The sequence below is a fragment of the Oceanicola granulosus HTCC2516 genome (assembly GCF_000153305.1).
GTDB lineage: Bacteria > Pseudomonadota > Alphaproteobacteria > Rhodobacterales > Rhodobacteraceae > Oceanicola > Oceanicola granulosus.
Genome location: NZ_CH724108.1, coordinates 498205 through 554698, shown reverse-complemented (window position 1 = coordinate 554698; position 56494 = coordinate 498205). Strand labels below are relative to the sequence as shown.

General features: G+C 71.9%; 49 protein-coding genes and 1 tRNA gene (1 of these 50 cut by a window edge). 24 read left to right on the top strand and 26 right to left on the bottom strand.

Going from position 1 to position 56494, the window contains the following annotated elements; genetic code table 11:
• Window positions 1-255 carry the end of an exopolysaccharide transport family protein gene (locus OG2516_RS14805; RefSeq protein WP_007256518.1) on the top strand. It extends 1905 nt beyond the left edge of the window, so only the last 255 of its 2160 coding nucleotides appear in the window; its start codon lies beyond the left edge, outside the window; the stop codon is at window positions 253-255.
• 5 nt (window positions 256-260) lie between these two features.
• On the top strand, window positions 261-1562 hold the full coding sequence (locus OG2516_RS19115) for an O-antigen ligase family protein (RefSeq protein ID WP_007256517.1): 1302 nt from the start codon (window positions 261-263) through the stop codon (window positions 1560-1562).
• On the opposite strand, the gene OG2516_RS14790 is transcribed toward OG2516_RS19115, so the two are convergent.
• Window positions 1552-2382: a glycosyltransferase family 2 protein gene (locus OG2516_RS14790; RefSeq protein ID WP_007256516.1), complete on the bottom strand. Its 831-nt coding sequence runs from the start codon at window positions 2380-2382 to the stop codon at window positions 1552-1554. The genes OG2516_RS19115 and OG2516_RS14790 overlap by 11 nt on opposite strands.
• Before the next feature lie 204 nt (window positions 2383-2586).
• On the opposite strand from OG2516_RS14790, the gene OG2516_RS14785 reads away from it, so the two are divergent.
• From OG2516_RS14785 to OG2516_RS14775, 3 genes are read left to right on the top strand one after another with little or no spacing between them, the layout of a single operon-like run.
• Window positions 2587-3744, top strand: a complete 1158-nt coding sequence (locus tag OG2516_RS14785) for a glycosyltransferase family 4 protein (protein WP_007256515.1) — start codon at window positions 2587-2589, stop codon at window positions 3742-3744.
• Window positions 3737-4843 carry a glycosyltransferase gene (locus OG2516_RS14780; protein ID WP_007256514.1) on the top strand — a complete coding sequence of 369 codons (1107 nt, stop codon included), beginning with the start codon at window positions 3737-3739 and terminating at the stop codon, window positions 4841-4843. The genes OG2516_RS14785 and OG2516_RS14780 overlap by 8 nt, the downstream gene beginning before the upstream one ends.
• A gap of 57 nt (window positions 4844-4900) precedes the next feature.
• Window positions 4901-6580, top strand: a complete 1680-nt coding sequence (locus OG2516_RS14775) for a hypothetical protein (RefSeq protein ID WP_007256513.1) — start codon at window positions 4901-4903, stop codon at window positions 6578-6580.
• 3 nt (window positions 6581-6583) lie between these two features.
• On the opposite strand, the gene OG2516_RS14770 is transcribed toward OG2516_RS14775, so the two are convergent.
• The 3 genes from OG2516_RS14770 to OG2516_RS14760 are packed head-to-tail and all read right to left on the bottom strand — an operon-like array spanning window position 6584 to window position 9776.
• A complete protein-coding gene (locus OG2516_RS14770) occupies window positions 6584-7720 on the bottom strand; it encodes a hypothetical protein (RefSeq protein ID WP_156799388.1) in 1137 nt (378 codons plus the stop codon).
• Window positions 7717-8457 carry a hypothetical protein gene (locus OG2516_RS14765; RefSeq protein ID WP_007256511.1) on the bottom strand — a complete coding sequence of 247 codons (741 nt, stop codon included), beginning with the start codon at window positions 8455-8457 and terminating at the stop codon, window positions 7717-7719. Before OG2516_RS14765 ends, OG2516_RS14770 begins: the two co-directional genes overlap by 4 nt.
• Window positions 8454-9776: a flippase gene (locus OG2516_RS14760; protein ID WP_007256510.1), complete on the bottom strand. Its 1323-nt coding sequence runs from the start codon at window positions 9774-9776 to the stop codon at window positions 8454-8456. The genes OG2516_RS14765 and OG2516_RS14760 overlap by 4 nt, the downstream gene beginning before the upstream one ends.
• Before the next feature lie 98 nt (window positions 9777-9874).
• On the opposite strand from OG2516_RS14760, the gene OG2516_RS14755 reads away from it, so the two are divergent.
• Window positions 9875-11005 carry a glycosyltransferase family 4 protein gene (locus OG2516_RS14755; protein WP_007256509.1) on the top strand — a complete coding sequence of 377 codons (1131 nt, stop codon included), beginning with the start codon at window positions 9875-9877 and terminating at the stop codon, window positions 11003-11005.
• A 131-nt stretch (window positions 11006-11136) separates the two neighbouring features.
• A complete protein-coding gene (locus tag OG2516_RS14750) occupies window positions 11137-11337 on the top strand; it encodes a hypothetical protein (protein ID WP_007256508.1) in 201 nt (66 codons plus the stop codon).
• A 19-nt stretch (window positions 11338-11356) separates the two neighbouring features.
• Here the strand turns inward: OG2516_RS14750 and OG2516_RS14745 are convergent, their stop codons facing one another.
• The gene (locus OG2516_RS14745) at window positions 11357-11944 is read right to left on the bottom strand and encodes a sugar transferase (RefSeq protein ID WP_007256507.1); all 588 of its coding nucleotides are present in this window, start codon (window positions 11942-11944) and stop codon (window positions 11357-11359) included.
• A 550-nt stretch (window positions 11945-12494) separates the two neighbouring features.
• On the opposite strand from OG2516_RS14745, the gene gcvT reads away from it, so the two are divergent.
• Genes gcvT through gcvP form a run of 3 tightly spaced genes read left to right on the top strand, consistent with a single transcriptional unit; the run spans window position 12495 to window position 16848 of the window.
• Window positions 12495-13613 (top strand): glycine cleavage system aminomethyltransferase GcvT, encoded by a 1119-nt coding sequence (gcvT, locus tag OG2516_RS14740; protein ID WP_007256506.1) that lies wholly within the window; start codon window positions 12495-12497, stop codon window positions 13611-13613.
• Window positions 13614-13629: 16 nt separating this feature from the next.
• Entirely contained in the window at window positions 13630-13989 is a 360-nt protein-coding gene (gene gcvH / locus OG2516_RS14735) for a glycine cleavage system protein GcvH (protein WP_007256505.1), read from the top strand.
• A gap of 15 nt (window positions 13990-14004) precedes the next feature.
• The gene (gene gcvP / locus OG2516_RS14730) at window positions 14005-16848 is read left to right on the top strand and encodes an aminomethyl-transferring glycine dehydrogenase (RefSeq protein WP_007256504.1); all 2844 of its coding nucleotides are present in this window, start codon (window positions 14005-14007) and stop codon (window positions 16846-16848) included.
• 12 nt (window positions 16849-16860) lie between these two features.
• On the opposite strand, the gene OG2516_RS14725 is transcribed toward gcvP, so the two are convergent.
• Genes OG2516_RS14725 through OG2516_RS14700 form a run of 6 tightly spaced genes read right to left on the bottom strand, consistent with a single transcriptional unit; the run spans window position 16861 to window position 26819 of the window.
• Complete coding sequence (locus tag OG2516_RS14725; protein WP_007256503.1) at window positions 16861-17637, bottom strand: crotonase/enoyl-CoA hydratase family protein; 777 nt, start codon at window positions 17635-17637, stop codon at window positions 16861-16863.
• A complete protein-coding gene (locus OG2516_RS14720) occupies window positions 17634-18491 on the bottom strand; it encodes a hydroxymethylglutaryl-CoA lyase (RefSeq protein ID WP_007256502.1) in 858 nt (285 codons plus the stop codon). The genes OG2516_RS14725 and OG2516_RS14720 overlap by 4 nt, the downstream gene beginning before the upstream one ends.
• Window positions 18484-20481 carry an acetyl-CoA carboxylase biotin carboxylase subunit gene (locus OG2516_RS14715; protein ID WP_007256501.1) on the bottom strand — a complete coding sequence of 666 codons (1998 nt, stop codon included), beginning with the start codon at window positions 20479-20481 and terminating at the stop codon, window positions 18484-18486. Before OG2516_RS14715 ends, OG2516_RS14720 begins: the two co-directional genes overlap by 8 nt.
• Before the next feature lie 10 nt (window positions 20482-20491).
• Window positions 20492-22099, bottom strand: coding sequence for a carboxyl transferase domain-containing protein (locus tag OG2516_RS14710; RefSeq protein ID WP_007256500.1), 1608 nt, complete (start codon window positions 22097-22099; stop codon window positions 20492-20494).
• Window positions 22099-23259 (bottom strand): acyl-CoA dehydrogenase family protein, encoded by a 1161-nt coding sequence (locus tag OG2516_RS14705; protein ID WP_007256499.1) that lies wholly within the window; start codon window positions 23257-23259, stop codon window positions 22099-22101. Before OG2516_RS14705 ends, OG2516_RS14710 begins: the two co-directional genes overlap by 1 nt.
• 11 nt (window positions 23260-23270) lie before the next feature.
• Entirely contained in the window at window positions 23271-26819 is a 3549-nt protein-coding gene (locus OG2516_RS14700) for an indolepyruvate ferredoxin oxidoreductase family protein (RefSeq protein ID WP_083788612.1), read from the bottom strand.
• Between the two features lie 70 nt (window positions 26820-26889).
• Here OG2516_RS14700 and OG2516_RS14695 point away from each other — a divergent pair, with 70 nt between their 5' ends.
• The 3 genes from OG2516_RS14695 (at window position 26890) to OG2516_RS14685 (ending at window position 30297) form a co-directional block, all read left to right on the top strand.
• Window positions 26890-27348, top strand: coding sequence for an Lrp/AsnC family transcriptional regulator (locus OG2516_RS14695; protein ID WP_007256497.1), 459 nt, complete (start codon window positions 26890-26892; stop codon window positions 27346-27348).
• 78 nt (window positions 27349-27426) lie between these two features.
• Entirely contained in the window at window positions 27427-29793 is a 2367-nt protein-coding gene (locus OG2516_RS14690) for a 1-deoxy-D-xylulose-5-phosphate synthase N-terminal domain-containing protein (protein WP_007256496.1), read from the top strand.
• A 102-nt stretch (window positions 29794-29895) separates the two neighbouring features.
• On the top strand, window positions 29896-30297 hold the full coding sequence (locus OG2516_RS14685) for a PaaI family thioesterase (RefSeq protein ID WP_007256495.1): 402 nt from the start codon (window positions 29896-29898) through the stop codon (window positions 30295-30297).
• A gap of 48 nt (window positions 30298-30345) precedes the next feature.
• Here the strand turns inward: OG2516_RS14685 and OG2516_RS14680 are convergent, their stop codons facing one another.
• A complete protein-coding gene (locus OG2516_RS14680; RefSeq protein WP_007256494.1) occupies window positions 30346-31068 on the bottom strand; it encodes a DUF4386 domain-containing protein in 723 nt (240 codons plus the stop codon).
• Between the two features lie 102 nt (window positions 31069-31170).
• Between OG2516_RS14680 and OG2516_RS14675 the strand changes: the two genes are divergently transcribed.
• Complete coding sequence (locus tag OG2516_RS14675; RefSeq protein ID WP_007256493.1) at window positions 31171-32058, top strand: LysR family transcriptional regulator; 888 nt, start codon at window positions 31171-31173, stop codon at window positions 32056-32058.
• Here the strand turns inward: OG2516_RS14675 and OG2516_RS14670 are convergent, their stop codons facing one another.
• The 9 genes from OG2516_RS14670 to OG2516_RS14630 form a co-directional block, all read right to left on the bottom strand.
• Entirely contained in the window at window positions 32059-32841 is a 783-nt protein-coding gene (locus OG2516_RS14670) for an ion transporter (RefSeq protein ID WP_007256492.1), read from the bottom strand.
• An 82-nt stretch (window positions 32842-32923) separates the two neighbouring features.
• Window positions 32924-33862: an acetamidase/formamidase family protein gene (locus tag OG2516_RS14665; RefSeq protein ID WP_007256491.1), complete on the bottom strand. Its 939-nt coding sequence runs from the start codon at window positions 33860-33862 to the stop codon at window positions 32924-32926.
• On the bottom strand, window positions 33859-34896 hold the full coding sequence (locus OG2516_RS14660; protein ID WP_007256490.1) for a branched-chain amino acid ABC transporter permease: 1038 nt from the start codon (window positions 34894-34896) through the stop codon (window positions 33859-33861). The genes OG2516_RS14665 and OG2516_RS14660 overlap by 4 nt, the downstream gene beginning before the upstream one ends.
• Window positions 34893-35789, bottom strand: coding sequence for a branched-chain amino acid ABC transporter permease (locus tag OG2516_RS14655; RefSeq protein WP_007256489.1), 897 nt, complete (start codon window positions 35787-35789; stop codon window positions 34893-34895). Before OG2516_RS14655 ends, OG2516_RS14660 begins: the two co-directional genes overlap by 4 nt.
• Window positions 35789-36496 (bottom strand): ABC transporter ATP-binding protein, encoded by a 708-nt coding sequence (locus tag OG2516_RS14650; RefSeq protein ID WP_007256488.1) that lies wholly within the window; start codon window positions 36494-36496, stop codon window positions 35789-35791. The genes OG2516_RS14655 and OG2516_RS14650 overlap by 1 nt, the downstream gene beginning before the upstream one ends.
• Window positions 36497-36551: 55 nt before the next feature.
• Window positions 36552-37721 (bottom strand): ABC transporter substrate-binding protein, encoded by a 1170-nt coding sequence (locus OG2516_RS14645; protein ID WP_007256487.1) that lies wholly within the window; start codon window positions 37719-37721, stop codon window positions 36552-36554.
• A gap of 17 nt (window positions 37722-37738) precedes the next feature.
• Window positions 37739-38449: an ABC transporter ATP-binding protein gene (locus OG2516_RS14640; RefSeq protein ID WP_007256486.1), complete on the bottom strand. Its 711-nt coding sequence runs from the start codon at window positions 38447-38449 to the stop codon at window positions 37739-37741.
• Window positions 38450-39769 (bottom strand): glutamine synthetase family protein, encoded by a 1320-nt coding sequence (locus OG2516_RS14635; RefSeq protein ID WP_007256485.1) that lies wholly within the window; start codon window positions 39767-39769, stop codon window positions 38450-38452.
• Window positions 39766-40611: a MurR/RpiR family transcriptional regulator gene (locus OG2516_RS14630; RefSeq protein WP_040615898.1), complete on the bottom strand. Its 846-nt coding sequence runs from the start codon at window positions 40609-40611 to the stop codon at window positions 39766-39768. The genes OG2516_RS14635 and OG2516_RS14630 overlap by 4 nt, the downstream gene beginning before the upstream one ends.
• 167 nt (window positions 40612-40778) lie before the next feature.
• On the opposite strand from OG2516_RS14630, the gene OG2516_RS14625 reads away from it, so the two are divergent.
• On the top strand, window positions 40779-41561 hold the full coding sequence (locus tag OG2516_RS14625; protein ID WP_007256483.1) for an N-formylglutamate amidohydrolase: 783 nt from the start codon (window positions 40779-40781) through the stop codon (window positions 41559-41561).
• A 24-nt stretch (window positions 41562-41585) separates the two neighbouring features.
• On the top strand, window positions 41586-42230 hold the full coding sequence (locus OG2516_RS14620; protein ID WP_007256482.1) for a cysteine hydrolase family protein: 645 nt from the start codon (window positions 41586-41588) through the stop codon (window positions 42228-42230).
• 40 nt (window positions 42231-42270) lie between these two features.
• Here OG2516_RS14620 and OG2516_RS14615 read toward each other — a convergent pair whose 3' ends face one another.
• Window positions 42271-43323 carry an NAD(P)-dependent alcohol dehydrogenase gene (locus tag OG2516_RS14615; RefSeq protein ID WP_007256481.1) on the bottom strand — a complete coding sequence of 351 codons (1053 nt, stop codon included), beginning with the start codon at window positions 43321-43323 and terminating at the stop codon, window positions 42271-42273.
• A 185-nt stretch (window positions 43324-43508) separates the two neighbouring features.
• On the opposite strand from OG2516_RS14615, the gene OG2516_RS14610 reads away from it, so the two are divergent.
• Genes OG2516_RS14610 through OG2516_RS14590 form a run of 5 tightly spaced genes read left to right on the top strand, consistent with a single transcriptional unit; the run spans window position 43509 to window position 48227 of the window.
• Window positions 43509-44480 (top strand): sugar-binding transcriptional regulator, encoded by a 972-nt coding sequence (locus OG2516_RS14610; protein ID WP_007256480.1) that lies wholly within the window; start codon window positions 43509-43511, stop codon window positions 44478-44480.
• Entirely contained in the window at window positions 44480-45445 is a 966-nt protein-coding gene (locus OG2516_RS14605) for a tagatose kinase (protein WP_007256479.1), read from the top strand. Before OG2516_RS14610 ends, OG2516_RS14605 begins: the two co-directional genes overlap by 1 nt.
• Window positions 45442-46707: a D-tagatose-bisphosphate aldolase, class II, non-catalytic subunit gene (locus tag OG2516_RS14600; RefSeq protein ID WP_007256478.1), complete on the top strand. Its 1266-nt coding sequence runs from the start codon at window positions 45442-45444 to the stop codon at window positions 46705-46707. Before OG2516_RS14605 ends, OG2516_RS14600 begins: the two co-directional genes overlap by 4 nt.
• A gap of 16 nt (window positions 46708-46723) precedes the next feature.
• A complete protein-coding gene (locus OG2516_RS14595; RefSeq protein WP_007256477.1) occupies window positions 46724-47479 on the top strand; it encodes an SDR family NAD(P)-dependent oxidoreductase in 756 nt (251 codons plus the stop codon).
• Between the two features lie 19 nt (window positions 47480-47498).
• Window positions 47499-48227: an SDR family oxidoreductase gene (locus OG2516_RS14590; RefSeq protein WP_007256476.1), complete on the top strand. Its 729-nt coding sequence runs from the start codon at window positions 47499-47501 to the stop codon at window positions 48225-48227.
• Window positions 48228-48320: 93 nt separating this feature from the next.
• Here the strand turns inward: OG2516_RS14590 and OG2516_RS14585 are convergent.
• Window positions 48321-48410, bottom strand: a tRNA-Ser gene (locus OG2516_RS14585).
• A gap of 67 nt (window positions 48411-48477) precedes the next feature.
• Window positions 48478-49161 (bottom strand): hypothetical protein, encoded by a 684-nt coding sequence (locus OG2516_RS14580; RefSeq protein ID WP_007256475.1) that lies wholly within the window; start codon window positions 49159-49161, stop codon window positions 48478-48480.
• 179 nt (window positions 49162-49340) lie between these two features.
• Here OG2516_RS14580 and OG2516_RS14575 point away from each other — a divergent pair, with 179 nt between their 5' ends.
• Window positions 49341-52598 carry a chemotaxis protein CheB gene (locus tag OG2516_RS14575; protein WP_007256474.1) on the top strand — a complete coding sequence of 1086 codons (3258 nt, stop codon included), beginning with the start codon at window positions 49341-49343 and terminating at the stop codon, window positions 52596-52598.
• A 77-nt stretch (window positions 52599-52675) separates the two neighbouring features.
• Here OG2516_RS14575 and ychF read toward each other — a convergent pair whose 3' ends face one another.
• Entirely contained in the window at window positions 52676-53773 is a 1098-nt protein-coding gene (gene ychF, locus OG2516_RS14570; RefSeq protein ID WP_040615895.1) for a redox-regulated ATPase YchF, read from the bottom strand.
• A gap of 113 nt (window positions 53774-53886) precedes the next feature.
• On the opposite strand from ychF, the gene OG2516_RS14565 reads away from it, so the two are divergent.
• Window positions 53887-54306 carry a VOC family protein gene (locus OG2516_RS14565; protein WP_007256472.1) on the top strand — a complete coding sequence of 140 codons (420 nt, stop codon included), beginning with the start codon at window positions 53887-53889 and terminating at the stop codon, window positions 54304-54306.
• A 22-nt stretch (window positions 54307-54328) separates the two neighbouring features.
• Here the strand turns inward: OG2516_RS14565 and OG2516_RS14560 are convergent, their stop codons facing one another.
• Window positions 54329-55549: an NAD-dependent epimerase/dehydratase family protein gene (locus OG2516_RS14560; RefSeq protein ID WP_040615892.1), complete on the bottom strand. Its 1221-nt coding sequence runs from the start codon at window positions 55547-55549 to the stop codon at window positions 54329-54331.
• A 158-nt stretch (window positions 55550-55707) separates the two neighbouring features.
• Here OG2516_RS14560 and trpA point away from each other — a divergent pair.
• A partial coding sequence (gene trpA / locus OG2516_RS14555; protein WP_040616085.1) for a tryptophan synthase subunit alpha occupies window positions 55708-56494 on the top strand: 787 nt, incomplete at its 3' end.

Sequence of the window (56494 nt, the reverse complement as noted above, 5' to 3'; positions counted from 1 at the left end):
ATCAACGGCCCCTCCGTCCTGCGCTCGACGGACGCGCTCGAGGTCAGCGAGATGGCCGGCCGCGTGCTGCTCGTGTGCAACTGGAACGAGACGCCCTCGCACCTGCTGCGCCAGAGCGTCGACGCCCTGCGCAGCGCCGGGGCGCGCGTCGACGCCGTCGCGATCGACCGGGTGCCGCGCCGCTCGATGAAGCGGACGCCGCCCCTGCCCCACGCGCCGCGGTCGCCCAAGGCGATCCCGCCGCCGGTGGCCTGAGCGCCATGTGGCCGGCCGGCACCGCCGCCATCCTGGCGGGCAGCCTCTGGCTCCTGCTGGTCCAGCTGCGCCCGATGCGCGACGACCGGCTGACGATGATGGCCTTCGCCCTGGTCTGGCTGCGCTTCGCCCTCGCCGCCCTCGGCCCCACCGCGCTGCAGACCCAGATCGCCGGGCAGTCGCTCATGGCGCTCGGCACGCTGCTCGCCGTCGGGGCGGTGACCCTGCTCGCGCCGCTCGGCCTGTTCCGCTCCGAGCGCGCCGCCCCGATCTACGCCATCGCCCTGCTCGGCATCGCCGGCAGCGTGCTGTCCGGGTCCGCCGGCGCGCTGCCGAGCTACGTCACGCTCTGGGCGCTTTTCGCCGTCCTCGCCCTGCTGCTGGAGCGCGCCTACGCGCTCCACGGCCCGCCCGCCGTGCTGCGCGGCCTGCTGGCGCTGTTCGCGCTGCCGCTGGCGATGCAGGCGCTCAGCATGGTGGCGGGGCAGCCCAAGATCGGCCCCGACGGATCCTACAGCTACATCGGCGGCTACGGCCACGAGTCGGTCTTCGCCATCGTCGCGCTCGGCGGCCTCGTCGTCGCGGCGCTCTACCCCTGGCCCACCCGCCGCCACGGCTGGGCCGCCGTCGCCCTCGCCATCGCGGCGCTGCTGTTCGCCAACTACCGCACCATGCTCCTCGCCGCGCTGCCCGTCGTCCTCGCCTTCGCGATCTTCGACGGCCGCGCCGGCCACGGCCGTTGGCTGCGCCGGCTGCTGTGGGTCGCGCTGCTGAGCGTCCTCGTGCTGCCGCTGGTGATGCCCCAGACGCTGGTCGAGCGCTTCACCGAGATCGGCGTGCTGGTGCGCGACCTCGACCGCTTCCTCAAGCCGCCCGAGACCTTCACCGCCGCCGACAAGGACGTCCTGTCGGCCCGCGTCTACATCTGGACGAGCTACGCCGCCGCCATCGGCCAGGCCGACCTGCCCCGGCTCCTGCTCGGCCACGGGCCGGAGGCGCTCGCGCCGGGGATGCAGGTCCACCCCCACAACGAGTACCTGCGCGTGACCTACCAGCACGGCCTCCTCGGCGCGGCGGCGCTGTTCGGCTTCCTGTTCGCCCTCGCCATCGCCGCCGCCCGCGCCGCCCACCGCCGCGCCGGGATCGTCACCTCGGCCGGCGTCGCGGCCGTGCTCGTCGCCTCGACGGGCACCTCGCTGTTCGACCGCCCGGAAGGGATGATCGTGCTGGCGATCCTGACCGCGACCGCCTGGAGCGTCACCGCCGCCCGGCGCGCGCCGCGCCCGGTGCTCCGCCCTACCGCCTGACCTTCGCCACCAGCTCCCCCGCCGTCGCCGCCAGCCCCGCATGGCGCAGCGACGCGGCGACGAACGGCAGCTTCCGGCGCCGCTGCGGCAGGTGCGCGAGCAGCAGCCGCGCCATGCGCCGCCGGAACGCCCGCTCGCCGAGCCAGTCCCGGTGCTTGCGCAGCGCCGCCGCCTCGCGCAGCAGGTCGGCGGGCCGGCGCTCGAGCGTCGAGGAGGTGATGCTGTCGTGCCCCGTGCGCCGGTCGTAGAGCGGCTCGGGCACCATCGCCACCGGCCCCGCCTGCACGAGGCGCACGAACAGGTCCCAGTCCTGCGCGCGCGGCAGCGCCGGATCGAAGCGCAGCGCCGCCACCACCTCGCGCCGCACCAGCAGCCCCGACGTGCCGCACGGCGTGCTGCCGCGCAGCCACGCCGCGTCCACCTCCCGCGCGTCCGCCCGCTTCGCGCCGTTCGCCGCCGCGCTCACGGTCCGGCACAGGCACGCCGCCGCTCCGCTCCGCGCCATCGCCGCGAGCTGCACCTCGGTCTTGCGGGGCAGCCACACGTCGTCGTCGTCGAGAAACGCCACCAGCTCGCCCCGCGCCAGCTCGACTCCCCGGTTGCGCGCGACGTTCGCCCCCGACCGCTCCGCCAGCCGCTCGAGCCGCACCCGCGCGCCGAACCGCGCCAGCGCCGGCCCGATATCTTCCGTCGAGGCGTCGTCCACCACGATCACCTCGTCGACCGCCACGCTCTGCCCCAGCGCGCTCGCCACCGCCTCGGCAAGGAAGCCCGACCGGTTGCAGGTGGGAATGACGACGCTGACGCGCGGGCCGACCATGAACGACTTGCCCCGTGGGTTAACGGCCGCCCTCCGAGGCGCGGCGGCCCATCTCACCGCAATCGCTGGTGAATTTCGCTTGTGCCCGCGCCGGCAGGGCGGCAGGACCGGGGAAGAATACCGTGCGCGCGGACAGAGTCTATTCTATATTCACGCAGGCCGGAGTGCCGGGGCGGCCGGGCAGCCAGGGGGAGGCCGTACATCATGCGTCATATCGCGATCGCCGGCCTGCGCGGCATCCCCGACGTGATGGGGGGAATCGAGACCCACTGCGCCGAACTCCTCCCGGCCATGCATGCACAATCGTCCGACCTCCGGCTCACCGTCCTCGCCCGGCGCCGCTACGTCGGCGCTCCGGGCACGGTGCGCGGCGTCGCCCAGGTCCCGCTCGCCGCCCCCGCCGCCTCGGGGGCCGAGGCGCTGGTGCACTCGCACTGGGCGGTGCTCTATGCCCGCTTCGCCCTCGGCGCCGACGCGATCCACCTCCACGGCATCGGCCCCGGCCTCGCGGTGCCGCTCGCGCGCCTGCTCCGCCTGCGCGTGCTCTTCACCCACCACGGCGAGGACTACGCCCGCGCCAAGTGGGGCCGGACGGCGCGAACGCTGCTGCGCCTCGGCGAGCGGCTCGCCGTCCGCTTCTCGCACCAGACCGTCACCGTCTCCGCCAGCACCGCCGCCCGCCTCAAGGCGCGGGCCGGCAAGCGCGCCGGGCGGATCACCCACATCCCCAACGGCATCACCCCGCCCCGCTCCGGGGGCGACGCCGAGGCGGTCATGGCCCGCCACGGCCTCACGCCGGGCCGCTTCATCATCCAGGTCGGCCGCCTCGAGCCCGAGAAGGGCCACGACACGCTCATCGCCGCCTACCGCGCCTCCGGCCTCGCCCACGCCGACCCGCCGGTGAAGCTGCTCGTCGTGGGCGACGCCGACCACGAGAGCGCCCACTCCCGCAAGGTCCGGGCAATGGCGGGCGACGGCGTGGAGTTTGCCGGCCGGCTCGACCGTGACACGATCCTGAGGCTCGACGCGCTGGCGGCGCTGTTCGTGCTGCCGTCGCACCACGAGGGGCTGTCGATCTCGGCGCTCGAGGCGCTCAGCGTCGGCGCGCCGGTGCTGCTGAGCGACATCGAGCCCAACCGCAACATCGGCCTCGCGCCGCACCACTACCTCCCGCCGGGCGACATCGATGCCTGGACCGAGGCGCTGCGCCTTGATCCCCGCCGCTTCGAGGTGCGCACCGGCTTCGACGTCACCCGCTACGACTGGGACGACATCGCCCGCCGCACGCTCGCCGTCCTCGACGCGCTGCCCTGGCGCCACCCCCGCCTGCCCCTCGCGACCGAGACGGCGCGCGATGGCTGAGACGACCGGGCGGCGGCGGATCCTCCTGCTCATCAACTCCCTCGAGGGCGGCGGCGCGGAGAACGTGATGGTGCGCGTCGCCGCCGGCCTCGCCGCGCGCGCCCCCGACGCCGAAATCCGCCTCGCCCTCCTCGACGACCTCCCCGCCGCCTACCCGGCCCCGCCGGGCGTCGAGCTCGTCCGCCTCGACAGCCGCGGCGCGTTCTGGCGCTCCATCCGCGGGGTGCGGCGGCTGGTGGCCGACTGGCGCCCCGACGTCGTGCTCTCCTTCCTCGCCCGCGCCAATTGCGCCGCCGTGCTCGCGCGCCGGCAGGGCGGCGGCCCGCTCTGCGTCATCAGCGAGCGGGTCAACACCACCAGCCACTTCGGCACCGGCCCGCGCGAGCGCGTGCTGAAGGCGATGATCGCCCGCCTCTACCCCCGCGCCGACCGCGTCATCGCCGTCTCCCGCGGCGTCGGCGACGACCTGCGCGACCGCTACGGCGTCCCCGCCGAGCGGATCGAGGTGATCCACAACCCCGTCGACATCGACACCCTCCGCGCCCGCGCCGCCGCGCCCCCCGCCATCGACCTGCCCGGGCGCTTCTTCGTCAGCGTCGGCCGGCTCGTGCCCAACAAGGGCGGCGACATCCTGCTGCGCGCCTTCGCCCGCCACGCCGAGCCCGCCCGCCACCTCGTGATGCTCGGCGACGGCCCCGAGCGGGACCGCCTCGCGGCGCTCGCCCGCAAAATGGGGCTGGCGGAACGTGTCCACATGCCGGGCTACCTCGACAACCCGCAGGCCGTCGTCGCCCGCGCCGACGCCTATGTCAGCGCCTCCCGCAGCGAGGGCTTTCCCAACGCCCTCGTCGAGGCCATGGCGCTCGGCCGCCCCGTCATCGCGACCGACTGCGCCTCCGGGCCGCGCGAGATCCTGCAAGGCCCGCCCCCCGCCGGACTCCTGGTGCCGGTGGACGACGTCGACGCCCTCGCGCGCGCCTTGGACCTTGTGAACGAGGCCGAGACCCGCCATTCCCTTGCCGGGCGCGCGTCCGATCGCGCGCAGGATTTCCGGCCTGGCCCTGTCGTGTCGGCCTATGCGAGGGTGCTCGGTGTCTGACCACGATGACGATCCGGAACGGCCCGGCGCGCGCGCGGCAGGGGGCTCGGCGGTCCCATGAGCGGGCGCGGGCCCCTCGAGCGCGCCGCCGCCGGCGACCTCGTCCGCCTGGGCGGGACCGACGCGCTGGTGCTGAGCGCCCGGCACGCGCCCGGCGGCAGCCTGCTGGCGCTGCTCGTCGGCGACGGCATCGCGGCGCGGCGGGCCCGCGCCGCGCTCCGCCGGGCCGGCGGCGTCGAGGCGGCGGTGTTCACCCCGACCGGCTCGGGCAGCGCCTCGTTCCAGCTCGACGAGCCCGCCTGCCGCGCCATCACCCTCGCGATCATGCCCGTCGATCTCGCCGAGCGCCTGCTCGAGACCGCCCGCCGGCAGGGCGGCCTGCCCGAGCCGGAGCGCACGCTGCTGCCCGCCTACGTCACCGCCTACTTCCGCTCGCTGCCCCGGCTGGCGGGCAAGGCCGACGACGCCCCCGCCGACGACCCGGCCCGCGACGCGCACCGCGCCGAGCTCGACCGCACCCTCGCCGCCGCCGGCTGGCGTCCGCCCCACGACATGCTCGAACGCCTCGCCCTCGCCGATCCCTGGATCCACGACCGCCTCCTGCCCCCCGCGCCGGACGGGCCGGAGACCGCGCCGGGCGTCACCGCCTTCTTCGTGCGCGCGCGGGCCGTCGAGCTCGGCTTCCTCGAGCGGATGCGCGAGGTCATCGCGGATGTCGGCTTCGAGATCCTCGCCAGCATCCCGCTCGAGGGCGCGCTGGCCGAGGAGATGCGCAAGTCGAGCCGGGGCGGCAACTGGGGTGCGGGGCCGTTCCTCGTCAGCGGCGGGCCGCCGCGGCACATGTTCATCGCCTACGACGCCTTCCCCCTGCCCCCGCGCGACGCGACGCTGGCGGAGCACCCGCTGCTCGACAACGCCCGCACGCTCACCGCCAAGACCGACACGCGCAAGCTCATCGCCGCCGCCACGGGCGCGTGGGGGAGCTTCAACTCGATGCACTCGACGGATCATTCCGCCGAGGCGTTCCGCATCGCCGCGATGCTGATGACGCCGGACGAGCTGGCGGCGCTGAAGGCCACCGTCGCCGGCCGCCTCGCCGCCGTCCGCCGGGCGCTCGACGGCACCCGGCTCGGGCCGGGCCGCGACATCACCGCCGCCGGCCTGCGCGCCGACGGCATCGTGCGGCGCGTCTTCCGCCCGCACCTCGCCGCCTATGCCGCCCCCGTGGCCGACGCCCAGCAACGCCTCGCGCCGCGTTTCGCGGAGGTCTCCGACATCGTCGCCGTCCGGGAGGGCGCGGTAGACTTCGCCGATCCCGGCCCCGGCTTCGTCCCCGCCAGCGCCCTTGCCGGCCCGCTGCCCCTCGCCCTCGCCCACCGCCTGCGCGAGCTGCTCGTGGCGGCGGCGCGGGAGGGGCTGGTGCTCGGCCGCTGGGACCCGGCGCAGGCCCTCTACGTCAGCACCGACCTGCGCGAGCTGCGCCTGCTCGGCCTCGACCGCCCGCACCCGGGCGACAGCCCCCGCTCGCTCGGGGACTGCCTCGCCGACCCAGCCACCCGCGCCGACCTCGTGCGCCTGACCGGCATCCCCACATGGGCCTTCCTCGACGGCACCCCCGCCGCGATGCGCCTGTCGCGCGATGTCCTGCGCCCCGCCGGAGCGCGGCTCGACCGGCTCCGCCGGAAGGCGTCGAACCTCATCCTCGCCGGCCTCAAGCGCACCCGCCGCCCGAGCTGAGCCTCAACCCCGCCCGCGCCAGGCGACCGCGTCGATGTTCTCCCCTCGCGTCGCCCTGTGCCGGCGCCGGCGCACCATCGCCCCGGCCGCGAAGCCGACCAGCCAGAACGGGTGCAGCGCCACCCGCTTGAGATGCTGCAACCACGGCGGGTCCCGCAGGAAGCTGCGCTTCGACAGCCCCGTGTAGGGCCGCCACTTCGACGGGTAGGGATCCTCCTCCATCGCGTTGAGCAGCGGCCGCGCCACCTGCGCCGAGGCCGGCACGCCCGACAGGCAATAGCTCTCTTCGGGCCGCACCGGCCCGTCGCGCCGCGTGGCGAACTCGAAGTCGATCGCCCTAAGCCGCCCTGTTTCGGCGTCGATCAGCACGTTGTCGCGCGGGGTCAGGTCGATCGCGTCGAAGCCCTGCGCGCAGCAGAGCCGCACGAACTCCGCCAGCTCCCGCACCCGCGCCAGCGGCAGGGGAAGCGGCACCCGCAGGCCCAGGATCCGGCGCACCCGCAGCGCGTTGTCGATGTCCTCGAAGAGCAGCGCGTTGTCCGTCTGCTCGAGGATGCGCGGCGGCACGTCGCTGAGCCGGCCGATCTCGCGCGCGAACCCCGCCTCCCGCGCCATCGCGTCGCGCGCGTTGCGCCGGTAGGTCTTCAGCACCGCCGTCGCCTCGCCGTAGCGCACCCGTTCCACCTTGGCGCGGTACTTGAAGCGGCTGAGATCGGCGAGCACCGGGTACGCGCTCGCCATCTCCGCCCGCCGGGCCTCCACCGCGGCATCGAGCGCCGCCCAGGCCGGCCCGTCGAGCAGCCGCCGCGCCACCGCCTCCGCTTCCGCCTCGCTGCGCGTCACCCGCAGCAGCCGGCCGCTCTCCTCCGTCAGCGACGCCAGCAGGTGCGCCGCCCGCGCCACCTCCTCGCTGTGGAAGGGCCGCGCCCTGGCCGTCGCCGCTTCCGCCTGGAGCAACGGGTTGAACGCCACCACCGCCCGCTCCGGCGCGATGTCCAACTCGTCCGCCAGCGCCTCGAGCCGCCCGTCGGCGACGACGGCGAACACCTCGAACCCCCGCGCCTCCAGCGCAGCCCCGACCCGGTCCTCGAGCGCCGCCCCGGCCCCCGCCCCTAGCGCGACGACGCAAAGCCCCCTCACGGCCGCTCCGACAGCCAGCGGTTGAACGGCTTCAACGCCTCCAGGTGCGCCCGCTCGGGACGCCAACCCTGCGCGGCAAGGTAGCCGTCGAGGCTCTCGAGCGTGATCTCGTCGGGCAGGTCGAGGCCCGCCCCCGGCGCGAGCTGGCGCAGCACGCTGTCGTAGTCGCGCGACCCCTTCTGGCGCGGCGGCCGCTTGCCGTCCGGCGGCAGTCCCGACTGGTAGCCCTTCAGGTAGACCGCGTGGTAGGCCAGCCCCAGCGCGTGCTGGCGCGGTGCCGGGATGCCCCACGGGCCGTGCCCCGCCCGCCGCGTCTCGAGGATCTCGGCGGCGATGGCCGGTGGAAAGCCCGGCACGCTGTCGCCGAGGAGGTCGGGCCGGAACCCGCCGCCGTTCGCCCCGCTCACCGAAAAGACGTCGATCTGCTGCCCCCTCGGCCAGTACGACAGCAGCCCGTCCACCACCGCCATTCCCTCGTCCGAGACGAGGATGTCCACGTCGTGCCCGCGCGCCACGTGGGGCAGCTCCTCGAACCAGCGCAGCACCACGTGCGCCACGCCCGCCGCCTCGAGCGCCGCGAAGAAGCCGCGCACCCCCAGACCGGGCGGGATGTAGCGCTTGCCGCGCGCGTTGACCCGCGCCTCCGTCCAGCGCCGCGCGCCCGGCCCGAGCAGGCGCACCGGCTCCAGCGCCACCCGCATCGCCTGCCGGGCGCGCCGCCTGACGAGGTGCTTCATGTCCGCCCTCCCGGCCTCAGGTCCCAGACCCGACGGGGCCACAGGATCGCCTTGAGCTGCATCACCGCCGGCCGCCGCAGCGACGGCACCAGCGGCGCCAGCAGGATCGGCGCGAGCGCGTAGGACGCCACCGTCGCGATCGCCGCCCCCTCCGCGCCGTAGCGCGGGATCAGCAGCAGGTTCAGCAGCACGTTCGCCACCGCGCCGGTGGCATGGATCATCGCCGAGCCCCAGAACACGCCCTCCACGAGCAGCCACTTGTGCATCAGCGCCCGCGTCGCGAAGACGATGCCGACCCAGGCGTAGATGTACAGCACGCTCACCGATCCCGCGTAGCCGTCGCCGAACAGGACCGCCACGACCGGAGCCGCCCAGAACAGCGACGACACCGCGATCAGGGTGCCGAACGCCGCGAAGCTGTCCATCGCGTCCTGCACCCGCGCCGCGTAGCGTGCGGGCGACAGGTCGCGCAGCTCGACCATGCGCGGAAACAGCGCCGTCGCGAAGGCGGTCGGCAGCACGTACCAGATCTCCGACAGGCGCGCGGCGACGGCGTAGAGGCCCGTCGTCTCCTTGCCCGCCAGGTAGGACAGCATCAGGATGTCCGACTTCAGGTAGATTACCGCCGAGAGCGAGCCCAGCATCAGCGGGAAGCCCTGCGCCAGGTAGCGCTTCGCCCGCGCCGCCTCGAAGCGGAAGCGCGGCAGGCCGCGGGTGTGGCGCCGGTAGGCGATCACCCCGCCCAGCGCCGACATCGCGCCCTGCACCGCGAGCGTGACGATGAACGCATCGACCGTGGCGTCGAGGAAGACGAGCGCGATCTTGATGCCGGCGAACAGCGTCATGTTGGCCACCGCGAAGATCACGAACGGCTTCGGATCCTGCCGGGCGATGAAGTATTCCTGGATGGTGTCGATCGACTTCAGCAAGGCCGCGCCGGCCAGGAGCGTGCACAGGATCGCGATATCGGGGTGGGCGATCGGGTAGAGCCACGCCACGAGGAACACGATCAGCACCGACACCAGAGAGCCGACCAGCCGGATGATCGTCACGGTGCCGACGATCGCGTTCGAATCCTCCGGGTGCATCTTGTATTCGCGCAAGGACAGGTTGCGCATGCCCAGCGTCGTCAGCGGCGCGACGATGGCGACCAGCGAGACGGCGTAGCTCAGGATGCCGTAGCCCTCGGGGCCGAGGTGGCGCGCCACGAAGATGGCGATGACGAGGCTGTTGGCGAGGTTGGCGATCTGGCGCGCGATCAGCCAGCCGCCCGAGCGCAGGATCAGGCGACGCGGCGAGGACAGGAGGGCCGAGCTCATGCCCGCCGGCCCGGCAGCGCCGACGGCGGGCTTGCGCGGCCCGGCCGAATGCCGGACACATCGCCCCGAGCTTGGAACGTCGACGAGAGGGATGCCGCTTGCGCAAGATCGGGTTCTTCACGCTGACGCCCTCGCCCCCCGCCCCGCCGGCGAACGCCCGGACCCTCGCCGCCCTGCGCCGCGCGCTGCCCGGTTGCGAGATCGAGGTGATCGAGGTCATCCCGCGCCTGAAGCGCGCGCCCCTCGCCTACGGCACGGCGGCAGCCGTGGCCGCGGCGACATACGCCCCCGACCTTCTGCGCGGAAACAAGAGCCTCAGGCACGCGGCATTGCGCACGCCCTACATCTTCCGCTGGATCAAGGGGATGGCGGCGCGCGTCGCCCGCGACTCGAACTTCGATGCGACGTTCCAGATGCAATCCCTCTTCGACGCCAGCGCGCCCGGCATTCCCCACTACGTCTACACCGATCACACGCATCTCGAGAATCTGAATTACGGCGCGGCCGGCGCGGCCGCCATGTATTCCAAAGCATGGATCGCCTGCGAGCGCAGCATTTACCGCAACGCCGAGACCGTCTTCGTGCGCAGCACCAACGTCGCCGCCTCGCTGATGCGCGACTACGACTGCCCCGAGGCGCGCGTCGCCTGCGTCCACGCCGGCAGCAACGCCGCCACCCCCGCCGCGCCCGCCGACGTCACCGCGCCCGGCCAGCGCAAGACCATCCTGTTCGCGGGCATCGACTGGGAGCGCAAGGGCGGCCCGACCCTGCTCGCCGCCTTCCGCCGGGTGCTCGCCCGCCACCCCGACGCCCGCCTGCGCATCGTCGGCTGCGCCCCCGACACCGGCGGCGTCGCCAATTGCGACGTCGTCGGGCGGATCCCGCTTTCGGAGATGCCCGGCCACTTCGCCAGCGCCGGGATCTTCTGCCTGCCGACCCGCCGCGAGCCCTTCGGCATCGTCTTCGTCGAGGCGATGTGGCACGGCCTGCCCATCGTGGCGACCGACATCGGCGCCGTCCCCGACATGGTCGTCCCCGGCGTCAACGGCGCCCTCGTGGCGCCCGGCGACGCCACCGCCCTCGCCGACCGCCTCTGCGCCCTCCTCGACGACCCGGCCCTCGCCGCCCGGCAGGGCGCCGCGAGCCGCCGCCGCGCCGAGGACCGCTATCACTGGGACCGCGTCGCCGCTCGCATGGTCGCGCGCATGGCCACCGCCGCCGAGACCTGACCGACACACCCCTGGCCGGACTTCGCCATGTTCTTGTCGCAGAGTTGGCGTAGCCCATGGATGCTGCGACCCTGCCCTCGACATCCGCGAGTTTCCGGGGCGCGGCACGAGCGAACGGAGAGGACGAGGCAATGAACGCATTCCGGTCTCTTGCAGCAGGGCTGCTCCTGGCGATTGGCGCGGCGACGCTCGCCTGGCTCCACGCCGGCCCGCTCGCCGCCATTCTGGCCTACGTGCTCGGCGGGATGACGGGCGTCGCGCTCGCGGCCGCGATCTCGCTCCTGCGCCCGCCCGCCCGCGAGGGCGCGCCGGCACGGCCCGCCCCCGCCTGAGCGCGCAGCCGGGGGCCGTTCAGCGCCCGGTGCAGGCGATCATCGCCACCACGGTCAGCAGCACGTAGCGCAGGTCGTTGCCCAGCGAGAGCGTCCGCACGTAGTGATCGTCGAACAGCTTGCGGTCCACGAACCGCGACCCGTGCCGGTCGGAGACCTGCCACGGGCCGGTCAGCCCGGGGCGCATCGCGAAGTAGAGCGCGCCGCCGCACTGCCGGTATTCCGCTTCCTGCTCGGCGGTGAAGGGGCGCGGCCCGACGACGCTCATGTTGCCGCGCAGCACGTTGAGGATCTGGGGCAGCTCGTCGAGGCTGGTCCGCCGCAGGACACGCCCCAGCGGGGTGATGCGCGGATCGTCCACAAGCTTCTGCTTCTGCGCCCACTCCGCCGCCGCCTGCGGGTTCTGCGCGAGGTGCTGGGCCAGCCGGCTGTCGGCGTCGCGCACCATCGTGCGCAGCTTCAGCATCCGGAACTTCCGCCCGCCCCGGCCGACCCGGACCTGCGAGTAGAAGGCCGGGCCGCCGTCGAGCCGCACGAGCAGCGCCAGCACGGCGATCAGCGGCAGCACGAACGGCGCGATCAGCAGCACGAAGAGGATGTCGAACATCCGCTTCGGCCCCCCCTCATAGACGGACCGGCGCCGACGAGCGGCCGCCGGCCGAACGGCCGCGTCCCCCTCGCTCGCGTGAAGATCGGCGCAGTGCATGGTCATCGTCGCTGACCCCCGTCCCGGTCCGAAATGGTTAATGATGCGGATCGAATTGCTGACACAGTAGCTGCGCAAGCTCGCCGCTGAACAGCCTTATTGATGCCACATTATCCAGTTGCGGAAACAACTTGCAGTGAAATCAACCCTGGGGAGGCATCAGTCCCCAGTCAGCGCCCAATCTCCCGCTTTGCGAGCGACTGTCGCACAAACGTTAACAATTGCTCACGGCTCGGCGCGCCTATGCGCTCCGCCAATCCGCCTGCCCCGGCGGCATTGTTTCGCCCCCGCGCCCGACGGCCGAATCCCCGCCGCCGCACCTGCGCCCCCCACGCCACCTGCCGTCGGGACAGCCGCGTCACGCTTCACCTGCACAACCGCGTGCGATCGCGCTAGGATGCCCCGGCGGGCCTGCGCGACGGCGGGTCCGGGGCTGCGAGGGAGGACAAGGATGGGCGAACCGCTTCGGACGCCGCTGCACGCGCTGCATGTCGAGCTTGGGGCGCGGATGGTGGTCTTCGCGGGCTACGAGATGCCGCTGCAATACCCGATGGGCGTGATGCAGGAGCACCTCCACACCCGCGCGCGGGCCGGGCTGTTCGACGTCAGCCACATGGGGCAGGTCATCCTGCGCGCCGACAGCACCGCCGCCGCCGCCGAGGCGCTCGAGACGCTGGTGCCGGTCGACGTCGCCGGCCTCGCCGAGGGCCGCCAGCGCTACGGCCTCTTCACCGACGACAGCGGCGGGCTGCTCGACGACCTGATGCTGGCGAACCGGGGCGATCACCTGTTCCTCGTGGTCAATGCCGCGCGCAAGGCCCACGACCTCGCGCACCTGCGCACGCTGCAGGGCGTCGAGGTCCACGAGATCACCGACCGCGCGCTGCTGGCGCTGCAGGGCCCGGCCGCCGAGGCGGTGCTGGCCGACCTCGCGCCGGAGGCCGCCGACATGCGCTTCATGGACGTCGCGACGCTGACGCTCGAGGGGGCCGAGTGCTGGGTCTCGCGGTCGGGCTACACCGGCGAGGACGGCTACGAGATCTCGGTGCCCGCCGACCGGGCCGAGGCGCTCGCCCGGCGGCTGCTGGCGCACGGCGACGTCGCCCCCATCGGCCTCGGCGCGCGCGACAGCCTGCGGCTCGAGGCCGGGCTTTGCCTCTACGGCCACGACATCGACGAGAGCACCACGCCCGCCGAGGCGGCGCTGGGCTGGGCGATCCAGAAGGTCCGCCGCCGCGACGGCGCCCGCGCCGGCGGCTTTCCCGGCGCCGAGACGATCCTGCGCGAGCTCGCCGACGGCCCCGCCCGCCGCCGGGTCGGGCTGCGCCCGGAGGGCCGCGCGCCGATGCGCGAGGGCGTGCCGCTCTACGCGGGCGCCGACGACGACACGCCGGTCGGGCGGATCACCTCGGGCGGCTTCGGCCCCACCGTTGGCGGGCCGGTCGCGATGGGATATGTCCCCGCCGAACTGGCCGCGCCGGGCACGGTCGTGCATGGCGAGCTGCGGGGCAAGCGCCTGCCGCTCACCGTCACCGCCCTGCCCTTCACCCCGGCCAACTTCAAACGCTGACACCAGGGAGACCCGCATGAAGTACACCGAAGAGCACGAGTGGCTGCGCCCCGAGGGCGACATCGTCACCGTCGGCATCACCAAGCACGCCACCACCCAGCTCGGCGACATCGTCTTCGTCGAACTGCCCGAGGTGGGCGCCACCGTCTCCAAGGGCGACGAGATCGTGGTGATCGAGAGCGTCAAGGCCGCCTCCGAGATCATGGCGCCGCTCGACGGCGAGGTGACCGAGGTCAACACCGACCTCGCCGACAACCCCGCGCTCGCCAACGAGGACGCCACCGGCGCCGGCTGGTTCTTCAAGATCAAGCCCTCCGACCCGTCGCAGATGGACGAGTGCCTGGACGAAGACGCCTACAACGCCCTCATCGGCTGACGCCCGGAGCCCCAGATGACCTTCAAGCCGACAGACTATCTGCCCTACGACTTCGCCAACCGCCGCCACATCGGCCCTTCGCCCGCCGAGATGGACGAGATGCTCGACGTGGTCGGTGCCGACAGCCTCGAGGCGCTGATAGACGACACCCTGCCGCCCAAGATCCGGCAGGCCGCGCCGCTCGACTTCGGCAAGCCCCTGTCGGAGCGCGAGCTGCTGCACCGCATGAAGGTCACCGCGTCGAAGAACGAGGTGCTCGTCTCGCTCATCGGCCAGGGCTACCACGGCACCGTCACGCCGCCCGCGATCCAGCGCAACATCCTCGAGAACCCGGCCTGGTACACGGCCTACACGCCCTACCAGCCCGAGATCAGCCAGGGCCGGCTCGAGGCGCTGCTCAACTTCCAGACCATGGTCTCCGACCTCACCGGGCTCGAGATCGCCAACGCCTCGCTGCTCGACGAGGCCACCGCCTGCGCCGAGGCGATGACCATGGCGCAGCGGGTGTCCAAGTCGAAGCTCAAGGCCTTCTTCGTCGACGAATCCTGCCATCCGCAGAACATCTCGGTGATGAAGACCCGCGCCGCGCCGCTGGGCATCGAGGTCATCGTCGGCGCGCCCGACACGCTCGACCCGGGGTCCGTGTTCGGCGCGATCTTCCAGTACCCCGGCACCCACGGCCACCTGCGCGACTTCACCGACGAGATGTCGGCGCTGCACGAGCACAAGGCCATCGGCATCGTCGCCGCCGACCCGATGGCGCTCTGCCTGCTCAAGGAGCCCGGCGCGATGGGCGCCGACATCGCCGTCGGCAGCACCCAGCGCTTCGGCGTCCCCATCGGCTACGGCGGCCCCCACGCCGCCTACATGGCGACGAAGCAGGCCTACGCCCGCAACATGCCCGGCCGCATCGTCGGCGTCTCCATCGACAGCCACGGCAACCGCGCCTACCGCCTCGCGCTGCAGACCCGCGAGCAGCACATCCGCCGCGAGAAGGCGACCTCCAACGTCTGCACCGCGCAGGCGCTGCTGGCGGTGATGGCCGGCTTCTACGCCGTCTTCCACGGCCCCGAGGGGCTCAAGGCCATCGCCCAGCGCATCCACCGCAAGACGGTCCGCCTCGCCGAGGGGCTTGCGGAGGCGGGGTTCGACGTCGCGCCCAAGAGCTTCTTCGACACGATCACCGTCGAGGTCGGGGGCAGGCAGTCCGCGATCCTGCAGGCCGCCGTCGACGAGGGCATCAACCTGCGCCGCGTCGCCGACGGCCGCATCGGCATCACCCTCGACGAGCGCACCCGCCCGGCCACGATCCAGGCCGTCTGGCGCGCCTTCGGCATCGACCGGCGCGACGACGACTACACCCCCCGCTACCGCCTGCCCGAGAGCCTCGTGCGGAGTTCTGCCTACCTGACCCACCCGGTCTTCCACATGAACCGCGCCGAGACCGAGATGATGCGCTACATGCGCCGCCTCTCCGACCGCGACCTCGCGCTCGACCGCGCGATGATCCCGCTCGGCTCCTGCACCATGAAGCTCAACTCCGCCGCCGAGATGATGCCGGTGACGTGGGACGAGTTCTCCCTGCTCCACCCCTACGCCCCGCGCGAACAGGCGGCGGGCTACACGGAGATGATCGACGACCTCTCCGCCAAGCTCTGCGACGTGACCGGCTACGACGCCATCTCGATGCAGCCCAATTCCGGCGCGCAGGGCGAGTACGCGGGCCTGCTGACCATCGCCGGCCACCACCGCGCGCGCGGCGAGGGGCACCGCAACATCTGCCTGATCCCCATGTCCGCCCACGGCACCAACCCGGCCTCGGCGCAGATGGTCGGCTGGAAGGTCGTGCCGATCAAGTCGGCCGCCAACGGCGACATCGACCTCGACGACTTCCGCGCCAAGGCCGAGCAATACGCCGACACCCTCGCCGCCTCGATGATCACCTACCCCTCGACCCACGGCGTCTTCGAGGAGACGGTGATCGAGGTCTGCCGCATCACCCACGAACATGGCGGGCAGGTCTACATCGACGGCGCCAACATGAACGCGATGGTGGGCCTGTCTCGCCCGGGCGATCTCGGCGGCGACGTCAGCCACCTCAACCTCCACAAGACCTTCTGCATCCCGCACGGCGGCGGCGGCCCCGGCATGGGGCCGATCGGCGTCAAGAGCCACCTTGTCGAGCACCTGCCGGGCGATCCCGCCACCGGCGAGGGCGCGGTCTCCGCCGCCCCCTTCGGCTCGCCGTCGCTGCTGCCGATCTCCTGGGCCTACTGCCTGATGATGGGCGGCGAGGGCCTGACGCAGGCGACCCGCGTCGCGATCCTCAACGCCAACTACATCGCCAGGCGCCTCGATGGCGCCTACGACGTGCTCTACAAGGGCCCCTCGGGGCGCGTCGCGCACGAGTGCATCATCGACACCCGCCCCTTCGCCGACAGCGCCGGGGTGACGGTCGACGACATCGCCAAGCGCCTCGTCGATTGCGGCTTCCACGCGCCGACCATGAGCTGGCCCGTCGCCGGCACGCTGATGATCGAGCCGACCGAGTCCGAGACCAAGGCCGAGCTCGACCGCTTCTGCGACGCCATGCTCGCCATCCGCGCCGAGATCGCCGATATCGAGGAAGGCCGCGCCGACCGCGAGGCCAACCCGCTCAAGAACGCGCCGCACACGATGGAAGACCTCGTCCGCGACTGGGACCGCCCCTATTCGCGCGAGACCGGCTGCTTCCCGCCCGGCGCGTTCCGCGTCGACAAGTACTGGCCCCCGGTCAACCGCGTCGACAACGCCTGGGGCGACCGCAACCTCACCTGCACCTGCCCGCCGATGGAAGCCTACAAGGACGCCGCCGAGTAACGCCGACCCCGCCTACCCGGCCCAGGGCGGCGGCACCTTGTCGAAGAACGCCGCCGTCCCCGCCCGCGCCTCGTCGCCCTCCCAGGTGTCGGCGAGGCGGGCGACGCTGTCGTCGATGACGTCGGCGTCGATGCGCGGCCCGAGACTGCGGGCGAGCGCCTTGGCGGCGGCGACCGCGCCGGGCGCCGTGGCGAGGTAGGGCGCGACCTCGGCCTCTATCGCGGCGTCCATTCCTGCTTCGGGCACCGCGCGGGCGACGACGCCCAGCGCCACGGCCTCGGCCGCGTCGAACAGGCGCGCCGACATGAACACCCGCCGCGCGCGCCCCTCGCCCATCCGCGCGATCACGTAGGGCCCGATGGTCGCCGGGATCAGGCCCAGCCGCGTCTCGGTGAAGCCGAACCGAGTGCCCTCCTCGGCCACCGCCACGTCGCACACGCAGGCCAGCCCGACGCCACCGCCGAACGCCCCGCCATGCACCCGCCCGATCAGCGGCAGCGGCAGCGTGTTGAGCGCCTGCAGCATCTCCGCCAGCCGGCGCGCCTCGCGCATCCGCGTGGCGCGGTCGGCCGCCATCTGGGCGCGCATCCATCCCAGGTCGCCCCCGGCGCAGAACACCTTGCCCGCTCCCGCCAGCACCACGGCCCGCGCCGCGCCGGGCGCGGCGGCGAACTCGGTCAGCTCGCCGATCATCCGCGCCGACAGCACGTTGCGCTTCTCGGGCACGTTCAGCGTCACGTAGACGACGCCGCGCGCGTCGCGGCGGATGTCGAGTGTCTCGTAGCTCATGGTTCCGTCCTCAAACCCTTGGCGAACGCGGCGGCCTCCGCCAGCGCGGCGGCATCGACGCCGGTCTCCAGGCCGAGCTCCGCGAGCCGCGCGACGACCGCCTCCGTCGCCACGTTGCCCGCCGCGCCGGGCGCATAGGGGCAGCCGCCGAGCCCGCCCACGGCGGCATCGAAGCTGCGCAGGCCGAGCGCGACGCTGGCCTCGATGTTGTCGAGCGCCTGCCCGCCGGTGTCGTGGAAATGCCCCGCGAGGCGCTCGGCGGGCAGCGAGTCGAGCACCGCGCCGAGCATCCGCTCCACGCGCTCGGGCGTCGCTCGGCCAAGCGTGTCGCCGAGGCTGATCTCGCGGCACCCCATCCGCGCCAGCGCGACGGCCACGTCGGCGACGGCGGCGGGCTTGACGGGGCCGTCGTAGGGGCAGTCGGTCACGCAGGAGACGTAGCCCCGCACCGGCACCCCCGCCTCGGCCGCCGCCGCGCAGACCGGCCGGAAGCGCGCGAGGCTGTCGGCGACGGAGCAGTTGATGTTGGCCCGGCTGAAGCCCTCCGAGGCCGAGGCGAACACCGCCACCTCGTCCGCCCCCGCCGCCAGCGCCGCCTCCAGCCCGCGCAGGTTGGGCGTCAGCGCCGCGTAGGTGACGCCGGGCCGGCGGGCGATCCCCGCCAGCACCTCGGCGGCATCCGCCATCTGCGGCACCCAGCGCGGGCTGACGAAGCTCGTCACCTCGATCCGGGTCAGCCCCGTGGCCGACAGCAGGTCCACCAGCCGCACCTTGTCGGCCGTCGCGATCGCCGCCGCCTCGTTCTGCAGCCCGTCGCGCGGGCCGACCTCGAACAGCGAGACCCGCTCAGCCATCCTCCGCCTCCAGCGCCAGCAGCAGCGATCCGTCCGTCACCTGCTCGCCCTCGGCGGCGAGCAGTTCGGCCACGGTGCCGTCGCGCGGCGCGCTGAGCGTGTGCTCCATCTTCATCGCCTCGAGCACCAGCAGCGGCTCGCCCCGGCTCACCCGCGCGCCGGGCGTCGTCAGGATCGCCCGCACCAGCCCCGGCATCGGCGCCACGAGCGCGTCGCCCCCGGCCTGCTCCGCCGCCGCGCCCGCGAGCGGGTCGGGCAGCTCGTAGCTCCGGCTCAGCCCGTCGCGGAACACCGTGACCCGCCCCGCCCCCGCGACGACCTCGGCGCCGAACTGCCGCCCGTCCACCTCGACCCGGACCGCGCCGCCCTCGCCCGCCGCGAGCCCGAGCGTCACCGCCCCATCGCCCGCCTCGACGCGGTAGCGCCCCCCGCCGAGCAGCGCCACGCGCACGTCCCGCTCGCCGAGCCGCACCACCTGCTCCGCGACACCCCACTGCCGGAACCCGGCCAGCACGTCCCAAGGATCGCGCCCCTCCCTCGGCGCCAGCAGCTCCAACGCCCCCAGCGCCGCCAGCGCGACATCCTCCGGCGCCTCCGCCGGCTCCCCGGTCAGCGCCTCGAGGTCGCGCGCGATCAGTCCGGTATCGACCTCGCCGCGCGCAAAGCTTTCGTGCCGCGACAGCCGCGCGAGGAAGCCGAGGTTCGTCACCGACCCGGTGATCCGGCACCCCTCCAGCGCCCGCGTCAGCATCGCGAGCGCCGCGCCGCGCGTCGGGCCGTGCACGATCACCTTCGCGATCATCGGATCGTACCACGGGCTGATCTCGTCGCCCTGCCGCACCCCGCTGTCGATCCTGACCGCCCCCGCCCCCGGCGCGAAGGCGCGCGCCTCGGGAAACGCCAGGTGGTCGAGCCGCCCCGTCGCCGGCAGGAACCCCCGGCCCACGTCCTCCGCGTAGAGCCGCGCCTCGAACGCCCAGCCGTCGATGGCCAGCGCCTCCTGGCGCACCGGCAGCGGCTCGCCGGCGGCGACGCGCAACTGCAGCTCCACGAAGTCGAGCCCGGTGATCGCCTCCGAGACCGGGTGCTCGACCTGCAGCCGGGTGTTCATCTCCATGAACCAGAACCCGTCCTCGCGCAGCGGCCCCGAGCCGTCGACGATGAACTCCACCGTCCCCGCCCCCTCGTACCCGATCGCCTTCGCCGCCTCGACCGCCGCGCGCCCCATCGCCGCGCGCACCGCCTCTGGCATGTCCGGCGCGGGAGCCTCCTCGATCACCTTCTGGTGGCGGCGCTGCAGCGAGCAGTCGCGCTCGAACAGGTGGACGACGTTGCCGTGGGCATCGCCGAACACCTGGATCTCGATGTGGCGCGGCCGGGTGACGTACTTCTCGATCAGGCACGCCCCGTCGCCGAAGCTCGCCTGCGCCTCGCGCCGCGCCCCCTCGAGCGCGGCGGCGAACTCGGCCGGCCGCTCGACCAGCCGCATCCCCTTGCCGCCGCCCCCGGCGCGCGCCTTGATGAGCACCGGGTAGCCGATCCGCCCGGCCTCGGCGGCCAGCCGCTCCGGGTCCTGGTCCGCGCCGTGATAGCCCGGCACCACCGGCACCCCGGCCTCCTCCATCAGCGCCTTCGCCGCGTCCTTGAGCCCCATCGCCCGGATCGCGCCGGCGGGCGGCCCGATGAACACCAGCCCCGCCGCCTCGACAGCCTCCACGAAGCCCGCGTTCTCCGACAGGAAGCCATAGCCCGGATGGATCGCCTCCGCCCCGGTCGCGCGCGCCGCCGCGATGATCGCGTCGCCCCGCAGGTAGCTCTCCGCCGCCGGCGGCGGGCCGAGGCGCACCGCCTCGTCGGCCATCGCCACGTGCCGCGCGCCCGCGTCGGCGTCGGAATAGACCGCGACGGTGGCGATGCCGAGCCGGCGGGCGGTGGCGATGACGCGGCAGGCGATCTCGCCCCGGTTGGCGATCAGGATCTTGCGAAACATCGGCTCCCCCTCACATCCGGAACACGCCGAAGCGCGTGGCCTCGATCTCGGCGTTGAGCGCCGCCGACAGCGACAGGGCCAGCACCTCGCGGCTCTTCCGCGGATCGACGATGCCGTCGTCCCAGAGCCGGGCCGAGGCGTAGAGCGGGTGCGACTGGCGCTCGAACTGCGCGATCGTGGGCGCCTTGAACGCCGCCTCCTCCGCGTCCGACCAGCTGCCGCCGCCGCGCTCGATGGCGTCGCGCTTCACCGTCGCCAGCACCCCGGCCGCCTGCTCGCCGCCCATTACGGCGATGCGGCTGTTGGGCCAGCTCCACAGGAAGCGCGGCGCGTAGGCGCGCCCGCACATCCCGTAATTGCCCGCACCGAACGAGCCGCCCACCAGGAGCGTGATCTTGGGCACCCGCGTCGTCGCCACGGCGGTGACGAGCTTCGCGCCGTCCTTGGCGATGCCGCCCGCCTCGTAGGCGCGCCCGACCATGAAGCCGGTGATGTTCTGCAGGAAGACAAGCGGAATCCTGCGCTGCGAGCAGAGCTCCACGAAATGCGCCCCCTTCACGGCGCTCTCCGAGAACAGCACCCCGTTGTTGGCGACGATCCCCACGGGCATCCCCATCACGTGCGCGAAGCCGCAGACGAGGGTGGCGCCGTAGCGCGCCTTGAACTCGTCGAAGCGCGAGCCGTCGACGATCCGGGCGATGACCTCGCGGATGTCGTAGGGCGTCCTGAGGTCGGCCGGCACCACGCCGAGGATCTCGTCGGGGTCGTAGAGCGGCGGCTCGGGCGGCGCGAGGTCGAGCTGCGCGGGCTTGGTCAGGTTCAGCCCCGCCACCGCCTGTCGGGCGAGCGCGAGCGCGTGGGCGTCGTCGTCGGCGAGGTAGTCGGCCACGCCCGACAGCCGCGTGTGGACGTCGCCGCCGCCGAGGTCCTCGGCCGAGACGACCTCGCCCGTCGCGGCCTTCACCAGCGGCGGGCCGGCGAGAAAGATCGTCCCCTGCTCGCGCACGATGATCGTCACGTCCGACATCGCCGGCACGTACGCCCCGCCGGCGGTGCACGAGCCCATCACCACGGCGATCTGCGCGATCCCCTTGGCCGACATGTTGGCCTGGTTGAAGAAGATGCGCCCGAAATGGTCGCGGTCGGGGAAGACCTCGTCCTGGTTGGGCAGGTTCGCGCCGCCGCTGTCGACGAGGTAGACGCACGGCAGCCGGTTGGCCTCGGCGATCTCCTGGGCGCGCAGGTGTTTCTTGACCGACATCGGGTAGTAGGTGCCGCCCTTCACGGTGGCGTCGTTGCACACCACCATCACCTCGCGCCCCGCCACCCGGCCGATGCCGGCGATCAGCCCGGCGGCGGGGGCGGCCCCGTCGTAGAGCCCGTGGGCCGCGAACAGCCCCACCTCGAGGAACGGCGAACCCGGATCGAGCAGCCGCGCCACCCGCTCGCGCGGCAGGATCTTGCCGCGCCCGGTATGGCGCGCGCGCGCCCTGTCGCCGCCGCCGGCCTCGGCCAGCGCCGCCGCCTCGCGCACCGGCGCCATCGCGGCCTCGTGGGCGGCGCGGTTGGCGGCGAAGGCCTCGGAGCGCGGCGAGATCGCGGAGCCCAGCACCGCCATCAGGCCAGCCCCATCAGCTCGCGGCCGATCAGCATCCGCCGGATCTCCGAGGTGCCCGCGCCGATCTCCATCAGCTTGGCGTCGCGGAAGATGCGGCTCACCGGCGTCTCGTTCATGAAGCCCGCACCGCCCATCGCCTGCACCGCCTGGTGGGCGACCACCATCGCCTCCTCCGAGGCGTAGAGCACGCAGGCCGCCGCGTCCTGGCGCGTCACCTGCCCCCGGTCGCAGGCGCGGGCGACCTCGTAGACGTAGGCGCGCGCGGTGTTCAGCTTGGTGTAGAGGTCGGCGATCTTGCCCTGCATGAGCTGGAAGCTCCCGATCGGCTGGCCGAATTGCCTGCGCTCCCGGAGGTAGGGCATGATCTCGTCGAGGCACGCGGCCATGATCCCGGTGCCGATCCCCGACAGCACGACCCGCTCGTAGTCGAGCCCCGACATCAGCACCCGCACGCCCTTGCCCTCCGCGCCGAGCACGTTCTCCGCCGGCACCTCGACGTCCTCGAAGACCAGCTCGACGGTGTTGGAGCCGCGCATCCCGAGCTTGTCGAAGTGCGGCGACTGGCTGAAGCCGGCGAAGCCCTTCTCGACGAGGAACGCGGTGATCCCCCGGCTGCCCGCCTCCGGGTCGGTCTTGGCGTAGACGACGAGCGTCTCGGCCTCGCCGCCGTTGGTGATCCAGTACTTGTTGCCGTTGAGCACGTAGACGTCGCCGCGCTTCTCGGCGCGCAGCTTCATGCCCACCACGTCCGAGCCCGCGCCCGCCTCCGACATCGCCAGCGCGCCCACATGGGCGCCGCTGACCAGGTCGGGGAGGTACTTGCGCTTCTGCGCGTCGGTGCCGTTGAGGGCGATCTGATTGACGCAGAGGTTGGAATGCGCCCCGTAGCTCAGCGCCACCGACGCCGACGCCCGCGCGATCTCCTCGACGGCGACGGTGTGGGCGAGGTAGCCCATCCCCGCGCCGCCGAACTCTTCGGGCACGGTGATGCCGAGCAGGCCGAGCTCGCCCAGCTCGCCCCACAGCTCGGGCGGAAAGCGGTTGGCGCGGTCGATCTCGCCGGCCATCGGCCGCAGCCGCTCCTGCGCCCAGCGCTGCACCATCTCGCGCAGCGCGTTGACGTCCTCGCCGAGGTCGAAGCTCATCGATCCCTGGAACATTCCAATCCTCCTCAGGCCGCCGCCGACTGGCCGGCGGGGGTGTCTGTCAGGGCCTGCCGCAGCGCCTCGCGCCGCGCGGCCTGCTCCGCGAAGGCCGCCTCCTTGACCGGACCATAGCCCCGGATCTGCTGCGGCAGGGCAAGCAGATCGTGCACGGCCCGTGCATTCCCGGTGCACGCCCTGTGCTCGGCCAGATCGAGGTCGTCCTCGTAGAGCGCGATCAGGCGGCGCTCCATCTTCCGGTCGCGCCCGTAGCCGAACGGATCGGCCCAGCTGCCCCGCAGCCACCGCATCCGCGCCAGCATCCCGAACAGCGGCAGCACCCACGGCCCCACCTCGCGCTTCTTCGGCCGCCCCGAGGCGTCCTCCCCCGGCAGCATCGGCGGCGCGAGGTTGAAAGCAATACGAAAATCCCCCTCGAACGCCGCCCCCAGCCCCTCGCGGAACGACGGATCGGCATAGAGCCGGGCGACCTCGTACTCGTCCTTGTAGGCCAGCACCCGCGCATAGGAGATCGCCGCCGCCCGCAGCGCCTCGGGCGCGACGACGCCCGCCAGCCGCGCCAGCCGGTCCTCGTAGCGCCGCGCCAGTCGGGCGTTCTGGTAGGCGGTCAGGTGGCGGACCCGGTGGGCGATGATCTCCTCGGTGCTCATCTCCGGCAACGCCGCCCGCTTCGGCGTCTCCGGCCCGGCCGCGCGCGTCACGGCGTCGGGGTCGTGGGCGAGCATCCGGCCCCAGTCGAACGCGGCGAGGTTGGCGGCGACGGCGACGCCGTTCAGCTCCACCGCCTGCCGGATCGCCTCGCGCCCGATCGGCACCAGCCCCGCCTGCCAGGCATGGCCCAGCATCATCATGTTGGCCCCGATCTCGTCGCCGGTCAGCGCGGCGGCGAGCGCGGAGAAATCGTGGAAGTGCGCGCGGCTGCGCACGTTCTTCTCGACCAGCCGCTCGACGGCGGGCTCCCTGAAGTCGAAGTCGCGCAGGCGCACGAAATCGGAGACCGGCGTGATCTTGGTATTGAGCACCGCGTCGGTGCGGCCGGGATCGCAGAGCGACAGGCTCTCCTTCGAGGCCGCCACCACGCTGTCGGCCCCGAGCAGCAGGTCGGCCCCGCCGGCCGCGATGCGCGGCGCGGCGACGGGGCGGTCGGCGCGCGAGATGCGCACGTGCGACAGCACCGCCCCGCCCTTCTGCGCGAGGCCGGCCATGTCGAGGATCATCGGCACCTTGCCCTCCACGTGGGCCGCCATGCCGAGGATCGCGCCGATGGTCAGCACCCCCGTCCCGCCGACCCCCGCCAGCGCGAGGTTCCAGGCGCGCTCGATCGCGGGCAGCGCCGGCTCGGGCAGCGCGGAGGGGTCGGGGCCGCCCTGCGCGCGGCGCTTCCTCGGCGCGCCGCCCCGGACGGTGACGAAGGACGGGCAGAAGCCCTTCAGGCAGGAATAGTCCTTGTTGCACATGGACTGGTTGATGCGCCGCTTGCGGCCCATCTCGGTCTCTTCCGGCTCCACCGCGATGCAGTTGGACTGCACGCTGCAATCGCCGCAGCCCTCGCAGACGGCCGGGTTGATCCAGACCCGCATGTCCGGGTCTTCCATCTTGCCGCGCTTGCGGCGGCGGCGCTTCTCGGCGGCGCAGGTCTGCTCGAAGACGATCACCGTCACCCCCGGCACCTCGCGCAGCTCGAGCATCACGGCGTCGATGTCGTCGCGGTGGCGGATCTCGGTGCCGGGGGCGAGGTCGCGCGGCGCGTAGAGGTCGGGGCGGTCGGACATCAGCACGATCCGCGCGACGCCCTCGTTGTGCATCTGGTGGGTGATCTGCTGCGGCGTCAGCACCCCGTCGACGCTCTGCCCGCCCGTCATCGCGACGGCGTCGTTGTAGAGGATCTTGTAGGTGATGTTGGCCCCGGCGGCGACGGACTGGCGCACCGCCAGGTGGCCGGAATGGAAGTAGGTGCCGTCGCCGAGATTGACGAAGCGGTGCGTCTCGTCGGTGAACCGGCCGATCGCCGTCCACGGCACGCCCTCGCCGCCCATGTGGGTGAAGGTCTCGGTGCGCCGGTCCATCCACTGCGCCATGAAGTGGCAGCCGATCCCGGCCATCGCCTTGCTGCCTTCGGGCACCCGGGTGGAGGTGTTGTGCGGGCAGCCCGCGCAGTAATGCGGCAGCCGCGTCACCGGCGGGGCGAGGCTCTCGGCGCGAGCCTCGGCGGCGCGCAGCACCTCGGCGCGCGCGCGCAGCCGCTCGCCCAGCCCCTCGGGCAGGTCGAGCCGCAGGATCCGCTCGGCCAGCGCCGTCGCCACCCGCCCCACGGACAGGCCCTGCGAATGCGACAGGAACGGGCGGTCCTTCTCGTCGAACTTGCCGACGATGCGCGGGCGGACGTCGGCGCGCCAGTTGAACAGCTGCTGCTTGATCTGGTTCTCGATGATCTCGCGCCGCTCCTCGACGATCAGCACCTCCTCGAGCCCTTCCGAGAAGTGCCGAATGCCCTCCGGCTCGAGCGGCCAGGGCATCCGCACCTTGTAGAGGCGCAGCCCGATGGCGCGCTGCTCCTCCGGCCCGAGGCCGAGCTCGGCCATCGCCTGACGGACGTCCTCGAAGGCCTTGCCCGAGGCGACGATGCCGAAGCGCGCGTCGGGGTTGGCGATGGCGAGCTGGTCGATGCCGTTGGCGCGGGCGAAGGCGATGGCCGCGTAGCCCTTGATCTCCTGCAGCCGCGCGTCCTGCACCAGCGGCGGGTCGGGCCAGCGCAGGTTGAGCCCGCCCTCGGGCAGCTCGAAATCCTCGGGCAGCACGAACTGGCGCGCCTCCTGCGCGAGGTCGATGACGGAGGTCATCTCCACCGTCTCGGAGATCACCTTGAAGCCGACCCAGCAGCCCGAGTAGCGCGACATCGCCACCCCGAGCAGGCCCATCTCGAGGAACTCGTGGATCGACGACGGGTAGAGCATCGGCATCAGCGCCGACATGAAGGCGTGGTCGGACTGGTGCGGGATCGAGGAGGACTTGCAGGTGTGATCGTCGCCGGCGATGGCGAGCACCCCGCCGTGGGCGGCGCTGCCGGCGGCGTTGGCGTGCTTGAGCACGTCGCCCGAACGGTCGACGCCGGGGCCCTTGCCGTACCAGATCCCGAGCAGCCCGTCCTTCCGGGCGCCCTCCGACAGGTGCAGCTGCTGGCTGCCCCAGACGGCGGTGGCGGCGAGGTCCTCGTTGAGGCCCGGCTGGAAGACCACGTCGTGCTTCTCGAGGTGACGGCGCGCGGCCATGAGCTGCTGGTCATAGCCGCCGAGCGGCGAGCCGCGGTAGCCCGAGATGAAGGCGCCGGTATTGAGCCCCGCCGCGCGGTCGCGGCGCATCTGGGTCATCGGCAATCGCACCAGTGCCTGCGTCCCGGTGAGGAACACCCGGCCCTCGTGCGCCGTGTACTTGTCGTCGAGCGATATGGTCATGGCCTTCTCCCTCTCCGCAGGATGGCGCGGGGGCGCGGAAACAAGGTCACTCTTTTTGACCTTTCTGCGCCGCGACGCGACCGTCCTGTCTTGCAGATATAGCATGCGCCGGTACATTGTGCCCTCTCGCGGTGCCCCACGGGCACCCGTGTCACCCTCGCACGCGGAGACGGACTTGCAGCTCGACGAACCGGACCGGCGCATCCTGCGGGTCATCCAGGAGCGGCCCGGCCTCACCATGCGCGAGCTCGGCGCGGCGACGGGGCTGAGCCATTCGCCCTGCTGGCGGCGGCTCCAGCGGCTGCAGCAGGCCGGGATCGTCAGCGAGAAGCGCTACATCGTCGACCCGGAGGCGGCGGGCTTCGAGATCGTCGTCTTCTGCTTCCTGCGCATGGCCGAGCACCGCCGCGACCGCCTCGCCGCCTTCGAGGCGGCGGTGGAGCGGGTGCCGGAGGTGCTGCAATGCTATTCGCTCAGCGGCGAGCACGACTACCTGCTGCAGGTCGTCGCCCGCAGCGTGCGCGACTACGAGCAGACCGTGAAGAACGCCTTGCTCGAGCTGCCCGACGTGCAGTCGATCAACACCAGCTTCACCCTCAAGCGGATCAAGGACAGCCGCGTCATCCCCGTCTGAGCCGCCCGCCGCCGATTTTGAGGCAGCGCAGCGCGCGGGCGTGCATTAGGGTCGGCCGCGACGAGGAGGAGCACCTGCATGAGCGACGAGACGAGACACCTGAAGATCATCGAGCAGCGGCTGCTGTGGCTGTCGCACTGGATGATCCACCACGCCAACCACGTCCGCCCGAAGGTCGACGGCATCAAGACCGGCGGCCACCAGGCGTCGTCGGCGTCGATGGTGTCGATCATGACCGCGCTCTACTTCTCGGCGCTGCGCCCCGCCGACCGCGTCGCCGTCAAGCCGCACGCCGCGCCGGTGTTCCACGCGATGCAGTACCTGATGGGCCGCCAGAGCCGCGGGAAGATGGAGGCGTTTCGCGGCTATGGCGGGGTCCAGAGCTACCCGAGCCGCACCAAGGACAGCGACGACGTCGACTTCTCGACCGGCTCCGTCGGCCTCGGCGTCGGCATCACCGCGCTCGCCGCGCTGGTGCAGGACTTCATCACCGCCAAGGACTGGGGCCGCGACGTGGTGCCGGGGCGCATGGTGGCGCTGGTGGGCGACGCGGAGATGGACGAGGGCAACGTCTACGAGGTGCTGCAGGAGGGCTGGAAGAACGGCCTGCGCAACACCTGGTGGATCATCGACTACAACCGCCAGTCGCTCGACGGGATCGTCCGCGAGGGGCTGTTCGAGCGGATCGAGAAGATCTTCGACGCCTTCGGCTGGGACGTGGTGCGCATCAAACACGGGGCGCTGCAGCGCGCCGCCTTCGCCGAGCCGGGCGGCGCGCGCCTGCGCGCGTGGATCGATGCCTGCCCCAACGCCGAATATTCCGCCCTCACCTACCGGGGCGGCGCGGTCTGGCGGGCGCGGCTGATGGAGGAGCTGGGCGATCAGGGCGACGTGACGGCGCTGATCGAGCGGCGCAGCGACGCCGAGCTCGCGGCGCTGATGGAGAACCTCGGCGGCAACTGCGTCGAGACCATGGCCGAGACCTTCGCCGCCATCGACCACGACCGCCCGACCTGCTTCCTCGCCTACACGATCAAGGGCTGGGGCACGCCCATCGCGGGCCACAAGGACAACCACGGCGGGCTGATGACCAAGGCGCAGATGGCCGAGTGGCAGGCGCATATGGGCGTGCCCGAGGGCGCCGAGTGGGAGCCGCTCGCCGCCGTCGAGGACCGGCCCGCGCTGGAGGCGTTCCTCGCGACGGTGCCGTTCTTCGCCGAGGGGCCCCGCCGCCACGCCGACGCCGGCCTCGCGGTGCCCGGGATCGCCGCGCCGACGGAGCGCGAGATCTCGACGCAGGCGGCGTTTGGCAAGATCCTCGACGCGCTGGCCCGCGGCGACAGCCCGCTCGCGGCGCGGATCATGACGACCTCGCCCGACGTCACCGGCACCACCGGGCTCGGCGCGTGGGTCAACCGGCGCAAGCTGTTCGCCCGCGACGCCCTGCCCGACGCCTTCATCGAGCACCGCATCCCCTCCACCGCGAAGTGGAACTTCGCCCCCGAGGGCCAGCACCTCGAGCTCGGCATCGCCGAGATGAACCTGTTCCTGCTGCTCGGCGCCGCCGGCCTCGCCCACAGCCTCTGGGGCAAGCGGATCATCCCGATCGGTACGCTCTACGACCCTTTCGTCCACCGCGGGCTCGATGCGCTGAACTACGCCTGCTACCAGGACGCCCGCTTCCTCGTCGCCGGCACGCCCTCGGGGGTGACGCTGGCGCCGGAGGGCGGCGCGCACCAGTCGATCGGCACGCCGCTGACCGGGATGGCCCAGGATGGGCTGGCGAGCTTCGAGCCGGCCTTCGCCGACGAGCTGGCGGTGATCCTCGAGTGGGCCTTCGGCTACCTGCAGCGCGACGGCGAGGGCGACCCGGACGAGCGCACCTGGCTGCGCGACGAGACCGGCGGCTCGGTCTACCTGCGGCTGACGACGAAGCCGCTCGAGCAGCCCGGCCGGCGCGCCGACGACGCCTTCCGGCAGGGGGCCATCGACGGCGCCTACTGGCTGCGCCCGCCGGGGCCGAACTGCGCGGTGGTCATCGCCTACCAGGGCGCCGTCGCCGACGAGGCCATCGCCGCCGCCGGCATCGCGGGCGAGCACCGCAAGGACATCGGCGTGCTCGCCGTGACCTCCGCCGACCGGCTCAATGCCGGCTGGACCGCCGCCCAGCGCGCCCGCGCCCGCGGCATGGCCGGCGCGCGGAGCCACATCGAGCGGCTGCTCGGCGCGCTGCCGCCCGGCTGCAGCCTCGTTACCGTCCTCGACGGCCACCCGGCGACGCTCGGCTGGCTCGGCTCGGTCGCGGGCCACCGCACCATCGCGCACGGGGTCGAGCATTTCGGCCAGACCGGCACCATCGGCGACCTCTACCGCCATTTCGGCATCGACCGGGATACTCTAGTGGCGTCGGTGAGCCGCCTGACGGACGGGGTGCGGTTCGGGTGACGGGGGCCGGGCTGAAGCCCGGCCTACGGGCGGCGCGCGGCGGGTGACCTCCTCCGCGCCAAGCGCCATAAGGTGCGCGCCAGCTTCGAGGAACCGCCCGCCATGACCGACCAGACGCTTCTGCCGATCTTTCCCCGCGCGCTCGGGATCGTGCTCGAGGAGGTCACCCCGGACCTCGTCGTGGCCGCGCTCGAGACCGTCGCGGAGCACGGCAACCGCAACGGCGTCATGCATGGCGGCGCGATCATGGCCTTCACCGACACTCTCGGCGGCGTCGCGGCGGCGAAGAACCTCGCCGGGGGCGCGCGGACGACGACGCTCGAGAGCAAGACCAACTTCCTGCGCCCCGTCCCGCTCGGCTCCCGGATCACCGGCCGCTGCGTCCCGCTCCACAAGGGCCGCAAGACGAGCATCTGGCAGACCACCGTGCTGCGCGCCGACGGCAAGGTCGCGGCGATCACGACGCAGACCCAGATGACCCTGCCCCCGGGCGGCGACGACTGACACGCGGGCGCGCCGCCCGGGGGCGGCGCGCCTCGACGTGGCTTGGGATCAGGCCGGCAGGGCGCCGAAGCGGGCCGGGCGCGGGCCGCGCAGCAACAGCCACAGGGCGAAGCCGACCTCGGCGAGGCTCACGATGACCAGCAGCGCCACCTTCGCCCCCGCCAGCAGGGCCGCGTCGGGGAGGGCGAACATCTGCACGCTGTCGAGCAGGTAGCCGGTGCCGCCGACGACCAGCCCGACCCCGAGCAGGCGCGGATAGAGCCCCGAGCGCGCGACGAGCGTGCCGAGAAGCGCGAGGTGCAGGCAGAAGAAGAGCTGCCAGATCCACACCCCCGCGTCGTGAACGTGGCGCATCAGGCCCGCCAGTTCGAGGCGCTGCGCCTCGGAGAAGCTCGCCAGGGGCACCGTGCCGTCGGCCAGCGCCAGCGCGGCGGCGTGGAAGAACAGCATCGCCGCCATCACCGCGACCATCATCATCCGCGCGTAGGACGCGGCGAGCGAGAGGGTCTCGTTCACGTGGCGGAACATGAAGTAGAGCATGACCGACACCAGCACCTCGGCCACCATCACCACCACGTCGCCCCCCAGCCCGGCATGGAACAGCCCGCGCTGGCGGGCGATGTTGTCGAACGTGGCGGCGGGATCGCCCGCCACGTCGAGCGCGCCCGGCACGTAGAGGATCGCGAACGCGCCGGCGACGGCGATCACGAGGTAGAGCGCCCCCGTCAGGCGCGCGTAGGCGGCGGAGGTCGGATCGTTGAAACTGAGCATCACGGAAACTCCTTGAGGAAGAATGAACGGATGCCGCTGATCTAGCCCCATTCACCTCGCCGCAGAATTGACCGCTTTCATCGATCTGTTATGCGAATATGCATGGATTGGCGCAGCGTCACCTTCGACTGGAACCGGGCCCGCGCCTTCCTCGTGACCGCCGAGGAGGGCTCGCTCTCCGCCGCCGCCCGGGCGCTGAAGCTGACCCAGCCCACCCTCGGCCGGCAGGTCGAGGCGCTCGAGGCGGAGCTCGGCGTGGCGCTGTTCGAGCGCACCGGGCGCGGCCTGCGCCTGACGGCGGCGGGCCACGCGCTGCTCGACCATGCCCGGCTGATGGGCGACGGGGCGCGCGCGCTGTCGCTGGCGGCGTGGGGCCAGACCGAGGCGCTCGAGGGCGAGGTGGCGATCTCCGCCTCGGACGCCGACGCCAGCTACCTGCTGCCCCCGATCCTCGCCCGGCTGCACGCCGCCGAGCCGGGCATCCGCATCGAGGTGGTGGTCTCCAACGACCTCTCCGACCTGTCGCGGCGCGAGGCCGACATCGCGGTGCGCAACGTCCGCCCCACCGCGAGCGACCTGATCGCGCGCAAGCTGCGCGACGCCACCGCCCGGCTCTACGCCGCCCCCGCCTACCTCGAGCGGATCGGCCGGCCCGACCGGCCGGAGGGGTTCGCCGACGCCGACTTCATCGAGATCGACGGCCGGGGCAGTCTGCGGAGCCTGCTCGCCGCGCAGGGCTTTGCGCTCGGCGAGGCCAACTTTCCCTACCGCTGCCGCAATTTCGCGGTGATGTGGGAGATGGTGCGGCGCGGCATGGGGATCGGCATCCTCGACGACCGCATCGGCGACCCGGACCCCGCCGTCGAGCGCGCCGCCCCGTTCTTCGCGCCCGTCGCCTTCCCCGTCTGGCTCGTCACCCACCGCGACATCGCCCGCTCCCGCCGCCTTCGGGTGGTGTTCGACGCGCTGGTGGAGGGCCTGGGCGCCTGACTACTCGCGCGGCGTGCCGTCGCCCAGCCGCCGCTCGATCGCCTCCAGCCGCTTCAGCACCTGGATCCGGTAATCCTCCGTCGCCGCGCTTGATTCCTCGGCGTGGGCCTCCTGCATGGAGTTGACGATCAGGCCGACGATCAGGTTCACCACGGCGAAGGTCGTCACGAGGATGAACGGCACGAAGAACATCCAGGCGTAGGGATAGGTCTCCATCACCGGCCGCACGATCCCCATCGACCAGCTCTCCAGCGTCATGATCTGGAACAGCGAGTAGGCCGAGTGCGGGATGGTGCCGAACCAGTCCGGGAAGGCGTCGCCGAAGAGCTTCGTCGCCATGACCGAGGCGATGTAGAAGATCAGCGCCATCAGCAGGAACACCGACGCCATCCCCGGCAGCGCCGACACGAACCCCTCCACCACCCGGCGCAGGGTCGGCGCGGCCGAGATGATCCGCAGCAGCCGCAGCACGCGCAGCGCCCGCAGCACCGACAGCCCCTGCGTCACCGGCACGAGGGCGACGCCGACGATGGTGAAGTCGAACAGGTTCCAGCCCGAGCGGAAAAAGGCCCAGCCGCGCGCGAAGATCTTCAGGCCGATTTCGACTACGAAGATCGACAGGCAGAGCATGTCGAGGAAGACGATCAGCCCGCCGGCCGCCGCCATCGCCGCGTCGGACGTCTCCAGCCCGAGGATCACGGCGTTGAACAGGATCACGCCGGTGATGAAGTTTCGCGTCGCCGGCCGCTCGAGCGCCCCGGCGACCTGCCCCCGTATCGACATGCCCGAACTCCATTGCAGGACCGGCGGCCTCTATGCGGAGCCGCGGCGGGAGATTCAAGCGGGCGCGCGCCGGTGGGGGGCGCTACTGCAGCACGATCTTCGGGAAGTAGAAGCTGACGACCCAGTTCGGCTGGTCGACGATCTCCGATATCCGCAGATCGCCACAGACGCTCGAGAGCATGTAGGCCTCCACCGCCGACAGCCCGGTCTCGGCGGTGAGCCGGTCGATGGTGCCGCGCACGGCGTCGCGGGCGGCCTGCATCAGGTCGGTTCCGATGCCGGTGGTGACCCAGTAGCCCTTCGCGTCGAGGTGGCGAGTCACCGGCCCCGCAGTCTCGAACCGCGGGAAGGCGAAGTTGGCGTCCTTCACGAGGTCGACGGCGATCTCGACCTCGCAGGGGCTCTCGATGGCGGTGCCGCAGATTTCGCCGTCGCCCTGCGCGGCGTGGGTGTCGCCGAGCGACAGCAGCCCGCCCGCGACCTCGACGGGCAGGTAGAGCGTGGTGCCGACCGCGTTGTCGCGCACGTCGAGATTGCCGCCGACGCGGCGCGGCGGCACCACGCTGTGCAGCCCCGGCTCGGCGGGCGCGAGGCCGATGGTGCCGACGAACGGCTTCAGCGGCACCTGTCCGCCGGGACCGAAGGCGGCGGGTGCGCCGAGCGCGCGGTCGTAGGTCCAGATGTTGAGCGCGGCCTCGGGAAATTCGTCGGCGAGCAGGCCGAAGCCGGGGATGTTGGCGGTCCAGCCCCAGCCCGAGGGGTGGAAGGCCTTGAAGGTAATCGCCACCGCGTCGCCCGGCTCGGCTCCCTCGATGTGGATCGGCCCCGTGACCGGGTTCACCTTGCCGAAGTCGAGCGCCTTCAGATCGTCCAGCCCCGAGCTCGCGTCGAGCTGCCCGCCCGAGGCGTCGATGGTCTCCACCGCGATGGTCTCGCCGGGCCGCACCGTCAGCACCGGCGCGATGCTGCGGTCCCAGCCGGTGTGATGGTGGCGGGCGTGGATCGTGTGGTTGCAGCTCATGACGTGCCCTTTCGTGGAAGTACGAGATCCTCGATTTCGCGATTGCCCATCAGCCCGTGCGGCCGGAACGCCATGACCGCGACGATCACCACGCCCAGCAGCAGTCCCGACAGGCCCAGCATCTGCGGCAGCTTCACCCCCGCCAGCGTCGGGCCGGTCTCGAGCCAGCGCACCAGCTCCAGCCCGATGGTGATGAGCAGCGTGCCGAAGACGGCGCCCGAGACGCTGCGCAGGCCGCCCAGGATCAGCATCGCGACGGTGAGGAAGACGAAGTTGAAGTAGAACGGCCGCGCCGAGATGGTGCCGAGGAAGAAGGCGTAGGCGATGCCGGCGGCGGCGAAGAACAGGGTGCTGACCACCCACGCGACGAGGCGCGCGCGGTGCACGTCGACCCCCATCGCGCGCGCGCCGATCTCGTCGTCCGCCGCGGCGCGCAGCCTCAGGCCCACCGCGCTCTCGCGAAACAGCCGGGCGGCGAAGATCGCGACGATGGCGAGCACGGTGACGTGGGTCAGCCCGAAGATGCGGGGGATGCCGAACAGCGCCTGGTTGCCCTTGAAGATGTCGGTGCGGTGCAGGAAGATCGAGTGCACGATGACGAGGATCGCGATCGACACGATCGTCACCCCCACCCCCGTCAGGCGCGACATGAACAGCCCCGTCAGCAGCCCCAGCGTCCCGGTGATGCCGAGCGCCACGAGCGCCGAGGCGAGCGGCGACATCTCGAAGGCGTTCAGCCCCCACGGCGCATCGGGCAGCGACACCGCCTTCATTGCCACCGGCGTCACGCAGATGGCGGCGGCGTAGGCGGCGATGCCCATGAAGGCGGCGTGCGAGAAGACGGCGAAGTTGGCGTTGCCCATGAAGGTCTGCAGGCCGATCACCACGATCAGGTTGACGAAGGCCGCGTAGAGCACGCGGGCCTGCCAGCTCTCGCCCCAGAGCGCGTAGAGCCCGACGATCAGCAGGATCAGCAGCGACAGCAGGAGCGCCCCGATCAGGCCGCGCCGCTGGCTGGCGTTGAGCCGGGTCAAATCTTGTCCCCCTTCTCGCTCGCCGGCGACAGGATGCCGTCGGGCCGCCAGATCAGCACCAGCGCCACCATCGCGAACACCGCCGCGCGGGCGAGGCCGCCGTAGCTCTGCGGCAGCAGCACCAGCATCCCGACCTCGAGGAAGCCGAGCAGGAAGCCCCCAAGCACCGCGCCCGGCAGGCTGCCGAACCCGCCGACGACGCAGGCGACGAAGGCGGTCAGCACCGGATCGAAGCCCATGTGCGGCGCCGCGCTGCCGCGCCGTGCCATGATGAAGATGCAGGCCAGCCCCGCCAGCAGGCCCGAGATGGCGAAGGCGCCGGAGACGACGCGGTTGGCGCGCAGGCCGCACAGGCGCACCATCTCGAAATCGCGCGCCGCCGCGCGCATCGCGATGCCGAGGTTGCTTCGCGTCAGGAACAGTCCCAGTCCGGCGATGGCGAGGATCGTGGCGACCGTCTCGTAGATCTGCAGCGACGAGACCTGCACCGGCCCGAGCCAGAGCGTCCGGTCGAGGAAGATGAGCTGCGTCGCCGCGACGGGCCGGGGCGAGCCGAGCAGCAGGAACACGTTCTGCAGGATGATGCTGACCCCGAAGGCGGTGAGCAGGCCGGTGGTGATGTCGGCGTCGCGCACCGTGCGGAAGGCGACCTTCTCCAGCAGCACCGCCACCGCGACGCAGGCCAGCAGCACGAAGCCCATCAGGATCAGCGGGTTGCCCGTCAGGATCGTGCCGACCACGGCGAGGGAGTAGCCACCGAACGCGATGACCTCGCCGTGGGCGAAGTTCACCAGCCCCATGATCGAGAAGACGATGGCGAGGCCGAGTGCGATCAGCGCGTATTCCGCGCCGAAGCTCAGCGCGTTGAGGAATTGCTGGACGGCATAGTCCATCAGGCGTGCACCCCCGTCAGTTCGTCCATGAGCCCGCTGCCGTCGCCAAACTCCGCCGCCGCGCCCGCGCGCCGGATGACGCCGTTGGCCATGACGTAGACCCGGTCGGAGACCTCGACCGCCGCCGAGGCGTTCTGCTCGACGAGCAGGATCGTCATGCCGTCGCGGCGCAGCTCGGCGATCAGTTCGAAGACCTGCCGGATGATCAGCGGCGCGAGGCCGAGCGAGGGCTCGTCGAGCAGCAGGATGCGCGGCCGGGACAGCAGCGCCCGCGCGATGGCGAGCATCTGCTGCTCGCCGCCCGAGAGCGTGCCGGCGCTCTGGTCGCGGCGCTCGCCGAGGATGGGGAAGCGGGCGAACCAGTCGTCGATGTCGGCCGCCACGCCCTTGGCGTCGCGCCGGGTGGCGGCGCCCATCCGCAGGTTGTCATGCACCGACAGGTTGTTGAAGATGCGCCGCCCTTCCGGGCAGAGCGCGATGCCCTCGCGGAACCGGTCCTCGATGGCCATGCGGCCGAGGTCGCGGCCGTCGAGCCGGATCGCGCCCTCGTGCCGGACGCTGCCGACGATGGCGCCGAGCGTCGACGTCTTGCCCGCGCCGTTGGGCCCGAGCAGCGATACGCAGGTGCCCTGCCCGACCGCGAGGTCAATGCCGTGCACCGCCTCGATGGGCCCGTGAAAGACCTTCAGCCCAGCTACCTCGAGCATGTCGCCCCCCGTCCCGTGGCCGGCGCCGCCCCGAAGGGCGACGCCGTGGATGCACTCAGTTCCACGCGGGCACGTTCTCGGGCACCTCGAGGCTCAGCAGCACCCGCTCGCCGTTCTCGAACCCGATCACGGGGATCTCGCGCAGCGCGTAGCTGGTGGTCTCGGCGAAGGAGACGTCCTCCACCGACATCACCGGGATCGACTCGGCGCTGCGGATCGCCTCGCGGACCGCCGCCGGATCGGTCGAGCCGGCCGCCTCGACCCCGTGCGCCACGATCCTGACCATGTCCGCGCCGAGCGCGGGGAACAGGCCGTTCACCTCGTGGCCGATCTCGGCGCAGGCCTGCTGGAACTCGTCGATCCGGCTGCCCGGCTGCGACGGCGCGAGCGTGCCGAAGAACACCTTGTCGAGCAGCGCCGGATCCTCGTCGGCGAGCGCGTCGAGCGAGGGGTCGTCGAAGCCGTCGGAGCCGATGACCCAGGCGTCGAGGCCGGCGGCGCGCATCTGGCGGATCAGGATGCCGATCTCCGGCATCGCCCACGAGATGTAGACCGCGTCGGGCGCCGGATCGAGCGCGCGCAGCTCGGCGATCTGGGGCGAGAAATCGGACGTGCCCGCGCTGTAGTTCAGCGTCGTCTGCAGCGTACCGCCGTTCTCGGTGATGACCTCGGCGAACCACTCGGGCACCTTGGCCGACCACGAGCCGCCGTCGTCGGAGGTGAAGATCGCGACGTTCTGCACCCCCTGCTCGAGCGCGTGGTTCGCCGCCGCCGCCGCCGTGTAGGGATCGGGCGCGACGTTGGAGATGAAGTTGTCGACGATGCCCGCGTGCATCTCGACCTGCGTCGACTGTGCCTGAATGACGCTGATGCCGTTCTGGCCGACGATCTGCGCGAGCGGGATCATCGTGTCGGAGAAGGGGATCGTGCCGATGGACACGACGCCCTCGCCCATGAACCGCTCCGCCGAGGTGATCGCCGCCTGGGTGTCGGAGCCGCTGTCCTGGATGAGCAGCTCGATGGGCATGCCGTCGACGCCGCCCTCGGCGTTGATCATCTCGGCCATGCACTGCGCGCCCGCGACCTCGTTGTAGATCGCGTAGTCCCCGGTGAGCGGCACGGCGAGGCCGATCTTCACCGTCTCCTCCTGCGCCAGGGCCGGGGCGGCGAGCGCAATGGTGGCGGCGGTGCCCGCGAGGGCGGTCATCAGGTTCCTGTTGGTCATCGTCTCTCTCCTGTCAGTCAGTTTTGGCCGGTGCCGAGGTAGGCCCGGACGACCTCTTTGTTGGCAGTGACGTCACGCGGGAGCCCCGAGGCCAGCAGGCTGCCCATGTTCATGACCGTGATCGTGTCCGACGCCTGCAACACGAACTTCAGGTCGTGGTCGATGAGGATGATCGCGCAGGCATGGCGCGCGCGCAGCCACTCGAGGTTCTCGAAGAGCTCCTCCGTCTCCTCGGCGTTCATCCCCGCGGCCGGCTCGTCGAGCATCAGCACCCGCGGCCGCAGCGCGAGCGCGCGGATGATCTCGAGCCGGCGCATGTGGCCGTAGGACAGGCTGTCGGGCGTCTGCTCCATGACGCCGCGCAGCCCGAAGCGGTCGATCGCCTCCTCGACGAGGCTGCGGTCCGCCCCCGCGCCGACGTTGCTCTCGGCGACCTCGATGTTGCGGCGGACGCTGAGGTTGCGGAACAGGCGCAGGTTCTGGAAGGTCCGCGCGATCCCGGCCCGCGCCCGCTGCTCGGGCGGCATCCGGTGGATCTCGGTGTCGTCGAGCAGGATGCGGCCCGAGTTCGGCGTCAGGAAGCCGGAGATCAGGTTGATCATCGTGGTCTTGCCGGCCCCGTTCGGCCCGATCAGGCCGTGGATCTCCGAGGCCGCGACCTCGAACGACATGTCCGCCACGGCCGCGACGCCGCCGAAGGTCTTGGTGACGTTGCGGATGCTCAGCATTCAGTAGACATCCCTGTAGCGGGCGCACTTTTCCGCATCGTCCAGCCCGTCGAGCATCGACAGCTCCGCCCGCTTGTGGTCGGCATAGACCTGCACGAAGTCGGGGCCGAACCACCGCCGCACCGCCTCCGAGCCCTCCATCCGCGCCAGCGCCTCCGGCAGGCTTTGGGGCAAGCGGGCGAAGCCACGGGCGGCGAGGGTCTCGGGGGCGAGTTCGGACAGGTCCTCCTGCGTGACGTCCGGCGGTTCGATCCTGCCGCGCAGCCCCTCCACCCCGGCGAACACGAGCGCGGCCAGCACGAGGTGCGGGCTGGCCGCGGCGTCGATGGCGCGGACCTCGAAATTGTACTGCCGGGCCACGCTCGCCTCGTCCTGCGAGGTGACGGGGCAGATGCGTACCGACGCCTCGCGGTCGCGGTAGCCGAGGTTGTTGTAGGCGGCGCTCCAGCGGTGCGGGGTCAGCCGCAGGTAGCTGATGTCGGAGGGAGCCAGCAGCGCGAGGATCTGGTCGAGATGGGCGAGGATGCCGCCGATGAAGTGGCGGGTCGCCTCGCTCATCCCGTGGGGCGCCTCGGCGTCGTAGGTGGCGGGCCGGCCATCGGCGTCGAGGAAGCTCATGTGGAGGTGGACGCCGTTGCCGACGCTCTCGGGGTCGATGATCGGCGCGAAGGTCGCGGCGAGGCCGGCGCGGCCGGTGACCTCGTGGACGAGCATCTTGGTCAGCGCCGAGACGTCGGCGATCCGCACGCCCTGCGCCGGCTCCGCCGTCACCTCGAACTGCGAGGGGCCGTATTCCTTCATGAACGTGTCCGGCCCGAGCCGCGCCGCCTTCATCGCGCCGAGCAGCTGCTGCGCCCAGCCCTGCGCGTCGCGAAAGCCCCGGTAGCCGAAGCTGTCGCCGGTGCGCGGCGGCACGTCGGGCAGCTGGAATTCGTGCTCGAAGGCGCCGACGAGCGACAGCCCGGCCTCCTGCTCGAGCGCCGCCAGCGCGCGCTTGGCGAGCGAGCGGGTGCAATAGTCCCACGGCTTCCCCTCGAGGCTGCGGATGTCGCCGAGCGCGAGGTCGATGGCCGGCCGTCCGTCGGCCGCCGGCAGCGCGATGCGGGACTCGGCGTCGGGCACGAGCACGAGGTCGCCGAGCGCGCCGAAGGGGCTGTCGGCGATGTTGTCGAAGCAGGTGATCTGCACGTTCGTCGGCGTCCAGCCCACGCCCCGGCGCGCGCGCCTGTCCCACGCCGAGACCGGGAACGCCTTGCCGCGCAGCAGGCCGGACAGGTCGGTCGTGGCGACGAACACCAGCGGCTCTTCGGGGTGGCTCATTCGGGGGTCTCCGTCTCGGTGTCTCGCAGCGCGTCCCACGCCTCGATCCGCGTGCGCGTCTCGCTCCAGTTGCGCTCCGCCAGCGGCACCAGCAGCGCCTCCACCAGCGCGAAGGCGGCGACGTAGCTGTCCCAGAGCGTGCCCGACAGGGTCGGGACCGGGATCAGCTCGGTGGCGCCGCGCGCAGCGGGGCTGATCCACTGGTCGGTGATGACGATGGTCTGCGCCCGGCGCTCGCGCACCTTCGCCGCGAGGCGCTCGAGGCTCGCCTGGTAGCGGCGGAAGTCGATGACGAGCACCACGTCGCGCGGGCGCAGCCGCAGCAGGTACTCGGGCCAGGTCTCGGGATCGGACGGGAAGTGCACCACGTCGGCGCGGATCTGGCGCAGGTGGCCGACGAAGAAGCGCGCGATGCTGTCCGTCATCCGCCCACCGATCATGTAGATGCGCCGGCGCGGGTCGGACAGCAGCTCGACGACGCGGTCGAACTGCGCCGCGGGCACCTGCTCGGCCAGCTCGGCGAGGAGCGCCGACGCCCGCGCCAGCTGCGCGGCGAAGGGCTCGGGCGGCGCGCCGCCCTGCGCCTCCTTCAGCTCGATCGGCGACGTCCGCCCCTCGCGCAGCTCGCGCACCAGCGACTGCTGGAATTCCTGGAAGCCCCGGTAGCCGAGCTTGGAGACGAACCGCGAGATCGACGGCGCGGAGACCCCCGCGCGCTGCGACAATTCCTGGATCGGCTCGAGTCCGGCGAAGGGGTAGTCGGCGAGGATGACGGCCGACAATTGCCGCTCGGCCGGCGTCAGCAGATCTGAGGCAGACTGGATCTGGGTTCTCAGACTCACCGCTTCGCTGCCCTCTCCTGCCGGCCGCCATTGCTGACCCGCCGAGAGTGGCGGCGCAAAAATGATGTGTCAACATCGCTCTCCGCGTTGACTTTGACAAAGTTGTTTCAGACAGTCCGCCCGGTCCCGCGCCCGAGGTGGCGCCGCACGACGAGGAGCCCGACCGGATGAGCGAGGAAGCAGGCACGACGCCAGGGCGCACGCTGCTCGATCCGCGGCGCGATCCGGCGCCGGTCGAGATCGTGGAGCCGACGCGGCGCGACGACATCCTGCTGGTGTGCGAACATGCCGGGCGCGCCGTGCCCGCCGCGCTCGCCGGCCTGGGCCTGCCGGAGGCGGCGTTCGAGCGGCACATCGCCAGCGACATCGGGGCCGAGGAGGTGGCGCGGGCGATGGCGCGGGAGCTCGGCTGCGGGCTGGTCGTGCAGCGCTACAGCCGGCTCGTCATCGACTGCAACCGCCCGCCCCACACGCCGCAATCGGTGCCGGAAGTCAGCGACGGCACGCCCGTGCCGGGCAACACCGGCCTCTCCCACGCCCAGGTCGAGGCGCGCGTCGCCGAGATCTTCGCCCCCTATGCCGCCGCCTGCACGGAGCGTGCGGGGCGGCCCGGGATGCGGGCGGCCTACTCCATCCACAGCTTCGAGCCGGTGCTCGCCGGCCGGCCGCGGCCCTGGCACGCGGGCTTCCTCTACGCCTCCGAGCAGAGCGGCGGCGCGGCGCTGGCGGAGCGGATGCGCCGCGCGCGGCTTGACCTGACGATCGGCGACAACGAGCCCTACCAGATCGAGGACGCGACCGATTGGTTCATCCCCGCCTGCGCCGAGCCGCACGGGCTGCGCAACAGCCTGATCGAGATCCGCAACGACCTGCTGAGCACCCCCGACGCCTGTCGCGCCTGGGCGGCGGACCTCGTCGCCCTGCTGCGCGACGCGGTGCCGGCGCCCTGAACCCCGCCCCCGGAGACCTGCCCCATGCACACCCGTGACGTTCCCCTCGATCCCGCCGCGTCGGCCCTGCTCTTCATCGACGTGCAGAACTTCAGCGCGCACCGCGAGGGCGGCGAATGGGCCGACCTCGCGCCGGAGGCGTTCGAGGAGAAGGTGGGCTGGTTCTTCGAGCGCTTCGAGCGCGAGACGCTGCCCAACATGCAGCGGCTGCAGGCCGGCTGCCGCGATGCCGGGGTCGAGGTGCTCTACACGACCATCGAGAGCCTGACCCGCGACGGCCGCGACCGTTCGCTTGACTACAAGATCACCGGCTTCAACGTGCCCAGGGGCTCGTGGGACGGCAAGGTGCTCGACGCCATCGCGCCGGGCGAGGACGAGATCGTGTTTCCGAAGTCGTCCTCCTCGGTCTTCATCTCGACCCACATCGATTACGTCCTGCGCAATCTCGGCGTGCGGCAACTGGTGATCTCGGGGCTCGTGACCGACCAGTGCGTCGAGAGCGCGATCCGCGACGCCTGCGACCTCGGCTACCTCGTCACCCAGGTGACCGACGCCTGCCAGACCTACAGCCAGGCGCGCCACGACGCGTCGGTCGCCGCGATCCGCGGCTATTGCCGGCAGGTGACCACGGCGCAGCTCCTGGAGGAGCTCGCCACCCTCCGGGGCTAGCGCGCGAGCGCCGCGGGTGGCGCGGTTGCCGCGCCGGCGCCTATTGCGGCAGTTCGATCTGCATCTTCACGTCGGAGGGCGGGGCGGAGGCGGCGATCTCGAAGGCCTCAACGCTCTCGTCGAAGCCGAAGGTGCGGGTGATGAGAGGTTTGACGTCGATGGCGCCGGAGCCGAGCATCGCGACGCAGCGCGGGAAGGCGTGGGCGTAGCGGAAGATGTTCTCCACCCGCGCCTCGCGCACCATCGCGGCACCGGCGTCGTAGCTGATCGGCTCGGGCTGGCCGCCGATCATCACAACGCAGCCGCCGGGCGCGAGCGGCGCGAAGACGCCGGCGGCCGCGCCGGGCGAGCCGGTCGCCTCGAAGACCACGTCCGCGCCCCAGCCGTCGGTGTCGGCGTGGACCCGCGAGACGAGCGCGTCGCCTTCCGCCCGCACCGGCACGATCGCGGGCGACAGCGCGGCGGCGATCTCGAGCTTGGGCTCGGCGATGTCGGTGACGTAGACCCGCGCGCAGCCCGCGGCGAGCGCCGACAGCGCCGTCACCAGCCCGATCGGCCCCGCCCCGAGCACGACGCCGACGTCGCCGGGCTTCACCCGCGCCTTGGTCGCGGCGTGCACGCCGACCGCGAGCGGCTCGACCATCGCCGCCTCGGCGAAGCTGACGGTGTCGGGCAGCCTGAAGGTGAAGGCCTCGGGGTGGACGCAGGTCGGGCGCAGGATGCCGTGAACCGGCGGCGTTGCCCAGAAGCGCACCGCCGGGTCGACGTTGTACATGCCGAGTCGCGTCGCCCTGCTGTTGGGATCGGGAATGCCGGGCTCCATGCAGACCCGGTCACCGACGGCGAGCGTCGCGACCTCGTCGCCGACCTCGATCACCGTGCCCGACGCCTCGTGGCCGAGGATCATCGGCGCCTCGACGACGAACGGGCCGATGCGACCGTGGGTATAGTAGTGCACGTCGGAGCCGCAGATGCCGACCGTGTGCAGCTTGATGCGCACGTCGCGCGGGCCGAGGGTCTGCTCCGCGTGGTCGATGGCGGGGAAATCGCGCAGGGACAGTTCGTCCTTCTGCTCCAGTACCAGGGCCTTCATGGGATCAGCCTTTCGAGATGGTGAGAGAGGGCGGCGATTATGGCGCCAGAGTTGGCACAGTTGATGCAACCGGTCGGGTGGCGATGCAACAGCGGATCTTGCAGATGTATGGGATACGTGACACCTGTTCGACCGGCGGGCGGTCGCGGCGAGGAACGACGCCGGGCGAGACGCGGAGGAACGGCATGCCGAGGGATGCGCAGGAGGACGGCGACGCCTTCATCAGCGAGGTCTGCTGGCATTATTTCATCAACGAACGGACGCAGGCGGAGGTCGCGCGGCTGCTCGGGGTGACGCGGCTGCGGGTCAACCAAGCGATCCAGAAGGCGCGCGCGCGCGGGATGGTGCGGATCGAGATCCTGTCGCCGTTCCTGCCGCGCTTCGAGATGCAGCAGGAGCTCTGCGGCGCGCTCGGCATCGGCAAGGCGCTGGTCGTCCCGGCCGACCGCGAACACTACGACTATCACAACGGCGTCGGCGCCGGGCTCGCCGCCCATCTCGGCGAGCTGCTGCGCGAGCGGCCGGTCGAGCGGATCGGCGTCAGCTGGGGGATGAGCATCGAGAGCGCCGTGCGCCGCCTGCCCCGCCTGTCCTACCCCGACCTCGAGGTGGTCTCGATGCTCGGCGGCACCAGCCGGGGCACCGCGTTCAACTCGTTCTCCATCGCCTCCGGCCTCGCCGAGCGGCTCGGCGCGCAATATTCGCTGCTCGCCGCGCCGGTCTTCCTCGCCGAGGGGGTCGAGCGGGAGTCGTTCCTCAGCCAGCCGCTCTTCAGCGATCACTTCGCCAAGTTCGAAACCCTCGACATGGCCATCCTGACCGCCAGCGACATCTCGCCCCGCTCGTTCCTGATCGCCAACGGCCTCCCCAGCGGCACCGACGCCGAGACCCTGCGCGCTGCCGGCGGCATCGGCGACGTGCTGGGGCAGTTCCTCGATGCGGAGGGGCGGCTGATCGACCACCCGATCGCGGCGCGCACCGTCGGCATCCCGATCGAGACCGTCGCGCGGGTGCCGCACAAGATCATGGCCGCCGCCGGGCCGCACAAGGCCGGCATCATCGTCGCCGCCGCCCGCGCCGGGTTGATCGACACCCTCGTCACCGACGACGTCACCGCCGAGCTGATCCTCGGCGCCCAAACGGCAAAGGAGCCCTGATGCCGCTCGCACCCGACAGCCTCGGCCCGACCGTCGCCGTGGGCGAGATCCTCGTGGAGATCGTCGCCACCACCGTCGGCACCGGCTTCACCGCGCCGCAGCCGCTCATGGGCCCCTACCCTTCGGGCGCGCCGGCGATCTTCATCGACCAGTGCGGCCGGATCGGCGGCGCGGCGGCGATGGTGGGCGCGGTGGGCGACGACGATTTCGGCCGCATGACCCTCCAGCGGCTGCGCGCCGACGGGGTCGACGTCTCCGCCGTCGCGACCGTGCCGGACTGGCCCACGGGCAGCGCCTTCGTGCGCTACCGCGATGACGGCAGCCGCGACTTCGTCTTCAACATCGCCACCTCCGCCGCCGCACGCTTCGGCTGGAGCGACGCGGCGGCGCAGCTGATGGCGCGCGCGGGGCACCTGCACGTGATGGGCTCGGCGCTTTCGATGCCGGCGGCGGTCGAGGTGATCGCGCGCGCCGTCGACATCGTCGCCGCCCGCGGCGGCACGCTTTCGCTCGATCCCAACCTCCGCAAGGAGCTGGCGCTCGACGCCGCGACCGAGGCGCGCTTCGCCGACCTCGTGACCCGCGCCGACCTGCTCTTGCCCTCGGGCGAGGAGCTGGAGCTGGCCGCCGGCGTGCGCGGCGAGGCGGCGGCCGTCGCGGCGCTGTTCGCGCGCGGCGTCGGCGAGATCGTCCTCAAGCGCGGCGCAAACGGGGCCACGGCCTTCCTGCCCGACGGCAGCCGCGTCGAGGCCCCCGCCTTCGCCGTCACCGAGCTCGATCCGACCGGCGCGGGCGACTGCTTCGGCGGCGCCTACGTCGCCTGCCGCCGTCTCGGGATGCCGCTGGAGACGGCGCTCGCCTATGCCAGCGCCGCCGGCGCGCGCAACGTCACCGTCCGCGGGCCGATGGAGGGTGCCGGCACCCGCGCCCAGTTCGACGACTTCATTCGGGAGACCCAACCATGAGCCGCGCCACGCTTGAAGACCTCGCCCCCCGCCACCGCGCCGGCGCGCCCGTCGGCATCACCTCGGTCTGCTCGGCGCATCCGCTCGTACTGCGCGCCGCGCTGCGCCACGGTGCGGAGACCGGCGCGACGGTGCTGATCGAGGCGACCTGCAACCAGGTCAACCACCAGGGCGGCTACACCGGCCTGCGCCCCGCCGATTTCGCCGCGCTGGTGCGCGAGCTGGCCGGGCGCGAGGGCTGCCCGGCCGGACAGATCGTGCTGGGCGGCGATCACCTGGGGCCGAACCCCTGGCGCGACCGGCCCGCCGAGGCGGCGATGGCCGAGGCCGAGGAGATGGTGCGCGCCTACGTGGCGGCGGGGTTCACCAAGATCCACCTCGACTGCTCGATGGGCTGCGCTGGCGAGCCCGCCGCGCTCGACGACGCCACCACCGCGACCCGCGCCGCCCGCCTCGCCGCCTGCGCCGAGGCCGCCGCGGGCGCAGAGCCGCCGCGCTACATCATCGGCACCGAAGTCCCCCCGCCCGGCGGCGCCGACCACACGCTCACGACGGTGCCCCCGACCGACCCCGACGCCGCGCGCCGGACCTACGAGGTCCACCGCGAGACCTTCGCCGCGCAAGGGCTGGAGGCGGCGTTCGCGCGGGTGCTCGGCCTCGTGGTGCAGCCCGGCGTCGAGTTCGGCAACGCCAACGTCATCCGCTACGACCGCCCCGCCGCCCGCCCGCTCGTCGCCGCGCTCTCCGACATGCCGGGCCTCGTCTACGAGGCGCACTCGACCGACTACCAGGGCGAGGCCCCGCTCACCGAGCTGGTGGCCGACGGCTTCGCGATCCTCAAGGTCGGCCCCGAGCTGACCTTCGTGCTGCGCGAGGCGCTCTACGGGCTCGACCTGATCGCCTCCGATCTCGTGGCGGGCTACGGCGAGCGGCCACTGAAGGCGGCGATGGAGCGGCTGATGCTGGCCGAGCCCGCAGACTGGCAGCGCCACTATCCCGGCAAGCCCACCGAGCGGCAGGTGCTGCGGCACTACTCGCTCTCGGACCGCATCCGCTACTACTGGGGCCGCCCCGAGGCCAAGGCCGCCGTGGAGCGCCTGTTCGCCGCGCTCGCCGGGCAGCGCGTGCCGCTGCCGCTGTTCTGGCAGCACCTGCCCGAGGCCGCCGCCTTCGCCGACGCCCCGCTCGACCCGGAGGCGCTGCTGATCGCGCGCGTCACCCGCTCGCTCGCCACCTATCACGCCGCCTGCCACGGCAACTGACCCCAGGAGCCCGACCATGTATCTCGACCGCTTCCGCCTCGACGGCAAGATCGCCCTCATCACCGGCGGCAACCGGGGCATCGGCCTCGCCACCGCCCGCGCCATGGCCGAGGCCGGCGCGCGCTGCATGCTCTCGGCGCGCTCCGAGACCGACGACAGCCGCGCGCTCGTCGCCGAGGGCCACGCCTTCACCGCCGGCGACATCACCGACCCGGCGACCCCGGACGCGCTCGTCGCCGCGACGCTGGAAGAGTTCGGCCGCCTCGACATACTCGTCAACAACGCCGGCGTGGCCGACGGCGGCGCCTTCCACGACTTCGACGACGACCGCCTCGCGCGGATCATGGACACCAACCTGATCGCGCCGTTCCGCGTCGCCCGCGCCGCCGTGCGCCCGATGCTCGCGCAGGGCGCGGGCAGCATCGTCAACATCGGCTCGATCTCCGGCTTCGTCGCCAACAAGCCGCAGCTGCAGGTCGCCTACAATTCGTCCAAGGCGGCGATCCACCAGATGACGACGGTGATGGCGTTCGAATATGCCGGCCGCGGCATCCGGGTGAACGCGCTCGCGCCGGGCTACATCCGCACCCGCATGGCCGAAGGCGGCATGGACCACCCCGAGATGAGCAAGGTCTGGGCCGACAACACGCCCATGGGCCGCTTCGGCACGCCCGAGGAGATGGCGAGCTGCGCGCTGTTCCTCGCCTCCGACGCCGCCTCCTACGTCACCGGCGCCACCCTCGTCGCCGACGGCGGCTACATCACCCACTGAGCGACAAGGACATCTGCACATGGCCCAGACATTCGACGGCAAGGTCGCCGCGATCACCGGCGGCGCCTCGGGCATCGGCCTCGCCACCGCCGAGGCGCTGCTCGCCCAGGGCGCTAAGGTGGTGCTCGTCGACCGCGACGCCGACGCCCTCGGCGCGCTGAGCGAGCGCCACGGGGCGCGCTGCATCGCCCAGGTGACCGACCTGCTCGACCGCGACAGCTGCGACGCGATGGTCCCCGAGATCCTCGACAAGGCCGGCCGCATCGACATCCTGCATTGCAACGCCGGCACCTACATCGGCGGCGACCTCGCCGAGACCGACCCGGCGACCATCGACCGGATGCTCAACCTCAACGTCAACGCCGTGATGAAGAACGTCCACGCCGTGATCCCCCACATGAGCGCGCGCGGCAGCGGCGACATCATGGTGACCTGCTCCGTCGCCGGCCACGCGGCGATCCCGTGGGAGCCGGTCTACTCGGGCTCGAAATGGGCGATCACCTGCTTCGTGCAGACCATGCGCCGCCAGCTCCTCGGCAAGGGCATCCGCGTCGGCCAGGTGTCGCCCGGCCCCGTGGTCTCGGCGCTGCTCGCCGACTGGCCCGCCGAGCGGCTGCAGAGGGCGAAGGACGAGGGCGCGCTGATCGAGCCCTCCGAGGTGGCCGACGCGGTCGTCTTCGCCCTGTCGCGCCCGCGCAACGTCACCATCCGCGACATGGTCGTGCTGCCCTCCGCCTTCGACATCTGAGCCGCCGGGGAACCTCGCCGCCTGCGGCACCGGCGGGCGGCGGCCGGCGGGCGGCGGCTCGGGCGTCGCTGATCTTCCGGCGATGGGCGGTGATGGCGGAGACGAAGGGATTCGAACCCTCGAGACGGTTTCCCGCCTACTCCCTTAGCAGGGGAGCGCCTTCGACCACTCGGCCACGTCTCCGCGGACGGTCCTATCGGCTGGCCCCCACTGGCACAAGGGCTTTGTTGACCGCTGCGGCGCGTTGGCGTCACGTCGTCGTCTCGGGCTCGGGGGCGTCGGGTTCGACCAGGTCCATGAGGTCCTGGCTGAGCCTAGCGGAGGCGGCGGGGCGGCCGTGGGCGAGGGCCTGGCTGAGGACGAGGTAGTGCAGGTGCAGGTTGTCGATGCGGGTGCGCAGCTGTTGCAGGAGCTCCTGCAGTGCCTCCTCCGGCAGCACGCCCGTCTCGCCGCGCTCGAGATGTTCGGCGATGTTGAAGAGCGGCAGCATGGCGCTCTCGATGGTGCGGAAGGCGAGTTCGTCGAGCTGGACGCGCAGCGGGTTGGCGATGCTGGCGGCCGGGTCGAACAGGCCGAGCAGCTGGCCGAAGAAGCGTTGGAACCGCAGCACGTAGAGGCTGGCGCCCGTGCTGCGGCGCGAGACGATCAGGCGCGGCTCCGACAGGATCAGCTCGCGCAGCACGACCCGCTCGTCTGGGAAGCTCCAGATGCCGGTCGGCTGCTCGGCGCGCAGCAGCAGCCGGCGCATCGCGCGGGCGGGATGGTCGCGCAGCGTGCCCGCGAGGGGGCGCGCGTCGGCGAAGGTGATGGCGATGCGGGCATCGCCCTCGGCCACCGTGACGGCCTGTAGGTTGAATTCCCCGCCATCCGGCTCGAACGTCAGCGCCAGGCTGCTGAACGTCGGCTTCAGGCCACGATCCGCGACCTTGTCCATATCTGCCTCCGATCCCACCGCGCATCATTAGGCCGCCCATTGGTTGAGATTCCGTTAACGCCGCGCCGCCGCGCCGGAGCAACGCCGGTTTCCGCTTTTCGCCCCCTTCCCCCCTGCGGTCCGACGGTCTAGGCTCGCAACGACAGGTTGTGGGGAAGAGTAGACCGGATGTCGTTTCGGTGAGAGACAGCGACGCAGACGCGCAGACGCCTCCGCTGCGTTTCGTCGGGATCGCGGCATCGGCCGGCGGGCTCGAGGCGGCGTCGCTGCTGATGCAGAACATTCCCAAAAGCGCCAACGCCGTCTACGTCATCGCCCAGCACATGTCGCCGACGCACAAGAGCCTGCTGTCGACGCTGATCGCCCACGAGACGGACCTGCCCGTCGCCGAGCTGCGCGACGACACCGAGCCTCTCGGCGACACGATCTACGTCACCCCGCCCAACTCCGACGTGACGTTCGAGGACGGGCGGCTGCGGCTGAGCGAGCCGTCGGGGCACCCGGCCGCGCCCAAGCCGTCGGCCGACCGGCTGTTCAAGAGCCTCGCGGCCGAGTGCGGCGACAAGTGCGTCGGGATCGTGCTGTCGGGGACCGGCAGCGACGGCAGCTACGGCGTGCAGGCGATCCGCGAGGCGGGCGGCATCACCATCGCGCAGGACCCGGCGAGCGCGAAGTACAACGGCATGCCCGCCTCGGCGATCGAGACCGGTTGCGTCGACCTGACGCTGACGCCGGAGCAGATCGGCCAGCATCTCGACAAGATCCTCGCCTCGCCGCGCGACTTCGACTCGCTGCGCCGGCTCAACGAGGAGCCCTCGAAGATCGCCGACCTGCTGCAGATCCTGCACGCGCGCACCCGCGTCGACTTCCGCGAGTACAAGGAGACGACGATCAGCCGGCGGATCACGCGCCGCATGGCTGCGCTGGGGATCGACGACTACGAGAAGTACGTCGATCATTGCCGCGCCTCCGAGCAGGAGGTCGACGCGCTGCACCGCGACCTGCTGATCTCCGTCACCCGCTTCTTCCGCGACCCGGAGCAATTCCGCCAGCTCCGGCGCGAGATCGAGCGGCTGATCGGGGGGCGCGAGGCGCCGCAGCTGCGGATCTGGGTGGCGGGCTGCGCCACCGGCGAGGAGGCCTACTCGATCGCGATCCTCGTCGCCGAGGCGCTCGGGGGGCCCGCGAGCCTGCAGAAGAACAAGCTGCAGATCTTCGCCACCGACATCGACGAGCGGGCGCTCGAGGTCGGCCGGCGCGGGGTCTACCCGATCTCGGTGGTCCAGGACGTGCCGCGCGAGTACCTGGAGAAGTACTTCGTGATCTCGGGCTCGGAGCTGACCGTGAGCAGCGAGCTGCGCGCGGTGACGCTGTTTTCCAAGCACAACATCTTCCAGGACCCGCCGTTCATCAAGGTCGACCTCGTCAGCCTGCGCAACGTGCTGATCTACTTCAACGCGAGCCTGCAGGAGCGCGTGCTCAATCGCATCCTCTACGCGCTCGCGCCCGACGGGCTGCTGTTCCTCGGCACCGCCGAGAGCGTGGGCAACCTCGACACCTGGTTCGAGGCGCGCGCGAGGGCGGACAAGATCTACGGCAAGCGGCGCAGCGGACAGCGGCCGAGCTTCGGCTCGCTCGGGTCGGGCGGCGGGCAGTCCGCGCTCGCGCGCGCCGCCGACCCGCGCGACGTGAAGGCGCAGGACGAGGGCACGATGTTCGACGCGCTCGCCCGCTCGGTCGCGCCGAACGGGTTCCTGGCGACGAAGAACGGCGACATCGTGCGGGTCTTCGGGGACATCTCGCGCTTCATCCAGGTGACGGAGCAGAGCGCGCTGTCGCTCAACCTCCGCCTGCTCAGCGCGACGATCCGCGACGAGGCGACGAGCCTGATGGCGATCGCGCTCAAGACGCGGGAGATGCGGCCCGGGCGCTGGCACGACTTCGAGACGGTGGGGGCGAACCGGGCGCGGCTGCTCTGCTTCCCCGTCGCCAGCCCGTCGGGGGGCGAGGACCATTGCCTGTTCGCGATCCACACCCGGCTCGAGCGGTCGGAGCGCACCGACATCGAGAGCCTCAGCGCCGACGAGCGCACCGCCTACGTGTCGCGGATCGAGGCGGAGATGCGCTCGACGCGCGAGGCGCTGCAGCAGACGGTGGAGGAGCTGCAGACCTCCAACGAGGAGCTGCAGTCGGTCAACGAGGAGATGCAATCGACGAACGAGGAGATGCAGGCCACCAACGAGGAGCTGGAGACCTCGAACGAGGAGCTGCAGGCGACGAACGAGGAGCTGATCACCGTCAACGAGGAGATGCAGGTCAACGCCGCGGAGCTGCAGCGGGTGTCGACCGAGCTCGCGGCGATCCTGTGTGCCTCGCCCTACGTGGTGGTCGTCGTCGACCAGGCGCTGATCGTCCGCCGCGCGTCGGACCGGGCGCTGCAGATGTTCGATATCGGACGGCTGCCCACCACCGGCTTCCACCTGTCGCAATGCGCCCTGCCGCCGGAGTTCCCGTCGCTGACCAAGATCGCCAGCGAGGTCTTCAAGCTGCGCACGCCGCGCACGCTCTCGCTCGAGAGCGGCGGCATCGCCTACGCGATCACCTTCACGCCCTATACCGACAGCCTCGGCCAGCTGATGGGGCAGATGATCACCGTGGTCGAAGTCGACATGCTGACCTTCGACGCGCTCTCCGACCTGATCCGCGACATGTCGGGCGCCAGCCACTGGCGCTACAACCTGCGCACCGGCCGCTTCGCCTGGTCGGGGCGGGTGGCGGAGATCTACGGCCTCGGGCACGGCGACAGCGAGCCGGGGCTCAGCGAGACCATCGGCTCCTACCATCCCGACGATGCGCCGCGGGTGGCGGAGATGTTCGATGCCTGCCTGCAGGACGGGACTCCCTTCAGCTACGAGGCGCGCTTGTTGCGCAAGGACGGGCGGGTCGCGCATGTCGAGGCGTCGGGGGCGCTGGTGCGCGACCGTCACGGCGAGCCGGCCTACATGGTGGGCGTGTTCCGCGAGACGGCGCCGTTGATCCGGGCGGAGCTGCTTGGCCGCGAGCAGGCCGCGCTGGAGGACCGGCTGGAGTTCGGCCACTTCATCCACGACACCGCCAACGGCGAGAGCCGCTGGAGCGACGGCCTGCGCCGCCTGCTGGGCGTCGACGACGCGACGCCGGCCTCGCTGAACGCACTGACCGAGCGCCTGCACCCCGACGAGCGCGAGATGGTCGCCGGCCTGCTGGCGAAAGCCGAGCGAGACGCCCTGCCCGTCGCCGCGCGCGCCCGGCTCGACGGGCCGGAGGGGCTCGATCTGCTATGCGAGATCCACGCGCAGGTGCGCACCGCGCAGAGCGGCGAGGTCACCCACCTGTTCGGCAGCCTGCGCGCCTTGCCCGAGGGCGAATCCGGACCGATCGGCCTGAAGAATATCTAACAACCCATCGCCACACCTCCTTCGCAGCCGGCACACCACCGTGCCTACCGCGAAGACGTTGCCAAAGCGTTGAGGCGTCAGGTGTTGAAGAGGAAATGCAGCACGTCGCCGTCCTTGACGACGTAGCCCTTGCCCTCGGCGCGCATCTTCCCCGCCTCCTTGGCCGGCTGCTCGCCGCCCAGCGCGACGAAATCGTCGTAGGCGATGGTCTCGGCGCGGATGAAGCCCTTCTCGAAGTCGCCGTGGATCACGCCGGCGGCCTGCGGCGCCGCGGTGCCCTCGCGGATCGTCCAGGCGCGCGCTTCCTTGGGGCCGACGGTGAAGTACGTCTGCAGGTGCAGCAGCTCGTAGCCGGCGCGGATCAGCCGGTCGAGCCCCGGCTCCTCGAGCCCCATCTCGGAGAGGAACATCTCCGCCTCCTCCGCCTCGAGCTGGCTGATCTCCTCCTCGATCTTGGCCGAGATGACCACCGAGGAATTGCCTTGCGCCGCCGCCATCTCGGCGACCTCGGCCGACAGGGCGTTGCCCGTCCCCGCCGCCTCTTCCTCGACGTTGCAGACATAGAGCACGGGCTTCGTGCTCAGCAGCTGCAGCATCTTCCAGGCCTTCTGGTCCTCGTCGTCGACCTCGACGACCCGCGCCGGCCGGCCGTCCTCCAGCACCGCCTGCGCCGCCTTCAGCAGCCGCTCCTGCTGGACCGCCTCCTTGTCGCCGCCGCGCACCTTGCGCACGATGTTCTGCAGCCGCCGCTCGATGCTCTCGAGGTCGGCCAGCATCAGCTCGGTCTCGATGGTCTGGGCGTCGGCGACCGGGTCGACCCGGCCCTCGACGTGGGTGACGTCGCCGTCCTCGAAGCAGCGCAGCACGTGGGCGATGGCGTCGACCTCGCGGATGTTGGCGAGGAACTGGTTGCCGAGCCCCTCGCCCTTGCTCGCGCCCTTCACGAGCCCGGCGATGTCGACGAAGGTCATGCGCGTCGGGATGATCTGCTTGGACTGGGCGATCGCCGCGAGCCTGTCGAGCCGCGCGTCGGGCACGGCGACCTCGCCCACGTTGGGCTCGATCGTGCAGAACGGGAAGTTCGCGGCCTGCGCCGCGGCGGTCCGCGTCAGCGCGTTGAACAGCGTCGACTTGCCCACGTTCGGCAGCCCGACGATCCCCATTCGAAAGCCCATGATCCGCACCCTTCTGTCTCGAACGCTGGGTGTCTAGGCGCTTCCTCGGCCCGCCGCAACCGCGCCCGTGCTATGCTGCAGCTGCGACTCATCCACGACAAGGAGACGGCCCCATGCACCCCATTCCCTACGTGTTCTTCAAGGACCAGTGCCGTCCCGCCTTCGAGCGGTACGGGCAGACCTTCGGCGCCCCGCCCGAGTTCATGAACTTCGCCGACATGCCCGACGAGACCCGCGCGCAGATGCCGAACATGCCGACCGACGCGGTCATGCATGGCGCCGTCAGGATCGGCGAGGGCTGGCTCTACGGCAGTGACGACCCCTCGGGCGAGACCCCGGCGATGAACGGCGTCAACATCCACGTCGAGCTCGACGACGAGGCCGAGACCAGGCGGGTCTGGGACGCGCTGTCGGAGGGGGCCGACATCCGGATGCCGCTCGAGCCGACCTTCTGGGCACCGCTCTTCGGCACCATGACCGACCGGTTCGGCGTCCGCTGGATGATCGCCCAGAAGCCCGACCAGCCCGCCTGAGGGCGCGCGGGCCGGCCCTCGCTCAGGAGGCCGGCTTCAGCCGCGTCGCCTCCGGGTCGGTGTCCACCGATTTGGCGATTTCCCGCGTCCACGCCGACACCGCCGGCACCCGCTTGCGGTCGATCCGGTGCGCGTACCTGCGGGCCACCTCGACCACCTCGTCGAGCAGCCCCTCGGCCAGCGTCGTCGGCTCGAGCCCGAGCGCGAGAAACTGCTCGTTCTTCACCACCAGCTCGTTCTCGGCGGCCTCCTTGCGCGGGTTCGGCAGGTAGGCGACCTCGGCCCCGGTCTTGGACGCCACCAGCTCGGCCAGGTCGCGGACCCGGTGGGTCTCGGTCATCTGGTTGAAGATCTTGACCCGATCGCCCGCCGCCGGCGCGTTGGCCAGCGCCAGCTCGACGCAGCGCACCGAATCCTGGATGTGGATGAAGGCCCGGGTCTGGCCGCCGGTGCCGTGCACGGTGAGCGGGTAGTCGATGGCGGCCTGGATCAGGAATCGGTTGAGCACGGTGCCGTAATCGCCGTCGTAGTCGAAGCGGTTGATCAGCTGCACGTGGCGGCGGGTCTGGTCGGTGTGGGTGCCCCAGACGATCCCCTGGTGCAGGTCGGTGATCCTGAGCCCGTCGTTCTGGGCGTAGAACTGGAACAGGATCTGATCGAGGCTCTTGGTCATGTGATACACCGAGCCGGGCCGCGTCGGATACAGGATCTCCTGGCGCGCCTTGTCGCCCGACAGCGTCTCCACCTCGACGTCGAGATAGCCCTCGGGGATCGCCGCGCCGACGCTGGAATAGCCGTAGACGCCCATCGTGCCGAGGTGGACGAGGTGGGCGTCGATGCCCGTTTCCACCAGCGCGGTCAGCAGGTTGTGGGTGGCGTTGACGTTGTTGTCGACGGTGTAGACCTTGTGACGGTCGCTCTTCATCGAATAGGGCGCGGCGCGCTGCTCGGCGAAGTGGATGACGGCGTCGGGCTTCGTCTCGGCGAGCCACTGCTTGAGCCGCTCGTACTCCTTGGCGAGGTCGAGCAGGTGGAAATTGATGCGCTTGCCGGTCTCCTGATACCAGATCCGGCAGCGCTCCTGGATCGAGTCCATCGGCGTCAGCGACTGCACGCCGAGCTCGGTGTCGATCCAGCGCCGCGACAGGTTGTCGACGATGGTGACCTCGTGTCCGAGATCGGACAGGTGCAGCGAGGTGGGCCAGCCCACGAAACCGTCTCCGCCGAGTACCGCGATGCGCATGGGCGCCTCCAAAATCCGCCTGTTTCGGCCAGACATATGCGCAAAGAATGACGGCGATGCAACGCAACCCGGCCGGCGGCCACCGCGGCACGGCGCCGCTTGATTTCCGCGCCGCCATGCCGCACACCACCGCCGATCAGGCCGGGGGACGACACCAGATGACACGCATCGACGCCAAGTTCGAAAGCCTCCGCGCCGAGGGCCGCAAGGCGTTCGTCGCCTACGTCATGGCGGGCGATCCCACCTACGAGACGTCGCTCGAGATCGTGCGCGGCCTGCCCGGCGCGGGCGTCGACATCATCGAGCTCGGCCTGCCCTTCACCGACCCGATGGCCGACGGCGCCACGATCCAGCTCGCCGGGCAGCGCGCGCTCGAGGCCGGGCAGACGCTGGAGAAGACGCTCGAGCTGGTGCGCGCCCTGCGCGAGAGCGACGACACGACGCCGGTGGTGATGATGGGCTACTACAACCCGATCTACAGCCGCGGCGTCGACCGCTTCCTCGCCGACGCGCGCGAGGCCGGCGTCGACGGGCTGATCATCGTCGACCTGCCCCCCGAGGAGGACGACGAGCTCTGCATCCCCGCCCAGGCGGCCGGTCTCAACTTCATCCGCCTCGCCACGCCGACCACCGACGACGCCCGCCTGCCGCGGGTGCTGCAGAACACGTCGGGCTTCGTCTACTACGTCTCCATCACCGGCATCACCGGCGCCGCCAGCGCCCGGGCGACCGACGTCGGCCCCGAGGTGGCGCGGATCAAGGCGGCGACGGACATCCCCGTCATCGTCGGCTTCGGCATCAAGACGCCCGAGTCGGCCGAAGCCATCGCCAGCGTCGCCGACGGCGCGGTCGTCGGCTCGGCCATCGTCGAGAAGATCGCCGCCGGCCAGCCCGTCGACGACGTCCTCGCCTTCGTGCGCAGCCTCGCCGACGGCGCCCACCGCG

Bases quoted from the DNA above. Each gene is read 5' to 3' on its own strand.
- OG2516_RS19115 (WP_007256517.1), top strand. From the start codon at position 261: ATGTGGCCGGCCGGCACCGCCGCCATCCTGGCGGGCAGCCTCTGGCTC.
- OG2516_RS14790 (WP_007256516.1), bottom strand. From the start codon at position 2,382: ATGGTCGGCCCGCGCGTCAGCGTCGTCATTCCCACCTGCAACCGGTCG.
- OG2516_RS14785 (WP_007256515.1), top strand. From the start codon at position 2,587: ATGCGTCATATCGCGATCGCCGGCCTGCGCGGCATCCCCGACGTGATG.
- OG2516_RS14780 (WP_007256514.1), top strand. From the start codon at position 3,737: ATGGCTGAGACGACCGGGCGGCGGCGGATCCTCCTGCTCATCAACTCC.
- OG2516_RS14775 (WP_007256513.1), top strand. From the start codon at position 4,901: ATGAGCGGGCGCGGGCCCCTCGAGCGCGCCGCCGCCGGCGACCTCGTC.
- OG2516_RS14765 (WP_007256511.1), bottom strand. From the start codon at position 8,457: ATGAAGCACCTCGTCAGGCGGCGCGCCCGGCAGGCGATGCGGGTGGCG.
- OG2516_RS14760 (WP_007256510.1), bottom strand. From the start codon at position 9,776: ATGAGCTCGGCCCTCCTGTCCTCGCCGCGTCGCCTGATCCTGCGCTCG.
- OG2516_RS14750 (WP_007256508.1), top strand. From the start codon at position 11,137: ATGAACGCATTCCGGTCTCTTGCAGCAGGGCTGCTCCTGGCGATTGGC.
- OG2516_RS14745 (WP_007256507.1), bottom strand. From the start codon at position 11,944: ATGTTCGACATCCTCTTCGTGCTGCTGATCGCGCCGTTCGTGCTGCCG.
- gcvT (WP_007256506.1), top strand. From the start codon at position 12,495: ATGGGCGAACCGCTTCGGACGCCGCTGCACGCGCTGCATGTCGAGCTT.
- gcvH (WP_007256505.1), top strand. From the start codon at position 13,630: ATGAAGTACACCGAAGAGCACGAGTGGCTGCGCCCCGAGGGCGACATC.
- gcvP (WP_007256504.1), top strand. From the start codon at position 14,005: ATGACCTTCAAGCCGACAGACTATCTGCCCTACGACTTCGCCAACCGC.
- OG2516_RS14725 (WP_007256503.1), bottom strand. From the start codon at position 17,637: ATGAGCTACGAGACACTCGACATCCGCCGCGACGCGCGCGGCGTCGTC.
- OG2516_RS14720 (WP_007256502.1), bottom strand. From the start codon at position 18,491: ATGGCTGAGCGGGTCTCGCTGTTCGAGGTCGGCCCGCGCGACGGGCTG.
- OG2516_RS14715 (WP_007256501.1), bottom strand. From the start codon at position 20,481: ATGTTTCGCAAGATCCTGATCGCCAACCGGGGCGAGATCGCCTGCCGC.
- OG2516_RS14710 (WP_007256500.1), bottom strand. From the start codon at position 22,099: ATGGCGGTGCTGGGCTCCGCGATCTCGCCGCGCTCCGAGGCCTTCGCC.
- OG2516_RS14705 (WP_007256499.1), bottom strand. From the start codon at position 23,259: ATGTTCCAGGGATCGATGAGCTTCGACCTCGGCGAGGACGTCAACGCG.
- OG2516_RS14700 (WP_083788612.1), bottom strand. From the start codon at position 26,819: ATGCTATATCTGCAAGACAGGACGGTCGCGTCGCGGCGCAGAAAGGTC.
- OG2516_RS14690 (WP_007256496.1), top strand. From the start codon at position 27,427: ATGAGCGACGAGACGAGACACCTGAAGATCATCGAGCAGCGGCTGCTG.
- OG2516_RS14685 (WP_007256495.1), top strand. From the start codon at position 29,896: ATGACCGACCAGACGCTTCTGCCGATCTTTCCCCGCGCGCTCGGGATC.
- OG2516_RS14680 (WP_007256494.1), bottom strand. From the start codon at position 31,068: ATGCTCAGTTTCAACGATCCGACCTCCGCCGCCTACGCGCGCCTGACG.
- OG2516_RS14675 (WP_007256493.1), top strand. From the start codon at position 31,171: ATGGATTGGCGCAGCGTCACCTTCGACTGGAACCGGGCCCGCGCCTTC.
- OG2516_RS14670 (WP_007256492.1), bottom strand. From the start codon at position 32,841: ATGTCGATACGGGGGCAGGTCGCCGGGGCGCTCGAGCGGCCGGCGACG.
- OG2516_RS14665 (WP_007256491.1), bottom strand. From the start codon at position 33,862: ATGAGCTGCAACCACACGATCCACGCCCGCCACCATCACACCGGCTGG.
- OG2516_RS14655 (WP_007256489.1), bottom strand. From the start codon at position 35,789: ATGGACTATGCCGTCCAGCAATTCCTCAACGCGCTGAGCTTCGGCGCG.
- OG2516_RS14650 (WP_007256488.1), bottom strand. From the start codon at position 36,496: ATGCTCGAGGTAGCTGGGCTGAAGGTCTTTCACGGGCCCATCGAGGCG.
- OG2516_RS14645 (WP_007256487.1), bottom strand. From the start codon at position 37,721: ATGACCAACAGGAACCTGATGACCGCCCTCGCGGGCACCGCCGCCACC.
- OG2516_RS14640 (WP_007256486.1), bottom strand. From the start codon at position 38,449: ATGCTGAGCATCCGCAACGTCACCAAGACCTTCGGCGGCGTCGCGGCC.
- OG2516_RS14635 (WP_007256485.1), bottom strand. From the start codon at position 39,769: ATGAGCCACCCCGAAGAGCCGCTGGTGTTCGTCGCCACGACCGACCTG.
- OG2516_RS14625 (WP_007256483.1), top strand. From the start codon at position 40,779: ATGAGCGAGGAAGCAGGCACGACGCCAGGGCGCACGCTGCTCGATCCG.
- OG2516_RS14620 (WP_007256482.1), top strand. From the start codon at position 41,586: ATGCACACCCGTGACGTTCCCCTCGATCCCGCCGCGTCGGCCCTGCTC.
- OG2516_RS14615 (WP_007256481.1), bottom strand. From the start codon at position 43,323: ATGAAGGCCCTGGTACTGGAGCAGAAGGACGAACTGTCCCTGCGCGAT.
- OG2516_RS14610 (WP_007256480.1), top strand. From the start codon at position 43,509: ATGCCGAGGGATGCGCAGGAGGACGGCGACGCCTTCATCAGCGAGGTC.
- OG2516_RS14605 (WP_007256479.1), top strand. From the start codon at position 44,480: ATGCCGCTCGCACCCGACAGCCTCGGCCCGACCGTCGCCGTGGGCGAG.
- OG2516_RS14600 (WP_007256478.1), top strand. From the start codon at position 45,442: ATGAGCCGCGCCACGCTTGAAGACCTCGCCCCCCGCCACCGCGCCGGC.
- OG2516_RS14595 (WP_007256477.1), top strand. From the start codon at position 46,724: ATGTATCTCGACCGCTTCCGCCTCGACGGCAAGATCGCCCTCATCACC.
- OG2516_RS14590 (WP_007256476.1), top strand. From the start codon at position 47,499: ATGGCCCAGACATTCGACGGCAAGGTCGCCGCGATCACCGGCGGCGCC.
- OG2516_RS14580 (WP_007256475.1), bottom strand. From the start codon at position 49,161: ATGGACAAGGTCGCGGATCGTGGCCTGAAGCCGACGTTCAGCAGCCTG.
- ychF (WP_040615895.1), bottom strand. From the start codon at position 53,773: ATGGGCTTTCGAATGGGGATCGTCGGGCTGCCGAACGTGGGCAAGTCG.
- OG2516_RS14565 (WP_007256472.1), top strand. From the start codon at position 53,887: ATGCACCCCATTCCCTACGTGTTCTTCAAGGACCAGTGCCGTCCCGCC.
- OG2516_RS14560 (WP_040615892.1), bottom strand. From the start codon at position 55,549: ATGCGCATCGCGGTACTCGGCGGAGACGGTTTCGTGGGCTGGCCCACC.